This is a genomic window from Lapidilactobacillus luobeiensis, from assembly GCF_024345205.1.
GTDB classification, from domain to species: Bacteria; Bacillota; Bacilli; order Lactobacillales; family Lactobacillaceae; genus Lapidilactobacillus; species Lapidilactobacillus luobeiensis.
The window spans coordinates 57672-114022 of sequence record NZ_BROC01000006.1; the positions used below are offsets into that span (position 1 = coordinate 57672).

The 56351-nt window shown below is 42.8% G+C and carries 70 protein-coding genes, 1 pseudogene and 1 other annotated feature (2 of these 72 cut by a window edge); of the genes and pseudogenes, 69 read left to right on the forward strand and 2 right to left on the reverse strand.

Annotated elements, in window-relative coordinates; genetic code table 11:
• From OCU21_RS03545 to OCU21_RS03760, 44 genes are all read left to right on the forward strand, one after another.
• On the forward strand, positions 1–502 hold the 3' portion of the coding sequence (locus OCU21_RS03545; protein ID WP_125598147.1) for a Lin1244/Lin1753 domain-containing protein. The gene continues 485 nt to the left of window position 1, outside the view; only the last 502 of its 987 coding nucleotides appear in the window; its start codon lies off the left edge, out of view; it ends in the stop codon at positions 500–502.
• A 30-nt stretch (positions 503–532) separates the two neighbouring features.
• Positions 533–1024: a hypothetical protein gene (locus OCU21_RS03550; RefSeq protein ID WP_261806122.1), complete on the forward strand. Its 492-nt coding sequence runs from the start codon at positions 533–535 to the stop codon at positions 1022–1024.
• A 12-nt stretch (positions 1025–1036) separates the two neighbouring features.
• Positions 1037–1186, forward strand: a complete 150-nt coding sequence (locus OCU21_RS03555; protein WP_261806123.1) for a hypothetical protein — start codon at positions 1037–1039, stop codon at positions 1184–1186.
• Positions 1186–1416, forward strand: a complete 231-nt coding sequence (locus OCU21_RS03560; protein ID WP_261806124.1) for a hypothetical protein — start codon at positions 1186–1188, stop codon at positions 1414–1416. The genes OCU21_RS03555 and OCU21_RS03560 overlap by 1 nt, the downstream gene beginning before the upstream one ends.
• On the forward strand, positions 1409–2203 hold the full coding sequence (locus tag OCU21_RS03565) for a DNA adenine methylase (RefSeq protein WP_261806190.1): 795 nt from the start codon (positions 1409–1411) through the stop codon (positions 2201–2203). The genes OCU21_RS03560 and OCU21_RS03565 overlap by 8 nt, the downstream gene beginning before the upstream one ends.
• Positions 2200–2553 carry a YopX family protein gene (locus OCU21_RS03570; protein WP_261806125.1) on the forward strand — a complete coding sequence of 118 codons (354 nt, stop codon included), beginning with the start codon at positions 2200–2202 and terminating at the stop codon, positions 2551–2553. Before OCU21_RS03565 ends, OCU21_RS03570 begins: the two co-directional genes overlap by 4 nt.
• 104 nt (positions 2554–2657) lie before the next feature.
• Complete coding sequence (locus OCU21_RS03575; protein WP_261806126.1) at positions 2658–3185, forward strand: DUF1642 domain-containing protein; 528 nt, start codon at positions 2658–2660, stop codon at positions 3183–3185.
• Positions 3175–3762 carry a DUF1642 domain-containing protein gene (locus OCU21_RS03580; protein ID WP_261806127.1) on the forward strand — a complete coding sequence of 196 codons (588 nt, stop codon included), beginning with the start codon at positions 3175–3177 and terminating at the stop codon, positions 3760–3762. Before OCU21_RS03575 ends, OCU21_RS03580 begins: the two co-directional genes overlap by 11 nt.
• A complete protein-coding gene (locus OCU21_RS03585; RefSeq protein WP_261806128.1) occupies positions 3755–4111 on the forward strand; it encodes a hypothetical protein in 357 nt (118 codons plus the stop codon). The genes OCU21_RS03580 and OCU21_RS03585 overlap by 8 nt, the downstream gene beginning before the upstream one ends.
• A 181-nt stretch (positions 4112–4292) precedes the next feature.
• Positions 4293–4616 carry a DUF3850 domain-containing protein gene (locus tag OCU21_RS03590; protein ID WP_261806129.1) on the forward strand — a complete coding sequence of 108 codons (324 nt, stop codon included), beginning with the start codon at positions 4293–4295 and terminating at the stop codon, positions 4614–4616.
• Complete coding sequence (locus OCU21_RS03595; RefSeq protein ID WP_261806130.1) at positions 4613–4804, forward strand: RusA family crossover junction endodeoxyribonuclease; 192 nt, start codon at positions 4613–4615, stop codon at positions 4802–4804. The genes OCU21_RS03590 and OCU21_RS03595 overlap by 4 nt, the downstream gene beginning before the upstream one ends.
• Positions 4797–5021 (forward strand): RusA family crossover junction endodeoxyribonuclease, encoded by a 225-nt coding sequence (locus OCU21_RS03600; protein ID WP_261806191.1) that lies wholly within the window; start codon positions 4797–4799, stop codon positions 5019–5021. Before OCU21_RS03595 ends, OCU21_RS03600 begins: the two co-directional genes overlap by 8 nt.
• A 78-nt stretch (positions 5022–5099) precedes the next feature.
• Positions 5100–5516, forward strand: coding sequence for an ArpU family phage packaging/lysis transcriptional regulator (locus OCU21_RS03605; protein ID WP_261806131.1), 417 nt, complete (start codon positions 5100–5102; stop codon positions 5514–5516).
• A gap of 434 nt (positions 5517–5950) precedes the next feature.
• Positions 5951–6163 (forward strand): hypothetical protein, encoded by a 213-nt coding sequence (locus OCU21_RS03610; RefSeq protein ID WP_125650131.1) that lies wholly within the window; start codon positions 5951–5953, stop codon positions 6161–6163.
• A gap of 77 nt (positions 6164–6240) precedes the next feature.
• The gene (locus OCU21_RS03615) at positions 6241–7053 is read left to right on the forward strand and encodes a hypothetical protein (protein WP_225420207.1); all 813 of its coding nucleotides are present in this window, start codon (positions 6241–6243) and stop codon (positions 7051–7053) included.
• Between the two features lie 208 nt (positions 7054–7261).
• Positions 7262–8080, forward strand: coding sequence for a terminase small subunit (locus OCU21_RS03620; RefSeq protein ID WP_261806132.1), 819 nt, complete (start codon positions 7262–7264; stop codon positions 8078–8080).
• A complete protein-coding gene (locus OCU21_RS03625) occupies positions 8061–9347 on the forward strand; it encodes a PBSX family phage terminase large subunit (RefSeq protein ID WP_261806133.1) in 1287 nt (428 codons plus the stop codon). The genes OCU21_RS03620 and OCU21_RS03625 overlap by 20 nt, the downstream gene beginning before the upstream one ends.
• A 16-nt stretch (positions 9348–9363) precedes the next feature.
• Positions 9364–10833 (forward strand): phage portal protein, encoded by a 1470-nt coding sequence (locus OCU21_RS03630; RefSeq protein ID WP_261806134.1) that lies wholly within the window; start codon positions 9364–9366, stop codon positions 10831–10833.
• Entirely contained in the window at positions 10784–11101 is a 318-nt protein-coding gene (locus tag OCU21_RS03635) for a ribosomal-processing cysteine protease Prp (RefSeq protein WP_261806135.1), read from the forward strand. Before OCU21_RS03630 ends, OCU21_RS03635 begins: the two co-directional genes overlap by 50 nt.
• Before the next feature lie 5 nt (positions 11102–11106).
• Positions 11107–12840, forward strand: a complete 1734-nt coding sequence (locus OCU21_RS03640) for a minor capsid protein (protein ID WP_261806136.1) — start codon at positions 11107–11109, stop codon at positions 12838–12840.
• Entirely contained in the window at positions 12840–13022 is a 183-nt protein-coding gene (locus OCU21_RS03645) for a hypothetical protein (RefSeq protein WP_125598189.1), read from the forward strand. Before OCU21_RS03640 ends, OCU21_RS03645 begins: the two co-directional genes overlap by 1 nt.
• Positions 13023–13082: 60 nt before the next feature.
• Positions 13083–13391: an ImmA/IrrE family metallo-endopeptidase gene (locus OCU21_RS03650; protein ID WP_125598192.1), complete on the forward strand. Its 309-nt coding sequence runs from the start codon at positions 13083–13085 to the stop codon at positions 13389–13391.
• Positions 13392–13626: 235 nt separating this feature from the next.
• Complete coding sequence (locus tag OCU21_RS03655; RefSeq protein ID WP_125598195.1) at positions 13627–14298, forward strand: capsid assembly scaffolding protein Gp46 family protein; 672 nt, start codon at positions 13627–13629, stop codon at positions 14296–14298.
• Between the two features lie 19 nt (positions 14299–14317).
• Complete coding sequence (locus OCU21_RS03660) at positions 14318–14656, forward strand: hypothetical protein (protein ID WP_261806137.1); 339 nt, start codon at positions 14318–14320, stop codon at positions 14654–14656.
• Between the two features lie 19 nt (positions 14657–14675).
• Entirely contained in the window at positions 14676–15707 is a 1032-nt protein-coding gene (locus tag OCU21_RS03665) for a major capsid protein (protein WP_125598201.1), read from the forward strand.
• On the forward strand, positions 15707–15898 hold the full coding sequence (locus OCU21_RS03670) for a conjugal transfer protein (protein WP_191987272.1): 192 nt from the start codon (positions 15707–15709) through the stop codon (positions 15896–15898). Before OCU21_RS03665 ends, OCU21_RS03670 begins: the two co-directional genes overlap by 1 nt.
• On the forward strand, positions 15849–16193 hold the full coding sequence (locus OCU21_RS03675; RefSeq protein ID WP_125598205.1) for a phage head-tail connector protein: 345 nt from the start codon (positions 15849–15851) through the stop codon (positions 16191–16193). Before OCU21_RS03670 ends, OCU21_RS03675 begins: the two co-directional genes overlap by 50 nt.
• An 8-nt stretch (positions 16194–16201) precedes the next feature.
• The gene (locus tag OCU21_RS03680) at positions 16202–16543 is read left to right on the forward strand and encodes a hypothetical protein (RefSeq protein ID WP_125598208.1); all 342 of its coding nucleotides are present in this window, start codon (positions 16202–16204) and stop codon (positions 16541–16543) included.
• The gene (locus tag OCU21_RS03685; protein ID WP_125598211.1) at positions 16543–17085 is read left to right on the forward strand and encodes an HK97 gp10 family phage protein; all 543 of its coding nucleotides are present in this window, start codon (positions 16543–16545) and stop codon (positions 17083–17085) included. The genes OCU21_RS03680 and OCU21_RS03685 overlap by 1 nt, the downstream gene beginning before the upstream one ends.
• A gap of 369 nt (positions 17086–17454) precedes the next feature.
• Positions 17455–17925 carry a phage tail tube protein gene (locus tag OCU21_RS03690; RefSeq protein ID WP_261806138.1) on the forward strand — a complete coding sequence of 157 codons (471 nt, stop codon included), beginning with the start codon at positions 17455–17457 and terminating at the stop codon, positions 17923–17925.
• Between the two features lie 77 nt (positions 17926–18002).
• A complete protein-coding gene (locus OCU21_RS03695; RefSeq protein WP_261806139.1) occupies positions 18003–18407 on the forward strand; it encodes a DUF6096 family protein in 405 nt (134 codons plus the stop codon).
• Positions 18408–18421: 14 nt separating this feature from the next.
• A complete protein-coding gene (locus tag OCU21_RS03700) occupies positions 18422–18772 on the forward strand; it encodes a hypothetical protein (RefSeq protein ID WP_261806140.1) in 351 nt (116 codons plus the stop codon).
• 31 nt (positions 18773–18803) lie between these two features.
• Positions 18804–24086, forward strand: a complete 5283-nt coding sequence (locus tag OCU21_RS03705; RefSeq protein ID WP_261806141.1) for a hypothetical protein — start codon at positions 18804–18806, stop codon at positions 24084–24086.
• 14 nt (positions 24087–24100) lie between these two features.
• The gene (locus OCU21_RS03710; protein ID WP_261806142.1) at positions 24101–24463 is read left to right on the forward strand and encodes a DUF6711 family protein; all 363 of its coding nucleotides are present in this window, start codon (positions 24101–24103) and stop codon (positions 24461–24463) included.
• A gap of 13 nt (positions 24464–24476) precedes the next feature.
• Entirely contained in the window at positions 24477–28709 is a 4233-nt protein-coding gene (locus OCU21_RS03715) for a hypothetical protein (RefSeq protein ID WP_261806143.1), read from the forward strand.
• An 11-nt stretch (positions 28710–28720) separates the two neighbouring features.
• Complete coding sequence (locus OCU21_RS03720) at positions 28721–29176, forward strand: DUF1617 family protein (RefSeq protein ID WP_125598231.1); 456 nt, start codon at positions 28721–28723, stop codon at positions 29174–29176.
• A complete protein-coding gene (locus tag OCU21_RS03725; protein WP_261806144.1) occupies positions 29176–29451 on the forward strand; it encodes a DUF6275 family protein in 276 nt (91 codons plus the stop codon). Before OCU21_RS03720 ends, OCU21_RS03725 begins: the two co-directional genes overlap by 1 nt.
• On the forward strand, positions 29452–29700 hold the full coding sequence (locus OCU21_RS03730; protein ID WP_261806145.1) for a hypothetical protein: 249 nt from the start codon (positions 29452–29454) through the stop codon (positions 29698–29700).
• 33 nt (positions 29701–29733) lie between these two features.
• On the forward strand, positions 29734–30060 hold the full coding sequence (locus tag OCU21_RS03735) for a hypothetical protein (protein WP_261806146.1): 327 nt from the start codon (positions 29734–29736) through the stop codon (positions 30058–30060).
• Between the two features lie 11 nt (positions 30061–30071).
• Positions 30072–30509 (forward strand): phage holin, encoded by a 438-nt coding sequence (locus OCU21_RS03740; protein ID WP_261806147.1) that lies wholly within the window; start codon positions 30072–30074, stop codon positions 30507–30509.
• A gap of 9 nt (positions 30510–30518) precedes the next feature.
• Complete coding sequence (locus tag OCU21_RS03745) at positions 30519–31802, forward strand: LysM peptidoglycan-binding domain-containing protein (protein ID WP_261806148.1); 1284 nt, start codon at positions 30519–30521, stop codon at positions 31800–31802.
• A 147-nt stretch (positions 31803–31949) separates the two neighbouring features.
• Positions 31950–32177: a hypothetical protein gene (locus OCU21_RS03750; RefSeq protein WP_261806149.1), complete on the forward strand. Its 228-nt coding sequence runs from the start codon at positions 31950–31952 to the stop codon at positions 32175–32177.
• Positions 32152–32700: a DUF2335 domain-containing protein gene (locus tag OCU21_RS03755; protein ID WP_261806150.1), complete on the forward strand. Its 549-nt coding sequence runs from the start codon at positions 32152–32154 to the stop codon at positions 32698–32700. The genes OCU21_RS03750 and OCU21_RS03755 overlap by 26 nt, the downstream gene beginning before the upstream one ends.
• A gap of 399 nt (positions 32701–33099) precedes the next feature.
• The gene (locus OCU21_RS03760; protein WP_261806151.1) at positions 33100–33810 is read left to right on the forward strand and encodes a DUF3800 domain-containing protein; all 711 of its coding nucleotides are present in this window, start codon (positions 33100–33102) and stop codon (positions 33808–33810) included.
• Positions 33811–34705: 895 nt separating this feature from the next.
• On the opposite strand, the gene OCU21_RS03765 is transcribed toward OCU21_RS03760, so the two are convergent.
• The gene (locus tag OCU21_RS03765; protein ID WP_261806152.1) at positions 34706–34981 is read right to left on the reverse strand and encodes a HicB family protein; all 276 of its coding nucleotides are present in this window, start codon (positions 34979–34981) and stop codon (positions 34706–34708) included.
• A gap of 21 nt (positions 34982–35002) precedes the next feature.
• On the opposite strand from OCU21_RS03765, the gene OCU21_RS03770 reads away from it, so the two are divergent.
• The 7 genes and pseudogenes from OCU21_RS03770 to OCU21_RS03800 all read left to right on the forward strand — a co-directional run bounded on the left by OCU21_RS03770 (position 35003) and on the right by OCU21_RS03800 (position 38269).
• A complete protein-coding gene (locus OCU21_RS03770; protein ID WP_261806153.1) occupies positions 35003–35251 on the forward strand; it encodes a phage portal protein in 249 nt (82 codons plus the stop codon).
• Positions 35252–35255: 4 nt separating this feature from the next.
• A pseudogene (locus OCU21_RS03775) lies at positions 35256–36179 on the forward strand (minor capsid protein); the annotation flags it as partial.
• Between the two features lie 574 nt (positions 36180–36753).
• A complete protein-coding gene (locus tag OCU21_RS03780) occupies positions 36754–36912 on the forward strand; it encodes a hypothetical protein (RefSeq protein WP_261806154.1) in 159 nt (52 codons plus the stop codon).
• Positions 36913–36960: 48 nt separating this feature from the next.
• On the forward strand, positions 36961–37293 hold the full coding sequence (locus tag OCU21_RS03785; protein WP_261806155.1) for a YjcQ family protein: 333 nt from the start codon (positions 36961–36963) through the stop codon (positions 37291–37293).
• Positions 37294–37350: 57 nt separating this feature from the next.
• Entirely contained in the window at positions 37351–37536 is a 186-nt protein-coding gene (locus OCU21_RS03790) for a hypothetical protein (RefSeq protein WP_261806156.1), read from the forward strand.
• 6 nt (positions 37537–37542) lie between these two features.
• Positions 37543–37722: a hypothetical protein gene (locus tag OCU21_RS03795; protein WP_261806157.1), complete on the forward strand. Its 180-nt coding sequence runs from the start codon at positions 37543–37545 to the stop codon at positions 37720–37722.
• A 130-nt stretch (positions 37723–37852) separates the two neighbouring features.
• Complete coding sequence (locus OCU21_RS03800) at positions 37853–38269, forward strand: DUF4355 domain-containing protein (RefSeq protein WP_261806158.1); 417 nt, start codon at positions 37853–37855, stop codon at positions 38267–38269.
• A 248-nt stretch (positions 38270–38517) separates the two neighbouring features.
• Here OCU21_RS03800 and OCU21_RS03805 read toward each other — a convergent pair whose 3' ends face one another.
• Entirely contained in the window at positions 38518–39744 is a 1227-nt protein-coding gene (locus OCU21_RS03805; RefSeq protein WP_261806159.1) for a DNA/RNA non-specific endonuclease, read from the reverse strand.
• A 364-nt stretch (positions 39745–40108) separates the two neighbouring features.
• On the opposite strand from OCU21_RS03805, the gene OCU21_RS03810 reads away from it, so the two are divergent.
• The 18 genes from OCU21_RS03810 to OCU21_RS03895 form a co-directional block, all read left to right on the forward strand.
• Entirely contained in the window at positions 40109–40525 is a 417-nt protein-coding gene (locus tag OCU21_RS03810) for a DUF6883 domain-containing protein (RefSeq protein WP_261806160.1), read from the forward strand.
• Between the two features lie 3 nt (positions 40526–40528).
• On the forward strand, positions 40529–40708 hold the full coding sequence (locus OCU21_RS03815; RefSeq protein WP_261806161.1) for a hypothetical protein: 180 nt from the start codon (positions 40529–40531) through the stop codon (positions 40706–40708).
• 49 nt (positions 40709–40757) lie between these two features.
• Complete coding sequence (locus OCU21_RS03820) at positions 40758–40946, forward strand: hypothetical protein (protein WP_261806162.1); 189 nt, start codon at positions 40758–40760, stop codon at positions 40944–40946.
• A 185-nt stretch (positions 40947–41131) separates the two neighbouring features.
• Complete coding sequence (locus OCU21_RS03825) at positions 41132–41263, forward strand: hypothetical protein (RefSeq protein WP_261806163.1); 132 nt, start codon at positions 41132–41134, stop codon at positions 41261–41263.
• 197 nt (positions 41264–41460) lie between these two features.
• Entirely contained in the window at positions 41461–42171 is a 711-nt protein-coding gene (locus tag OCU21_RS03830; RefSeq protein WP_125601034.1) for a response regulator transcription factor, read from the forward strand.
• Positions 42172–42180: 9 nt separating this feature from the next.
• Positions 42181–43725 carry a HAMP domain-containing sensor histidine kinase gene (locus OCU21_RS03835; RefSeq protein WP_261806164.1) on the forward strand — a complete coding sequence of 515 codons (1545 nt, stop codon included), beginning with the start codon at positions 42181–42183 and terminating at the stop codon, positions 43723–43725.
• Between the two features lie 39 nt (positions 43726–43764).
• Complete coding sequence (locus OCU21_RS03840) at positions 43765–44043, forward strand: acylphosphatase (RefSeq protein WP_261806165.1); 279 nt, start codon at positions 43765–43767, stop codon at positions 44041–44043.
• Positions 44044–44304: 261 nt separating this feature from the next.
• The gene (gene yidC / locus OCU21_RS03845) at positions 44305–45264 is read left to right on the forward strand and encodes a membrane protein insertase YidC (RefSeq protein ID WP_261806166.1); all 960 of its coding nucleotides are present in this window, start codon (positions 44305–44307) and stop codon (positions 45262–45264) included.
• Between the two features lie 241 nt (positions 45265–45505).
• The gene (locus OCU21_RS03850) at positions 45506–46321 is read left to right on the forward strand and encodes a TrmH family RNA methyltransferase (protein WP_261806167.1); all 816 of its coding nucleotides are present in this window, start codon (positions 45506–45508) and stop codon (positions 46319–46321) included.
• 96 nt (positions 46322–46417) lie between these two features.
• A complete protein-coding gene (locus OCU21_RS03855; RefSeq protein WP_261806168.1) occupies positions 46418–46930 on the forward strand; it encodes an HD domain-containing protein in 513 nt (170 codons plus the stop codon).
• 28 nt (positions 46931–46958) lie between these two features.
• Positions 46959–47309, forward strand: a complete 351-nt coding sequence (locus tag OCU21_RS03860; protein WP_125601055.1) for a winged helix-turn-helix transcriptional regulator — start codon at positions 46959–46961, stop codon at positions 47307–47309.
• A gap of 907 nt (positions 47310–48216) precedes the next feature.
• Positions 48217–48452: a binding site (T-box leader), on the forward strand.
• 107 nt (positions 48453–48559) lie between these two features.
• A complete protein-coding gene (gene pheS / locus OCU21_RS03865; RefSeq protein ID WP_261806169.1) occupies positions 48560–49609 on the forward strand; it encodes a phenylalanine--tRNA ligase subunit alpha in 1050 nt (349 codons plus the stop codon).
• A 2-nt stretch (positions 49610–49611) separates the two neighbouring features.
• Positions 49612–52026, forward strand: coding sequence for a phenylalanine--tRNA ligase subunit beta (pheT, locus tag OCU21_RS03870; protein ID WP_261806170.1), 2415 nt, complete (start codon positions 49612–49614; stop codon positions 52024–52026).
• Positions 52027–52249: 223 nt separating this feature from the next.
• Complete coding sequence (gene mltG, locus OCU21_RS03875) at positions 52250–53347, forward strand: endolytic transglycosylase MltG (protein ID WP_261806192.1); 1098 nt, start codon at positions 52250–52252, stop codon at positions 53345–53347.
• Between the two features lie 55 nt (positions 53348–53402).
• Entirely contained in the window at positions 53403–54041 is a 639-nt protein-coding gene (gene udk / locus OCU21_RS03880; RefSeq protein WP_261806171.1) for a uridine kinase, read from the forward strand.
• Between the two features lie 189 nt (positions 54042–54230).
• Complete coding sequence (greA, locus tag OCU21_RS03885; RefSeq protein WP_261806172.1) at positions 54231–54710, forward strand: transcription elongation factor GreA; 480 nt, start codon at positions 54231–54233, stop codon at positions 54708–54710.
• A 148-nt stretch (positions 54711–54858) separates the two neighbouring features.
• Positions 54859–55605 carry a cell wall-active antibiotics response protein LiaF gene (gene liaF, locus OCU21_RS03890; RefSeq protein ID WP_261806173.1) on the forward strand — a complete coding sequence of 249 codons (747 nt, stop codon included), beginning with the start codon at positions 54859–54861 and terminating at the stop codon, positions 55603–55605.
• A protein-coding gene (locus tag OCU21_RS03895) for a sensor histidine kinase (protein ID WP_261806174.1) crosses the window boundary here: on the forward strand, positions 55602–56351 show its 5' portion. Its footprint extends 324 nt past the window's final position; the window shows 750 of its 1074 coding nt (coding positions 1–750); the start codon lies at positions 55602–55604; the stop codon falls past the right edge of the window. Before liaF ends, OCU21_RS03895 begins: the two co-directional genes overlap by 4 nt.

Genomic DNA, 56351 nt, shown 5'->3' on the forward strand with positions numbered 1-56351 from the left:
ACAACAACAACCAGCTGCTGCCGACGATTGGCAATCACCAATGATTCTCTGGCAAGCGACCTTTGGGATACTGAATACTTTTCAAATCCAGCTTTTTGAAGAGTACTCACAATCGCTTGGTGTAGAAATCATGTCTGAAGCTGTTAAACGTGTGGCGACGAATGCTTCTAAAGGCACTGGTGCGTTTAAATATCTTGAAACCATCTGTAAAGCTTGGGTTGCCAATGGCGTTAAGTCACTTGCTGACATCGAACGGTTAGATCAGCAGCACGAGAACGCCAAACTGCAGAAGAAGTCAGTTGGAAGGCAGTTTTACAATCGCAAGAAACCAATAGGAATCGTGCCAAGTTGGATGCAAGAAGCCAGCAGTGAGTCTAACAGTCAGCCTACTGAACCATCTGTGTCCAAGAAGGATATTCAAGCAAAATTGGCAGCTATAGCCAAGACAAGGGCGGAACTGGAGGCTAAGTCTAATGCAACTGACAATGAATCCCAAGGATAAAAATCAATGTAATGGCAGGGTGAGGTAGCATTGGCAACTGAGATATTATACGCAGTGCGTAATGGTTTCAACTCCGGCATGCGTGTTGGTGAAGTGATTGAGTACAAGGGCAAAAAAGCAGTCATTACCAAAATCATTGATGTGCATTGGAGTATGTATAATTCCGGTCCTTCAACAAAGTGCGAATTCATTGCTCAATATATTGGCACAAATGACCATACCAATATGTTTGAGAAGGATCAGTCATTTACGAGGTCATACGATTATGAAGACGTCAGTAGTTTTGATTCTAAAGAGGAGCTATTTAAGGTTGGCACAATTCGTATGGCCACCGATAAGAAACAACCAGGTTTAGATTGCTGTGTTGTTATTACTGGAATTCAAGAAATTAAATATGATTTCGTTAATCTCGTTGTTACTTACGATGCAGAAATAATTCCCGAGTGGGATGAATATCAAATTAATCAAGCGGTTTATGCTGATCGACGTAGCAAGTTTACAGTGATTAGCAATACAAATTAAGGAGTTTTAAAAATGAAAGTCAAAACTAAATTCGCAGCCTTTGTCCCTAAAGGTTCAATTGGCACCGTAATTGAAGAAGACAAATTTAGTTATTTAATTGAATTCGATGGAAATAAGAAACATCATGCATACGCAAAGAGCCAAGTTAAGGAGGTCAAGTAATGGTATTTCATCACCCAAAACACATTAAACTGCCTAAAAAGGTCGGCGACGCACTGGACCTTTACTATCCAGAAGATGACATTAACCAGGTCATCAGAGACATTGCAGACGGAGAAATATGCGAGGATCTCTACGTGTATTACAAGGAGTACGGTGATGCTGCGATTCTCCACTTTGAGTATGCGTTAGAGAACGGCTGGGACCCAGAAGAGCCTGATCATGATGAGTAGAATCTTAAACTATCCCGGTAGCAAGTGGTCAATGGCAGATTGGATTATCAACATGATGCCGCCGCATTCGACGTACTTAGAGCCATACTTTGGTTCTGGTGCTGTGTTCTTCAATAAACCGAGCAGCCCGGTTGAAACCATCAATGATTTGGATAGCCGCGTGGTTAACTTTTTTAAAGTGTGCCGAGATACCCCTGATCAGCTTTGCAAACTCATCGAAATGACACCAATGTCTCGCGAAGAGTATGAGATGTCTTACCAGGTCAGTTTGGATCCAATCGAAGACGCACGACGTTTCATGGTTCGCAGTTGGCAAGCTATCGGTGGCAAAACCAGTGATCGGACTGGCTGGCGGTCAAACATTGATAAGATTGGTGGCAAAGTCGGAGAGTGGAATGGCCTTGACGAGAGAATTATGGCAGTGGCGTCGCGTTTAAAAGGTGCCCAGATTGAGCATCAGCCTGCTTTGCAGTTGCTGGACAGATATAACCGGCCCAATGTCTTAACTTACGTTGACCCACCTTATCTGTTAAGCACTCGCAGCAAGCGTCACTATGCTTGTGAGATGACTGATGCTGATCATGAGGCACTTCTGGATACATTAATTAATTTCAAAGGAAAAGTAATTTTAAGCGGATATGAATCAGATATGTATAAAGAATATTTAGATAAATGGCATAAACGTTATTTTGAAGCATACGCTGAGGCCGGTAAAAAGAGAACCGAAGTTGTTTGGTGCAATTTTCTACCAGCTGGCAGCATGGATTTATTGGAGGATGACAAATGAACAATAAATATCGCGTTTGGTTTAAAGATGATCAAGTGCTAGGAACCCCAGATGATGTCGTCATTTACCCCAACGGAGAAGTCTGGGAATTACTCTGGGAACCAGATCGCGAAATTACTCAGGATGTGATCATTAGTCATAATATCGGAATTAAAGATGTTAACGGAATTGAAATATACGAAGGCGACATTATTAAAAGTGCGTTTTCCTATAAGCCATTGCTTGTACGATGGTTAGATGCTGATGTAATGATTGACGCCGGTGGTTATCGGATTGATCTTGCGGCCAAACATGGTGAAGTAATTGGCAACATCTTTGAAAATCCAGAATTATTGGAGGCAGGCAAATGACACGAGTTACTAGTTCAGCCAAACTTAAATCGTTATTTCGACCTGATTGTAAAAGCGGCCGCTCGACTAAAGGCATATCGGGACAAGAAAATAGAGGACGAAAAATGAGCGAAGAAAAACTATACGCGGTGAAGAATGATAAAGGCGTTTGGCTATCACTTGACTCATCTCATGAAAGCGTGTGGTACACCAACAACCCAACGTTTTTTAAGGATAGGATCTGTGCGGAGGATCAAATTATAGGACGTAAAGCCCACATTGTCACTTTGATTGAGGAACCTGAAAAGGTAGTGCTAAGTAAGAAACAAGCCAAAATCGTTGAAAAAGCGCATAAAGCTATATGGCCAGCAACCTATATTTCTGGTTTAAAAGATAGTAGTGAACAAAGACTTCTGATGAAAGCTTACGTTAACGGCTACACCGTGGCAAAGGAAAAAAGGTACATGGTGGAGCTAGACGGCCTTGTAACAACAGACGGTGCTAAGCAGTACCTGACGAACAAAGACGGCAAATGGTTTGCTTCCAGAATTAAGCCTAGTCTGCATCAAGCGTTTACTGGTGAAGAACTTAATAATGCTCCTGAATGGGTTAAACAACTTAATCGTGAAGAGGTGACTGACGATGAGCAATGAGACGAAGCGGGACGTGTTTTTACAGCTTGCTAAAGAAAATAGAGACCTTAGGATGTATGATCCCGAGTGCATTGAGCCTAAAGAACTAATCGAACAAGACTACCAAGATTGGATTCGTGAATATGACGCCGCCCTGCCGGATGATATGCCGGTGATTCCTAAAAAGGTTGCTGATGGATTAGAAATAGCCAAGAAATCAAGATTCTCATTTGATGGTTACATCACGCGAGTTATTGATGGTTACCCTGGGTACACAAACTCGTGTGCGTTTTGGAATAGTAGCGATAATAGCGCCACCAAAACGTTAATGGACGCTTGGTACAACGGCTATACGGTCGAAAAAGGGCCAGTAAGTTTAGTCTATGTTCCTGGGACGAATAAGGAATTTATTTATTGTAAGCGTGTTAGGTGGTCAAAACAAGGCGCTAATTCAGAAACACCTGTCACACCACAGACAATTGCAACGTGGAGTGCTTGCAAAGATAAAAATGAAAGTTTGTTTGAATTCACTGATGCAGAAATTACTAAGTTTGGTTTGCAAGACTGCGAGAAAGAAGAGGTGACTGACGATGAGTGAATGGAGAGAATCATTTGAAGGAGTTTTTGGTTGGTCAGTAAGCGATGACGGTAAGTGTGTACCACCAGCACAGCACTTTCCGGAGTGCGTCATTGAGCGCCTTAAGTGGGCCGAACAATGGGCCGAGGATGGGCTAACGTTCCAAGGCGCGTTTGACGCGGTTCTTGCAAACAACGAGGACCAGCTAGCTAAGGAGTTTGAGCTAGGCGGTGAGTGGCTGCCAACTACGCAAGAATTCCGAGACTGGCGTGACAAGCCCGGAATTAGTGGAACTAGGCAGATGCAGATTGCTGTTGCGCTACTGTATGGTTGCGAAGATAACAAAGAGGTGACTGACGATGAGCAATGAGACGAAGCGGGACGTGTTCGAGTATTATCTTGACATTATTAAAGGCACAAATACTAATTGGCTGGTTTATCCGGATGCAATTGCATTGCTGGCAATTATGATTTCCATGATTGGAAAGGTGTGGTTAAGCTAATGAGTCAATTAAAATTTCGGTACAAGATGTCAAAGAGGAGGAAATAAAATGGGAAATGGAATGATAGATCCCATTGATATGATTAGTTTCAGTTTCGTCCCTGGACTGTTTGCAAGCCATATACGTCCGGGACGCCATGCTCATGAGTTAAAAATTGACCCACAGTATTACTCAGACATCATATTTCGAGGAAAAAGCTTTGAAATACGTAATAATGACCGTGACTTTCGTGTGGGTGACGTATTAGTTTTAAAAGAGTATGTAAATGGGCATTATACCGGAAAAGAATTAAGGGCCATAGTCACTTACATGACTGATTACGCACAGCAGAAAGGTTATGTAGTTATGGCAATCGAAAGAATGGGTTATTGAAAATAATTATATACGGTGAGCCAGTTGCCCAAAGTCGGCCAAGATTTGCTAGAACTAAATATGGCGTACGCACTTATACTGATTCGAAGGTTGCTGATTATCGGGAGCAAGTACAGTTTCAGGCGCTTAACCAGTACAAGGATGAGCCAATGACTGGAGCTTTACGAGGTAGATATTACTATTTATAGATATTTACCTAAAAGTGGCTCTAAGGCTCTTAAATTAAGACGACTTAACGGGGATGACCGGCCAACTGTTAAACCAGATATTGATAATTACTTTAAGGCAGTCACTGATGCAGTTAAAGGCATTCTCTGGGTCGACGATAACCAGATTGTGGAGAGCTTTATTTCAAAATATTATTCTGATGATCCAAGGGTCGAGTTGGAAATAACACAAATTTAGGCAACAAAAAAGCCCGCTGCTAGCGGACTCCTTATGAATGATTACGACACAATTATTATAGCATAAGGGGCTGAAAAGTTGGGCTTATTACCAGAAATTGATGTGCGGGCCAGTAGAGAGATGGCTCGGGATTTGTTATCTCAATATCCACGGCTGACTCGTATTGCTGGGGTTAGGCTGATAGACTTGCAGTCACCAACTATTGATGGCATGCCAAAAATACAGCAATATGGCAATCGTATCGAAAATAAGATGGTCGAGCATATTGACGCCGTTACGATTATTGATAACATTCAACAGGCAATGCAAATCTTACGACCGACAAGTTATTGGGTATTATATTATTCTTATTTTGTCGAGGTGCCGCTAACCTATGAAGCAATCGCCGGCAAGTTAGTTGGCTATAGTGGGCAAACAATTGATTATTTGAAGAAACGGGCTTTATTAGAGTTTGCTGAAGCATATCCCGGTGAGGAATTACTTGTCTTCGAGTGAACTCGGCGATTTGTCTGGATGAGTCTGAAACGTTCCGTGATCGTACCGCTCTGGGGACGCTTTTAGCTGTTATATTGATATTATGATAATTACGGATTGGTGATATCGGCGTGGAGCAACTGCGGATGAATATCGAAAAGGCGTCAATTATGGCGACGAAAGTGGACTCGGATTAAAACCTTCGGCCACATTGTAACTGATCAGTGCTTATTTTTGAATCTTGCATGATTCAGGTGGCGTGACCGGTCTTCTAGATGAGGTTCAACTCCTCAGCACGCCATTGCTGTGCACCTCCAATACTGATGTTTTGCGACTAACTCCTTTAAATAGTAATTTTCCCTACCAAATCTTTCATAATTGCACAGCAAACAATCCTCGTTACCCAACAGTCATGTAGCGGGGATATACATATAATAAATTTAAGGGATGATCGTGTGGATAAAAAAGAAGTATTAAAGATGACTAAATTTGATATGGCTGGATTAGTACCAAATGATGAGTCTGCACAAAGTATCAGAATGCTAAGTCGACTGTTCAGCGAGTCTGTTAATCAGTATATTGTTGATGGATATGATCGCGTTGAAGCAGTAAAAATGGCACAGGCCTTATTTTCAGCAGTATTTAAGCCAGATAAGTTAGGAAAGTAGAAACCGTCACACCCTATATTGATATTTTAGTAATAAGTGTTACTTTAATTATAAAAATATATTATGGGGTGACACGAATGGACAAAAAGGCATTGAAAGCAATGGTTGAACATCCTGAGTATCTGATGAATTCGGAGCGTGTAGGGCTAAAACAGCGCATACAGAAACAGACGATAACAAAAGATGAGATAAAAGATGCAACCATTGAAACTGCAAAGTCTCAAGGGAGGAGTATAGTGTCTCATATTGTTGATATGAATATCGGGGATATTCTGTTAGATGTAATTGAAACAGGTGACAGACTTAAATCTAATTTGGATGATGCGAAAAAAGCGGCTCTGATAAGCGAATACTTACAAAAAGTCGATAATCAAGAACAGGGACTATTAAAGCTTGCTGATCTGATAACAGATCCATACGGTTTAAGTATTTATTCCAAAATAACTGCACTATTAAGCGATTCTCCATTTGATGATGACTTGATTTCAATACTTTCGGAGTATTTAGCTAAGTTGTCTAATGAACAAAACTTAGGTGAAGCATTTTCAAAGAGCAAGACTATCTTAAACTTGATAGATAAAGTTTCACCACTTGCATTAATTGTGTTGAAAAATTACCGTTCGTGGCCAATTATTCCAAGCCCACAGAATTCTATTTCAATCGGTGGAGTGGTACAGGGCGATAATAGTGCTTTGGTTGCAAAGAGTTTTAGTACGATTTCAGTACTTCAAAATGTAGAAGAAAGTTCTATTCAGATGGCGATTCTTGATTTGCAAGTTAACGGTATGGCCCAGTTTGTTCAAGGCATTAATCAGTTGAACAATCGACAGATGTATATGGAAAGACCCACAGAAACTGGTTTTATGGTTGCGGATGCGATTAATTCTTGATGAAAAAGACGCTTAGGCGTCTTTTTTTATACCCGAATTTAGGAAAGGAGGTGGTGTCATTGGCAATGAGGATTCATTCGAAGTTTGGGTACTGCACACCTGAGGAAACCAAAATGGATGCAAGACTCGAAAAATGGCTTAAAGATGAAAAAGCCAAAAAGAAAAAATAGTCATCCTAATTATTGATCAGGAGGTGTGGTGATATGTAATGAAGCAGACTAATCAAGAGGCTGCTGAGAAAGATTATCTTGCTGGGATGAAGTATAAAGACATCGCAGCTAAATATGATGTTTCCATTAATACGGTAAAGTCCTGGAAGACCAGGTACAATTGGCAGCGAGTCTCAAACAGAAAGAATGCACCACCTAAAAAGAGAGTGCACACAAAACTAAAAAAGGGTGCACACAAAGTTGTGTCTGAAGTTGTCAACGAGTTGGCTGCTAATGAGGAACTAACCGAGAAACAAAAACTATTCTGTTTGCTTTATTTACAGAGGTTCAATGCTACTTGGGCGTATCGAAAGGCCTATCAATGTGATTACGATTCAGCTCGAACAAATGGGGCAAGGATGCTTGCAAATGCTAACATTCAAAAGCAATTGTCAATTCTTAAAGAGCAACAACAATCTGGTCTGTATTTAACCGCCGATAATATTTTGCGTGAGTATGCTAAACAAGCGTTTGCCAGCCTTGATGATGTGCTTGATTATCGGGTTCATAAAGAGATGGTCATGGATATGGATGGCGTGCCCTTCCTTGATACTGATGACAATCCTGTTATTCGCCATGTTTCCGATATCTACCTTAAGCCTAGTGATGAGGTTGATTGGTCGCTGATTCAGGATATTCACACGGGTAAGGATGGCTTGGTCGTTAAGCTTTATGACAAGCAAAAGGCCATGAAAGAATTACTTGACCGCCTGCCTGAACCTGATATTGATGATGATAGCCAAGACGATTTCTTAGAGGCAATTGATAAGAGTATGGATAAGGTTTGGGGGGATAAACATGAAGCTAAAGATTCGTAAAACATCATTTCACTTTGCACCTTTCTCCAAGAAACAAATGCAGGTTCTGACTTGGTGGCGTTGGAAAGGCACTAAAGATAAAGAAGCAATCATATGCGACGGTTCAGTGCGTGCCGGTAAAACGGTTATTATGTCACTGTCTTATGTGCTTTGGAGCATGATCATGTTTAACAATCAGCAGTTTGGTATTGCTGGCAAAACAATTGGTTCATTGAGACGTAATGTTATTCGACCATTGAAAACAATGCTGGAGAGTCGCGGATATTCGGTACACGATGCTCGGACCGATAACATGCTGATCATTCGCAAAGGTAAAAAGACTAATTATTACTTCTTGTTCGGCGGTAAAGATGAATCCAGTCAGGACCTAGTTCAGGGTATAACCTTGGCCGGGTTCTTTTTTGATGAAGTTGCTTTGATGCCACAGTCGTTTGTTAACCAGGCAACAGCTCGTTGTTCGGTAGAGGGTTCAAAACTTTGGTTTAACTGCAACCCGGCAGGCCCTTATCATTGGTTTAAACAAGAATGGATTGACAAGTTAGAGCAGAAACATGCGCTACAAATCCATTTCACGATGAGAGATAATCCATCCCTATCAGATGCTATTAGAGCACGATATGAGCGCATGTACTCAGGGGTGTTCTATCAGCGATACATTCTAGGTATGTGGGTGTTATCGGAGGGTATCATCTACGACAACTTCGACGAAGAACTCATGGTTGAGGACTTACCAGCTAACGCTCAACTTGAAAAGTATTATGTTTCTGTGGACTATGGGACACTTAATCCCACAGTCTTTTTATTATGGGGAAAATTGGGGGACACATGGTACTGCACCAAGGAGTTTTACTATTCAGGCCGTGAGTCATCCCGACAGTGGACAGATGAGCAATATGTTGACGCCATGGATAAATTTGTCGGGACGCTCAAGCCAACACTCATCGTTGACCCGTCAGCAGCATCGTTTATTACGTTGCTACGATCACGTGGCTATAAGGTTATGAAGGCTAATAATGATGTGCTCGATGGTATCAGAGCTACCCAGTCAGCAATGAATACCGGCAAGATTAAGTTTTCGAGCACGCTCAAGCATCTTTTCGCAGAGTTTTCGTCCTATATTTGGGATGCAAAGGCCGAGGAACGTGGCGAAGACAAGCCAGTTAAGGAACACGACCACACTATGGATGCAATGCGTTATTTCGTTTATATGGTGATTTATCGTAATCCAGTAGCAAAAATCAAGAAGCGGCCAAGCTGGCTGCATTAATGGAAGGGGTGATAAATTGGGAGTTGCAATTGATAGAGAGCTTGCAGGTGATATCAATAATCCAAGCTTTGAAGTTATTAACTTTGCTATTGATCAGCGTAAGAATGACATCCCTCGGTTAGACCGATTGTTTAACTATTACAATGGCAAACAGCCGCTTAAGCCTGACGGTAATAACTTGCGTGTTGGTGCTGCTAACGGCAAGGAACCAAATGTCATGGTCAATCACGCTAAATATGTAACTGATATGGTCGTTGGCTTTACTACGGGTAATCCGATTAGCATTTCAGCAGCTAAAGGTAAAGATATCCAGCCAATCGATGATGTATTGCAGCGGATGGATATTAACAAGCATGATGCGGAAATGGAAAAGGATTTGTCAGTCTTTGGTGAAGCCTATGAACTTGTTTATCTGTCAAAGCTTACAGAGACCGAAACTGATGAACGCATCGAAAAAATTGACCCACGTGGCATTGTGCTTGTGACTGACGATACTGCCGAGAAGAACCCTCTTTTTGGCATTCACTTTCAGGAGAAGTTTGACTTGAAGGGTAACCAGAATGGCTTTTTGATTACTGTTTACACCGAAAAGTACATTATTAAATATCGTACTGAATCCGGAACTAATTTAAGCACGTCAAACCTAAAGAGTCCACCCAAGGTAAAGGAACATTATTTTGGGGATGTCCCAGTGATCGAGTATCGAAATAACGAGGAACGTCAAGGCGATTTTGAGCAATCAATCAAGATTATGGATGCATATAACGTTTTGCAGAGTGATCGCCTTGCCGACAAAGAGAACTTTGTTAATGCATTGCTGGTCATTTATGGTTTTACGGTTGACGAAATAAACGAGAATGAGGCTAACAAGGGTATTTTGGAGGCTCCTGCTCGTGGGACTGCTAGTGATGGAGGCGGATACGTTGAATGGTTGACCAAGACCTTCAATGAATCAGAGATTGATATTCTATCGAAATCAATCGAGAACGACATTCATAAATCGACTTACGTCCCAAACATGAACGACGAGAACTTTATGGGAAATGTCAGCGGGGAAGCCATGAAGTATAAGCTTTTTGGTCTGTTGCAGTTGCTTGTTACTAAGGAGCGTTACCTAGTTAGTGGAATCAGGCGGCGGCTTAAGTTGCTGCAAAACATCATGCTGATCAAGAGTGAACCAGTTGACGTTGATGGGGCAGATATCCATATCATCCCTAATATCCCAGTCAATATGACCGACGTGATCAATAACATCAAGAATGCGGATGGATTTGTTCCTCAACCAGTCACGTTGAGTTGGCTAACTAACACGACTTACTCAACTGCAGACATGATCAAGATGTTAGACAGTGAGGCTGACAAGAAAGCTAAACGTGCGGCTGATGCCATGGGTACCATGACCACATCAAACTTTGACAAAGAAGGAGGCAACGATAATGATTCAAGTGGTTCTGCATCACGAGGGCGACCTGACGACGCCGATTGACGGCTATCGAATTTATGGCCACGCTAATTATGCTGAGAAAGGTCAAGATATTGTGTGCGCTGCGGTGTCTGTTTTATCAGTGACGATTACTGACGAGCTGGAAGCTCCAATCATTGAGTCGCACTCTGACAATACACTGGGAGTAACTCAATTCAAGGATTGTCCCGAAAATCGTGTATTAATCAACGCATTAGAACACGGTTTACGCTCAATCCAGCGAGATTACGGTGGTTTTATCGCGGTTAACGATGCTACAGGCGGTTGGTGATGTAATTGGCAGCCAAAAAGGACAGCCTCGGATACTGGGAGCGTCGAGCAATTGAACAGGACTCAGATATGCATAAGGCCCTTAATAAGCCGGAGCAAGTCATAAACAAGGCACATCTAGCAGCGTCGAATTGGTTAACCGACCAGGTCAATCAAATTTATCGACGCTATTTTAGTGCACCCGCTATGACTGAGGCTCAAGCCAAAAAGATTCTGAGCAGCACTGTATCAGATTCTGAAATGCTTCAATTGATTCAGCTGGTCAAAGATACAAAGTCCAAGGCGGTTAAAAAGCAGCTGCAGCAATTTATCAGTGCTTATGCCGCCAAAGCCCGTATTACGCAGCTGGAATTACTTAAGTCCAAGGCGGAGATTGTTTCCAAGCAAGTAGCTCAGGTTGAACAAGACCAAATGGATAAGTTCTTCATCCCTCAAATTCAGCAGGCGTATGATCAAGCAGCTGTCGAAGCAGTGATTGGTCAGACTACTCATGATGTGCAGTTGCATTATCCTGATGCAGTTCCTAACATCCCCACCATTGACGAACAAACGCCGACTGTTGAATTTATCGACCCTAAGACTAATGAGACTGTTAAAACAGTTGAACTCGTCCCAGACAAGCCAATAACTGAGTTTAAACGTATGTCGACTAGCCAAGTTGATAAAGTAATGCGGATGAACTGGAAGGGTAGCAATTACTCAAAACGTATCTGGAAGAACACTGATTTGCTTGCTGATCAGCTCAAGGAGTTGTTTACGGCCAGGGAAATGTCAGGAATGTCCGAACGAGATATGGCTAAAGCGTTGCAGGAACGATTTGAGGTCTCAATGTTTAATGCACGACGCTTAATCAGAACCGAAGCAGCTTTCGTCAGCAATCAGGCACGGCTAATGGGATGGCGAGAGAACGGGGTTAAATCTTATGTATTGAATGCCGTTCTTGATGAGCGGACATCAAAGATTTGTCGCTTAAAGGATGGCAAACACTTTCCAATTGAAGATGCTGTCTGTGATGGACCCGATGGGAATTATCCACCGTTTCATAGCTTCTGCAGAACTGTTGCTGTAGCATATTTTGGTAAAGACACCTTTGTAGGCCAGCATTTGGTCAATAACCCAATCGGACACTCATTCGAGATGCCAGCTGGAACGACGTATCAGCAGTGGGAGAAAGCTCTGATCAACAAGTATGGCGGTCGAGATAATTACGACCGATTGCTTGCTGAAAAGCAATCTGAGACTGAAGATAGGGCATTATTTGACCAATATACACCAATACTTGGGGATGACATGACTAAAGACTTCCAAGCGTGGCAAGATCTGAGGTATAATGGTGGCAGAGATTGGCAGTTGACGAAGCTTGACTATCAGCGCAAGGAAAGGCTATTGAACAATTCTGATTTAAGATTGCCCAATGCTGACGGCGCGACTATCGATAATCGAAAATTCACCGAGTATTTATTTAATGAGAATAGTAAGTCTGGCTATCCAAAAGGCAAAATTATTTCTGAACGCTTCGGATATAGCAAAGACAACTATTTATCCTTTAAGAAAGAAATTCTCAAACGAAGTAAGAGCTATCCGGCGAAATGTAGAGGTACAAATAAATATGGCGATTCATACGAGCAAAAAATGATTTTTTATACACCCAAAGGTAAACCTTATAACCTTGTTGCGGGATGGTTAGTAGATGGAAATCAAACAAAATTAACAACAATAATGATTAAGGAGGTCAAGTGATGCAAGTCAATGAATATGACGGAGTATTATTGAAAGATGGACGCGAAGCTATTATAATCGAAAAATTCGATGATACGCATTTCATGGTCGATGCAGCACAGACTGCCGAAGAGTGGGGAATCATTGACATTACAATTGATGATATACAAAAAGTAACAACCAGATCCAGTGCAACTAAATAGCACCCGGTCACTATCGGTGATTGAGTGCTATTTTTATGCTCAAAAATCAAGGAGGGACTTATGTTAATCCCAGATAAAGTAAAAGTTGGCAGCATCACCTATCAAGTCAAGCAAGAACATATCGATAAGACAGATGATGGTTTATACCAATTTGGTGTCACCGATTACTTAAATGCCGTCATTACAATTAATTCTGATTATCCTCAAGAAAGAAAAGAACAAACATTTTTCCATGAATTAATGCACGCCGTGTTCTTTGAGTCATCTAACTCAGATCAAGCCGCAGATGAACGTTTGGTTGATTCGACTGGATTAATGCTTTATCAAGTTTTTAAGGAAAATGAGTTAGCCAATTTGAAGAAGAGCTAGGAGGTAGCATTCGTGGTATGGGTTAAGATATTGCTCTTTGTCAGCTATTTGTATTTTGGATGTAGTATTACAGATCAGAATGTTGATAATGTTGGTAAATTTGGTTCCATCATCTTAGCAACGATCTGTTTAGTGATGTGGTTTTGGTTATATGCTTTTTAAAAGTCTTATTGTCCTAAGTATGACAATTTAAACTGCTTATTTTTTATACCTAAAAATTCATAGGAGGTTAAGCATGAAGAAATACAACTTATTACTGGATTTGCAGCGTTTCGCGGATGACAGCGGATCAGATGGTGCTGGCGCTGGTGACCAGGGCAATGGCAGTCAAGGGCAAGGCGACAACGGTGCTGGTGGTGACCCTAATGGTGGCGTTGGGGATGATGGAAAACCAGTAACGCCGCCTGCAGGTCAGATCACCTTTGCGTCGCAGGCCGAATTAGATGCTGTTATCAACAAACACGTCACTGAAGCAGTCGAAAAATCCAAACAAAGCCAACAACAGCAAAAAGATTACGACAAAATGAACGACGCCGAAAAAGCCCAGTTTGATTTGAATAAAGCTCGTGAAGAACTCGCTGCCGAACGACTTAAAACTAAGTCAATGGCTAATCGCTCGCATGTTTTAGCCAAGCTTGGTGCCGACAAATTACCTACAGGGTTAATCGGTTTATTTGACAGCGTGCTTAGCAAGGATGAAGCAGACGTTGATGTGGCTTATGGCTCATTAGTCAAGACGTTCAATGCTTCCGTGCAATCTGCGGTCGATATTCGCCTTGCTGGTTCAGCCGATAAGCCGGGTGGTAACGGAGCACCAGGCCGCATTGATACTGCAGGCGAAACATTAGCCAAGCGCCGCAATGATGCCGATACAAAATCGGTTAAGGATCCATGGGAAACAAACTAATACGAGGAGGTAATTTTTTATGGTTTATGTAGACAAGACACAAAACGTATCACAAATCAATTTTCTGGTCAGTGGCCGATATCAAAGTTTCACCGAGTACGCAGATGCCAATTCCAATGGTGTTGTTGAAGAAGGTGGACGCAAGATTCTGCCAATTGGCTCTATCTTCCCATCAAACGATGCCAAGGCAAAAGGTATTACTTTGAGCACTGCTGATGTCACTAATGGCGCTGTCCCAGTCGCAGTCATGGTCGAAGGCTATGTTTTACCGCAACGTTTGGCAGCTGCACCGACTGCAGAAGCTAAAACTGCACTGGCAGGTATTAAATGGCGTGATGAAGCACCAACTGAAGCCTAAATTAAAGGAGGAAAACTAAATGCCAACAATTTATGATTTATTTACACAGGCCGATTTGATTGATTACTCAGCAAACCGACAATATAAGCCTTTCTTAGGAGACTCATTATTTCCAGCAAAACGTGTTGAAACCCTTAAGGTTGAACAATTAAGCCGGGGTTCAAAGATTCCAATTCTTGCATCAGTTGCTGCATTTAACAGTGAAGCTGAAATTGGCAGTCGGACAGCATCCAAGACGGCTTTGGAGCTTGCTTTGATTAAGCGTAAATACAAAATTGATGAAGAAGATATCATTGCTATGCGAAATCCACGGACACCGCAAGAAGCAGCTTATCTTAAAGATAAAGTATTTAATGATTTCGATGTGCTCAATCAAGGTATTTTAGGCCGTATTGAGCAGCAAACCATGGAAATGTTCAGTACTGGTAAGATTCATTTACGGGATGATGATAGTGATACCACAGCCGTCATTGATTATCAGATTCCAGAAAAGCATCAGCAAGCTCTGACCGATACTGCTTGGGATAAGGACGGTGCCGACCCAATTAAGGATCTAGAGAATTGGTGTGATGCTTTGGACATTACGCCAACTCGTGCATTAACTTCAAAGAAGATCTATCGTTTATTCACACAGAACCCTAAAGTGATTGCTGCAATTTGGGGTAAGGATTCCGGCCGTCTAGTAACACAAGCAGCATTGGACGAATTTATGCAATCAGCTGGGTTACCAGTAATTCGGACCTATGATGCTAAGTACAATATCCAACTGCCAAACGGTAAATACGCTTCGCATCGCTATTATCCAGAAGATCGCATCACTTTGTTTAACGATGATTTACAGGGTAATAAGCTGTTTGGGCCAAATCCCGACGAGGCAGAAAACATGGACGGTGTTAAAGTATCCAAGGTTGGTAATATTTTCAATACTGTTTTCACTGAAACACATGACCCTGTTGCAACCTTTGAGAAAGCTTCTGCAGTTGCATTACCATCTTTTGCTGCAGCTGATGAAGTATTCTTGGCGCAACCTATTGCGGGGGTGGCTAAATAATGAAGGTCAAGGTTAAATCAATGCCATTAAAGTATGGTGGCAGCGTCTATAAACCAGGGGCAACCCTGACAATTAAGCAGGATTACTTTAAAGAATCACTGTTTGAATGTTTAGACAAGAACGATGATGGTGGTGATACAGATGACTCAGGCAAAACTGGATCAGGAGACGCTAAAGAAGTTAAAAAGTGACCAGCTTAGTCAATTAAAAACTCAACTGGGCGTTAAAGAAGATGATAAATCGCTCGATTACTATTTCGATGATGCAATTCAAGCGGTGCTTGATTACACGAATCGAACTGAAATGGTAACTGGCCTATTTGTTTACGCTAAAAAGCTCGCGACTGTCTACTTTAATCAGCAATCGAACGAAGGTGAGACTCAGCGGACCGAAGGCAGCGTTACTCGCAGTTTTGAGGTAGGTATCCCCTTAGCTATCCGCAATAGTCTAGGCCGTTATCGTCTGGGTCGTTTTGCTAGATTGTAGGTGGTTGTTTGAGATTAAATCCAAGACAATTGCGGACTGTTTATTTGCGGCGGCGGTTAAATGGTACGGATGAAGAAGGAAATGTCATCACTGGCTACGGTGAACCCATTGAACTGCAGATGGTTATCCAACCAGCTGGCGGTCAGGTTAACGCTCAGACTTATGGTCAACGACTGGCATACATCAAAACTTGCCTTTATGTTGGCAATGAGATTAAAGAAGGTAAAGACGAGACCTCTGGAATTTGCGTCGATGTAGATAAGGACGCAAAAAAGCCCGATTACAAGATCAATGCAATTCGGACTTGGTCAGATCACCTCATAGTGATGATAGAAAGGGATGATGCCTAATGGAAGTCGAAATCGACGCTAGTCAGGTACTTGGTAACCTTGCTAAGCTGCCTGACTTGGTTGTTGAAGCAATGATGAAGGCTACTAATGAAACGTCTGAATTGGTTAAAACTCGCGCAGTTGATAACTTGAGATCGAACATGAGACACGGTAATGACCTTCAACAAAGTCTTGAAGTTGCAGATCCACAGTATTCTGATGGAAGGGTTACTGGAATGGTCTTTTCCAAAAACCCAATAGCAACTTATCGCGAATTGGGAACAGGCATTCATGGCCAGGAATCATCGAAAGATATTCCCAGCGGCTTTGTTCCAACGTATCACCAGTTACCTTGGTTTATTTACGTTGGGGATGTTGATTTAGACTTAACTGAAATATATGGTATGCGAAAAGTAGTCATAAAAGGGAAGAGCTTTTATGTTAGTTCTGGCCAACCTGCTAGGCAATTTCTTACACCTGCATTGCGTGTTACGGCCGAAAATGAATTGCCGGACATCATCAAGCAGCATTTCCAAAATGATATCCAAAAGGGGTTGGACTAAATGATATTTAATCTTAAGCCCGTGATAATGAATATCCTGAACTCCATTGATGAGTTAAAACTTAAGTCGCCATCATATCCAGCCGTCTGGTCGCAATATCCAATGGCGATATATCGGACATCTCATCAACCGGCTTTTATTAACGCTGATCATCACGAATCACAGACGTCCTGGTCAGTAACAATCGAACTCTATACAGACAACGGTAGCCTGACTGCTATCACAAATAAGCTGAGTGACGCATTTGCAGAGCTTGGCTTGTCTTGTGCCGCTAATGACGCTAATACTGCAGGGTTGAGCCGCGTTGTCTGTCAATTTAGTGCTGTGATCGATAACGATACACGGCGCGTATACGGGAGGTAATTATATATGAATTTAGATTTACAACGGTTTGCGGCCGATGCTGATGCCAGTCAAGGCTTACTTGCTACAGGCACGACACTTGGCTACAAAGTGCACGGCGATTCATCAACTGAATACACGCTTTTAGAAGACGTGAAGACGATTCCTGAAATTGGACAATCACCCGAAAAAGTTGATGTGACAGTCCTAACTGATAAAAAGAAAAAAGCAATCAACGGCCTGCAAGACTCATCTAGTTTAGCCTTTGCGTGTGTTTACAAAGGCGCTAATTTCAAGGCTGCTAATGGTATTTCAGACAATGGTAAGGTTTATGACTGGATTGTAACTTACCCAGATGGAATGACTTGTACCTTTACTGGCCAAGCTTCTATCAAAATTGGACAAGCCGGTATCAATGAGCCAATCACTTTTACAGTGACGGTTGTTGTTTCTGACGGTCCGGATTTTGTGGATGTTCCATCCGAACCCGAACCATAAAAGATTTATCAGCAAGTCATCTGTCGAAGGGTGGCTTGTTTTTGTACCTAAAAATATTTGGAAAGAGGTTTTATATTATGACAACAAAAGCAACTAAGAAAGTAACGTTCGGCGGTTTAACGTTAGGATTGCGTTTGGATGGGAATGCGATTATTCAAATCGAGCGGCGTTTAAATGAGTCAATTGTGGGCTTATTTTTATCCTCAGATGGTGGCACTAAACTACCTCCCGCAAACAAGTTATTAATTGTTTTACAAGGAGCCAATCAAGAGCATGGTGTCTCAGATGATGACATTGTTGAAGCATTTGGAAAGTTTGTCGACCAAGGCCACACCACAATGGAATTGATGGAAACAATTAACGATTTACTCGAAGATGGTGGTTATTTGGGAAAAAAAGACAAGGAAAAATCGGGGAAAGAGGAATCTGGGAAGAAAATAATTCCACTGGACGCGCCGGAAGAAACCAGCCCACTCGACTAGAAACTGTCACAGATGTGATCAATGAAATTCGGGGCCCTGCCATTGAATCGGGTATTCGGGCAGACGAATTTGAAACAATGACTCTCAACGAAATACTTGACCAAATGCATGCTTATCGTAAGCGAGACATGGATAAGCTGCGCGAAAAAGGCGTCATGGATCATAAACAGGCTGAACTAATAGCCTTTGCATTTAATGACCCGTCCAAGATGCCGTCAATCCAGGAAACCTACCCATTTTTGAAAGGGTTGTTTACCGAGGCAAAACCGAAACCACAGCAGCAATGGCAAGTTGATCAGGCCAATCTAATTATGGCCGCAAATCGAATTAAGCAGGCAAGACTTGCAAAAGAGTCTCAAAAATAGTTTTACATTTTATGTAAAAGGAGGTGGATAAATGGCAAGTAATATTGATGTTGGTGACTTACAAGCAAAGTTTGGTATTGATTTAAGTAACTTAGCAAGTCAAGTTGCCAAGGCTACCGAAATGATTAAGTCAATGACTACTAAGATAGACGAAACAACAGCAAATAGTGCCAGTAAAATGAACGAAAAAATAAATAAGGCATTTGATGCTAGTAAGGGAGCAGAAGATCTTAAAAAGAAAACTAAGGAAGCAACCGATAAGGCTGAAGATGAAGTTGATGACTTTCTTGTTTCTTTTAATGGCAAGACAGTTAAAATGGCCGATTATGCTAAGAATGGATATGAAAAATCTTTCGGAGCTGCTGTGCAGGAAGCGACTAAAGCAGGCCAGAGAATACAAAAATCGTTAGCAGCCAGCGTTCAAAAACCTGTTAAAGCAACCATTAAGACTAATACAAAAGTACCTAAGCTTTCGGAGTCTGGTATTCAACAAGACGATAGTTTACGAAAAAGCATTGAAAGGCAAAGAGTCGCGGCCAATTCTGAAATTACTAAAATGGTTCAAGATATCAATTCTAAAATGGAACAAGCAAAGGCTGCGCAACTGAAAATTCAGTCTATTATTTCTAAGAAGAATTCGATACCCAACCTTAGTACTTCTGAGAGTTATAAATTTGACAGTCAAATTGCTAGTGCTCAGGCACAAATGCATCGATATCAGAATACCGCCAAACAATTAGCAGCAAATATGCGTGACGAGTTTGGTGCTGTTCCAGATGAATTGAAGAAAATATCAGCTCAAATGACACGCAATGAAGCCCAAATAGACACACTGAGAAATCGCATTAAGTCGCTTGGGAATACTTACGAACAGCAAAAGAGCTCGATTGGCAGTTTTGCTAAAGGATTTAAGACGAGTGATAATGACACATCTTTAAAAACTAAAGCTGAAATTGACAAGCTCCGGACATCGATGAATAAATTGATATCTGAGAACGATTCTTTAGCCAGTACTTACGCTAACGCTGAGGACCGTTCTAAAAGCCTAAAGAAAGCATTGTCAGGTGTTAATACTGAACTTAAGGACCAAGTTGCTGCTAGTCGTCAGGCCAGATCAAATATGGCTAATGTTGGAAATTCAGGTAAAAATACCGGCACTAGCAAAAGGCCAAGCTTATTTAGAAGAATGGGCGATAACTTCGCCAATTTCCGAAATAAATTTAAGTCTGGTTCGTCGTCAATTAAGAATGATTCTTCTGGTATTACGTCCAGACTATCTGGTATCAATCGGACTCTTAAGATGATGTGGAGTTCTGTGTTAATTTTTGGCATTTTAGGTTCGGGCTTACAGAATTTAATGGGTAGCTTAGGCAACTCTTTGATGGTGAATCGACAGTTTGCCAACTCTCTTAATCAGATCAAGGTTAATCTAGCTACTGCTTTTTATCCGATCTATACCGCAATCATGCCAGCGTTAAATACACTAATGAACGGTCTTGCTAAAGTTACCGGCCATTTAGCTAGCTTTATCAGCATGCTGTTTGGGACAACGTTTAGCAAAGCTAAGCAAGGTGCTGCTGGTTTACAGAGCAGTATCCAAGCACTCAATCAGTCTGCTGATGGCAGTGGTGTATCAAAAACTGCTAGCGGCGCTAAAAAGTTGGCAGATAACGCTAAAGATGCGACCGATAAGGCTAAGGAATTGCAACAGTCATTGGCCGGGTTTGATGAGATCAACACGCTGCAAAAAAACAATGACTCGAGCACGTCTTCAACGCCAGATACATCAGGTTCAACTCCAAGCCTCGATGCTCCAACTGGCCTTGATTTTGGTGGTGCTACTGCTAATTATCAAACACCTATATGGCTCAAAAACCTTGCAAAAGATTTATGGGACCCTATCAAAGCTGGTTGGGATACGACTGGTAAAAAGGTAATCGCGGCGTTTAAGTATGCTTTGTCCGAAGTTAATAGCCTAGTCAAAGACATTGGCAAATCATTCCTCGAAGTCTGGGACAATGGTACCGGACAGAAGTTTATCGAGAATTTACTTGTGTTACTTGCTGATGTCTTGAATATCGTTGGTGATATTGCTAGGGCATTTAGGAAGGCTTGGAATGATGACGGTCGAGGTACTCGATTAATTCAGTCATATTTTGATGCGTTTAATCGTATCTTGACGTTACTGCATCAGATTAATCAGGCTTTTCGGGACGCATGGAATTCCGGCGTGGGCGTTTCAATCAACGAGCACATTCTAAATATCATTACTAATATCTTTAAGACCGTTGGTGCTTTAGCTGGTAAGTTTTCTGAAGCTTGGCAACATGCTGATCTGGGTCAAAAGATATTCAAAGATATCTTAGGTTTAGTTGATAAAGTATTAGGTACTCTCGATAAGATGACCGGTGCAACTGTTAATTGGGCTAAGTCACTGGACTTTACACCATTGTTGCAGTCGATTCATGGGTTACTTAAATCAATGCAACCGTTTACCCAAAATATTGGTGACGGGCTGAAATTCTTGTATGAGAAAGTCTTACTTCCTCTGGCAAGCTTTACAATCGAAAAAGTTATTCCAGATTTCTTAGACCTATTGTCAGCTGCTATTAAGGCGGTCAATGCAATCATTGAAGCACTAAAACCACTCGGTAAATGGTTCTTCGATAATTTCTTGCAACCGTTGGCTAAATATACTGGTGGGAGTTTCCATTCAGTCATTCAGGGTATCGTTGATATTCTTGATAAATTTACAAATTGGATCAAGACACACCAAAAAATTGTCGAGGGTATCACTGTTGCTTTAGCAACCTTATTTGCGTTTAAAGTTGCAACTAGTGCCTTTGATAAAGGTACTTATTTAGTAGATAAATTAGTGCGGAATATTGGCAAGTTGTTCGGCAAAGAACACGTTTTGAGAGATTTATTCGGTAAACTTACTGGCATCAATGATTTAAAGGATGGCGTCGAGAACGTTAAAATACTAGCTTCGGCCGGCTGGGACAAAATAAAGATAGGTGGGCAGCATCTAAGAAAGATTGCTAAGCTGACCTGGTCTGGTCTTAAAACTGGCGCGACGCATTTAATGAATATCGCAAAGTTATCATGGAATGGCATCAAATTGGGTGCTGGTAAGTTGAAGGATATTGCGCAATTATCTTGGTCTAGTCTTAAAGCCGCCAAGGACGATATGAAAGAAATTTGGCAAACAGCCAACCAAAATTGGCAACAATCTGGAATATTTCAATCTATGCATAGTGCCGGAGGGTTCAGCAAACTGACTACTGCAGGGAAAGTCACTAATGGACTTGTTGGTGCAGGGATAGCGGTTGATGCTGGTGTTGATATTTATTCAGCAATTAAGGCTAAGAATCCAACTAAAAAGTTTGAATCTTACGGTTCCGGTATTGGTAAAGCTATTGGCGGTGGACTCGGCATGTGGTTTGGTGGTCCACTAGGCGCAGCATTAGGATCCCAAATCGGTGGCGTCATCGGTACTTGGGGCGGTGAATCGGCCAAGAGCTTTAGTGACGGCTGGAGCGCAGTTGGCAAGGGCAAGAAACCCGATGACTGGCTTGGCGAACTCGGCTGGAACTCTCGTATTATGTCTAATAAGGTCGTTGCTTGGTGGGACGACATGAAGAAGAACAGCGATACCAAGCGTGCTGAACAACAAAAAGATGCTGATCGGCAGAATGCGGCCTTTATTAAGGGCTGGAACAGTTTCTGGGGTGATGTTGGTGACAAGGTTCAAAAGACTTGGGACGATACCAAAAAGACTACTTCAACTTGGGGTACTAACTTCAACAAGTGGCGTTCAAACTTTGGTAGAGATTTCAAAAAGGGCTGGGACGAGACTTGGGAAAAGGTTGGCTCGAAGCTCAAGAAAACTTGGGACGATGCGAAAACCAATACCGAAACCACTTGGTCTAATATCAAGACCGGTATAGGCACAGCAGGTAGCAACATCAAAACCAACATGGAAACTTGGTCGGGTCAGGCCAAAGATAAAGTCATCGGCGCTTGGAAAACTATGAAGACCAAGGGTGACCCTTACTTCAAGGGTATTAAAGATACTGCCAAATCTGCTTTTGATACTGTAGGCGGCTGGGCAAGCGGTCTTGGTGAAAAAATTGGCGGCGGTTTATCTAGAGGCTTCGAAGCAGTTAAACGAGGTGCCGCATCAATTGCTAATGGCATTATTGGCCCAGTTGGTACTGCTGTTAATGGTGTAATATCTGGTATTAACTGGGTCTTGGGTAAAGTTGGCGCCGGCAGTCACGCTTTAGTTAAATGGCATGTTCCTAAGTTTGCTCAAGGTGGCTATCACAAAGGCGGTCTCGCCCTAGTCAACGACGCTCCCGGGCAAAACTACCGAGAGATGTTTAAACTTCCAAATGGTCGACGTGGAATGTTTCCTGCACAACGTAATATGCTTGTTGACTTACCAGCTGGCACTCAAGTGTTAGATGGTAATCGTACAGCTCAAATTCCACATTATGCTAGCGGAATCTTTGGCAGCGACTTTATGAATAGCTTCAACATTGATTTTGGTAACATCTTTAGCGGAGTCAGTTCAAGCATTAGCTCGGCTATTGATGACGTCAAAGACTTTACCAAGGGCGTTTGGCAATATGTTACTCACCCGATTGACTTGATTTCTCAGGGTATTGGCAAGTTCTTCAGTCTACCATCTGGTTTGGCTGGTAGCATTTCTGGCGGAGCGATGGACCTCATCAAAAATGGTTCAGTTGACTGGATTAGAGATTTCATCAAATCGAATGCTCCTAAGAAAAAGAAGAAGAAAAAGTCCAAGAAGTCGTCTGGTAAATCCGGCGGCTTATTCGATTTTGACTTCGACTTTGAAAATTTGTTTGGCTTTGCAGACGGTGGCTTCTTGAATAAAGAAGGTCTGTACAAAATGGGTGAGGGCAATCTATCAGAGATGGTAGTGCCATTAACCAAACCAGCACGTGCAGTTGAGTTGATGAAGCAAGGATTGAAAGTGATGAACTTATCCGGAATGGAGTTAGCAGCGCCAGATATGGCAACTAACAATCTCGCAGACTCGATCAGTACTAGTTTTAATGGTGGTGGTCAATCAGGTGTTGGCAGCATGACGTCTACTGCAGACATGCAGTCGATTATTGTTGCGGCAATCTTGGAGGCTATGGCTGAACTCAAACGTACTAGTGGCTCTAATGATGATCAGACTATCAACATGAATGTTGACGGTGATCGTCTTGCAGATATCGTAATCAAGGTGTTGAACAAGAAGTTTATCAAATTAGGCTTTAATCCATTGAATATATAAAGGGAGTGGTGCTTATGGTGGTGGCATTTGCCATTGGCGGAGTTAACGTTAAAACGCCTAAATCATTTAATGCAGCTATACAAGATATTGACGGAAATACAACTCGTAATGCATTAGGTAATATGCATCGTGATCGGATTACGACTAAACGTAAGTTATCAATTGCTTGGGGTCCGCTGTCAAATGAGGAATGTTCTCAGATTCTACAGGCAGCAGCGGGACAGTTTTTCTCAGTTACTTATCCTGATCCAATGACTGGTGCCTCACGCACTGGACAGTTTTACGCTGGTGACCGAAGCGCTCCTGCATACAGTTGGAATGAGCAATATCAGTCAATTATGTGGCAGGGCTTGAGTTTTGACCTAATTGAACAGTAGGAGGTGATAATGATTGTTAAGCGAAACAACCGCGGTCCGTAATGCATGGGCCGCACTAGAAAGAGAATTACAGTTGAGAATTACGATTAACGACCAGACATTCAGTACCGAAGACATCACCGACTTTTCGTATGATGCCGGAGCAATGAATGGTGAGTCGTTAACGCTTGGATCAGCTTATGCGAACTCAATTAAAATCACGTTTTCGCATATCGTTGAAAATTTAAAATTGCAAGACAAAATAACGCCTGAAATTGGTATCAAACTCCCTGATGATTCTTGGAGCTACACCAAATTAGGCGTTTTTATTATCGACTCGGAGGTCAAACAAGACCGCAACAATGGGCAAACATCACTGTCTGCCACTGATAATATGATCATGCTTAGCGGTATTTACTCGCCTAAGATTGCTTATCCAACTGGTGTGATTGAGGCAATCACTGATATTGCTAATCAGGCAGGCGTCAAACTCAACGAGGCCAACATTGCTCGACTGACTGACACCACTGTCGGTGCTCTCGGCAAAGATGTGACTTATCGACAAGCGATTGGTTATGTAGCTCAGATTGCTGGTGGGTTTGCTCAGTTTAATCGTGACGGACTGTTGGATATCAGAGGTTTAGAAGATCCTAACTTTAGGATTACACCAGACTGTTACATGTCCAAAGGATTGACCAAAAATGAAACCTTTTATCGCATTGGCGGCATGCAAGCTGAGGTCACAACGACTCAAACTGATAACGATGGCAACGAAAATCAAGAGACCGTCAACCTGCAGTCTGGTAGTCCAAGTGGCTCTCAGATTAAGATAACTAACCCCGCAATGACTCAGCAGCTGCTTGATCAACTGTATGAGCAGTATGCAGATATTAGCTTTTATCCTTTTAGTCTTGAATGGTTTGCTGACCCGAATCTTGAAGCCGGCGATTGGGTAACGATTGTCGATAACAAAGGCAATGAGTTTAAAATACCAGCGCTAGGCTTAACGCTAAGTTTTAATGGTGGTCTTTCTGGCACGCTTAAAGCAGACACGACAGTCACATCGCAAACAACATTTGCATACAGTGGACAACTGAGTCAGGCAGTTACTAAGCTGCATAATGATTTCAAAAATATAGCGGGCAACCACATATACAAGGGCATTGACCAACCTTTATTTGCCAAAAAAGGCGACCTATGGTATCAGTCAGTTGGACCGGATATAGTGATGAAAGTTTATCAGTTTGACCCAGAGACAGGACTCTACTCATGGGTCGAGGTTGGTTCAACTAAGCCGAGTCGCGAATTATCCGATCAAATGGATCGGGTCAAAAAGGATATCACTGACCAGACAGCTAAGGTTGATGACGCGGTGACCAATGCTAATACAGCAGTCGCTAGCAGTGACTTAGCAACTAAAACAGCCAATGCTGCCAAGCAATCGGCAGCTGATGCTGTTACCGTGTCAAATCAGGCTAATTTAATCGCGTCACAAGCGCAGGCGTCTGCCTTAACAGCTAGCACTGATGCTTTAACTGCTCTAAATAACGGTAAGACTGCAATCACCAATGCTAAAACAGCACTAGATAGCTCAGCCGCTACTGGTAAATCAGTAACTAGTCTAGTTACCAAAGTTGATGATATTGCAGGAACTATCTCGACTTTAGCAACCCAAAAGACTGTTGATGCTATCAACAAGACTGTATCTGATAACACGCTAAAACTAGCTGCCACCGCCACAACCGCCCAATTGCAAGCGACTCAAAAACAAGTCGACACAATTAACGGCACCGTCACCAATCAAGGCCTAACAATCAACGCCTTATCCAGCGGCCTAACCGCAAAAGCTGATAAAACCGACGTTAATACTGTGACTGGCGACGTTAGCAAGCTTAAAAATACAGTTGATTTACAGGCCAATCAATTATCAGCCAAGTTAGAGCGCACAGACGTGACGTCGATGCTGAGTGGTTACGCGACGCAAAGTTACACAAATACTCAGATTAATGCCAAGGCCGGTGAATTATCCGCAAGTGTTAGCCAAGTCCAAAGTAATCTTGATAAACTCCAAATTGGCGGTAGAAATTTAATAACCGGGACTAGCACGCCAATGATCATCAATGCCACAGCTGACAATAATTATTATTACAAGGTTATTTACACAAAACTCGTCCCGGGGGTCACTTACACTTTTAGTGCTGATGTTACAGATAATAATAGTAACGTTGCTGGTGTTTTGGTTTATCGCAAGAAGCATTATGGCGGCTACCTTGCAGGTAATGAGCAAACACCAATCAAAGATGGCAAAGTTAAGATTACCTTTACATGTCCTGATGAGGGTGCTGAATTATTATTGTATCCAGGACCATGGGGCAAAGTAGCGGGTATGTCTGCAACTTTTAAACATATGCAGCTGGAAAAAGGCAATGTCGCTACTGATTGGTCGCCAGCTCCTGAGGATAAGGCACAGCAGTCAGACTTCTCAAGTTTGAAGCAAACCTTGCAGGGTTTCCAGACGACCGTTAATAGCTCGATATCTGGATTACAAAGTCAGCAAACACAAATTGCAGGTCAGATTACGAGTACAGTGTCATCGATTGCTAATATCAATAAGCAGCTTGATTGGCAAACAATTGCTGGCGGTGATTTGAACACCTTTAAAACTCCCGGTAGATATTTGATTACTGGTACTATGACAAATGCCCCGGTAATCTCGTATGCATATCTAATTGTTGAAAAAGTCGATTCATTACGTGTACGGCAAATGATAACTAATGATTCTAACTCAAAACAATTTACTAGATTGTTTGCATCTAGTGGGTGGACGGATTGGACAGAAGGAGCAACGTCTTCTCAAATCACTCAACTTCAAGACCAAATCAATCTCCGGGTGACCAAAGACAACTTGATCAGCCAAATCAACTTATCTGCTGGTTCGACCCTAATCCAATCAAACAAGATATACTTGTCTGCTGCTTCGACGGTGTTTAGCGGCTCAGCATTTATCCCTGCGGCCAGCATCAAAGACCTAACAGCCGATTACATCAAAGCCGGCACGCTCGACGCCAGCAAGGTTAATCTGATTAGTGTCAATGCCGCTAGTATCACAGCTGGGATTATTACTGGAGCTAACTTGAGTATTAATCTCGACTCTGGAGAGATTCTCTTTCAAAAGGGATCTATCAAATCTGTACCGGGCCGATGGAACAACGTTCTTGATATTGAAATTGAAGATGGAACATTTTCTCAGGCTGATTACCGAGGTAATGGTGTTCGATTTCAGGATGGCAGCATTTATATGACTAGAGATGTTCTCAATTGGAAGTCTGATAATAAGGGAGTTAAGGGTAAAGTTGATTACGGAACAGTCCGATATAGCAGCTCATTTCTTAATGATGTGCCCGGCATGATGATATATGGAAGTGAAGGTATCGTTGTCGGAACATCAAATTACACAACAATCAGTCCTTTTCAATCTATTTGGTCTATTAGTGGATCAGGAATGTCCGCTGGTCAGCAAGGTTTGGCGCTTGGTTCTTCGGAAAAAGTCGTCATCGCAAGTGGTCAGCAATATGATGTATGGGCCGCCACATATAAGCCAACAATAATGGTGGGAACAACCAATAGCTACAGTGCACCCGGCGACTGGACTGCGGGAGGTTCTAATGATCTGGCGGGAAATGGAATAAGTTTACTAGCCAAATCCATTGTTCTTAATGTGAAAGACTCAGTTGGTGGTAACGCAATGGGTAACGCCAAGATGGGAGGTCTTGCACTAGCCTGTGATGGCCGTTCAGGGTATGTATTAAGTGCAACGACTTACGAGAGAACTTATTCCGGTAGTGCCAATATGATTATTACCGGAAATGGTGTTTATGGTCGGGTAACATCAGCCCGTAAGTATAAGCTGCTCGATCATGACGCGGAAACAGTAATTGACCATGCTAAACACATCCTAGATATCAATCCCAAGCAGTGGTTTGACAAGGCCGAGGTTGAAACAATATCTCAATCGTTAACTAATTCGACTGAGGATAAACTTTTAGGTGATTACAAGTTCCAGCAGTATTACGGTTTTATCGCTGATGACTTTCACGATGCTGGTTTGGACGAGGTTGTGCAATTCAAGAATGGTGAAGTTGATAGCCTTGCCTATGACCGTATCCCAATGTATCACAATGTAATACTTAAAGATCATGAGACCAGAATTCAAAAACTAGAGCGAGAAAACAAAGAGCTAAAGCAGCAGCTTGCTGCTATATCTTAGGAGGATGAAACATGAAAATTACTTTGAAGAATGTTTATTTGGTGCCATCAATTAATCTGTTACAGAAGATGAGCTTGAAGGGGCAAGACACCTTAGCCCGTTCGAAGTTTGTAAAATTGCTCAAGAAATCTTTAGACGATTTGGCTGAAGCAGAGCAAGAACTTGTCAATGAATATGGTGCTCGTAAGGATAACTCGTTGCCGGTCAGTGATGACAATCCGTTGATTACCAAACCAGATGGTAATGCAGAAATTCAGCCAAGCAAGAAATTAGAATTCAACAAGGTGCATGCCGATTTGCTGAGTCAAGAAGCTGAAATCCAAGGCGGTACTTATGTTAATCACATCGACGATATCAAACGAATTCTTAAAGAATACGGGGATAAAACAGAATTAAGTAATGCTGATGCTGAAGCCTATCTCGAATTGACAGAAGCATTCTCTAACGCAACTAAGGAGGATAAGTAATGAATGCTGATGAATTCTTCCGTAAGGGCAAACAAATGGTCACTGATTATGTTAATGATCATCTAGATAAAAGTGACGGTAAACAGATCACACCAGATAACGTTTACATTGTTTGGTCTAGCAAGACTCTCCAAAACAGTAAGGCATTGCTAAGCACGACGTTGTTCGATGGAATGTATTATGAGCTCACTTTTAATGGTGACGCAGACGAGTTTTATTTGGATGCATATAAGAAATTTGACAATAAAGCAATCAAAAATTGGGAGGATAAATAAATGCTAACAACTAGTAAATCATTAAGTATTTCTGGCCAATCATCAATCAGTGGCCAACAGGTGATGAACTTCTCCGCTACTATTGACCAGGGTAACGGTCGTAGCAATATCACACAGGCTGTTTTAAACAAGGACTTGTACGATTCAAACAAGACCGAAGTGCGTAAAGACGCCGCAGACTTTACTGATTTAGTTTATGATCAGGAAGATAAGATGGCAGAATCTGACAAAGCTGACACGGCCTCCTAGGTCGTTTTAACTATTTAGGGAGGAGATGGTTAATTGGACTTAGAAAAGACCGTGACAGAGCACGGTAAGCAAATTGACAAGCACACTGAGCGGCTTAACGATGTCGAAAAGGATGTGCAGGAATTAAAGCAAGATTTGCGCGTTGGCCTTGATCGTGTTGATCAGTCAAATCGATATTTGCGCGAACAGAACAACGTAATCTTGAAAGAGGTCATCACGAAAAATAAAACATCAGAACAACATGACTTCGCTCTTACCAAATTAGCCAAAGACAATCAGATTAAAATGTTTGGCATGATATTTGGTACGGGCGGAGTCATTGTTTTAATCATCAATCTATTAATGAAGTTATTCCATTAGGAGGAAAAATAATGAAAGATTTAGCACAGTTAGTATTATCGATTGCAGTGGCAGTGATTCCCGTTGTCGGCGTCTGGGTATCCCAGCAAATTATCAAGAACAAGAAGGCATTAGCATTCATGCAGGCACTAATTCCACTGGCAGAATCGGCGGTGGTTGCCGCTGAAAAGCTTGGCGTAACCCAAAAGCTGACGGGCGGCGCTAAAAAGGATAAGGCAGTCCGGTTTGTTATTGACGGGCTTAAGTCACTTGGGTTCAACGATGCTGATAAGGCTACAATTTGTAACGCCGTCGAGAAGGCTTTTGCTGAGTCAAAAGAACAAATTGAGGCTGTCTATGACACTCAATTTACGAGTGGCTTCGGTTTACAGGCACAGGTTGATAATTTATCATGGACAGTCGCGAATCAGCAGGATGTCATTGCCCATACAGCGGGATATGATAAATAGGAGGCAGTTATGAAATTTAAAAAGAAATTAGTCTTGGCCGTCACATTAATTGTGGCGGCTATTTTTATGGCCATGCCCACTAATAATGTGAGTGCAGCAAAAGGTGACCATGGAGTTGACTGGAGTAAATACCAAGGAGCTAACGGTGTTTACGGGTACCAGCGTGATAAATTCGTAATTAGCCAAGTTGGCGGCTACTACAACGGTAGCTTTGTTGATCAATGGACTTACAAGACGCAAGTATCGTCGGCAATCGCTGCGGGTAAGCGAGCTCACACTTATATCTACAGTCGATTTACTGGACGTCAGCAAGCCGATCAGATGCTTAATTACTATTTGCCAAAGGTACAGACTCCTAAAGGCTCAATTGTCGCCTTAGACGTTGAGGATGGTTATCCAGATACAGACTCGGTTTTGTATGCTTTAGGCCGAGTTAAAGCTGCTGGTTACACAGCAATGTTATATGGTTACAAGTCTTTCCTAACTTCGCATTTAAGCTTAAGCACAATTGCTAGTCAGTACCCACTCTGGATGGCCGAGTATCCTAATTATGCTGTGACACCGACACCTAATTACAATTACTTCCCAAGTTTTAGTAATATCGGAATATTCCAATTTACTTCGACTTATATTGCTGGTGGTCTCGATGGTAATATTGATTTAACCGGCGTTACTGATAATGGCTATGGCGGTAATATTAAAACCAATTCAGGAAAAGTCGTTGTTAAACCAAATTCAACGACTTCTGCAATTAATGTGGGGCAATCTGCAAATAATACTGCTAAAGCAAACATCAAGTCGGGTGATACTGTAAAAGTTAACTTAACTGCCACTAAATGGGCAAACGGTGTGGGAATAGCAACATGGGTCCTCGGCAAGACTTATACTGTTCAGCAGATTGGTTCCGGTAAAGTGTTGTTAGCTGGCATTTTATCCTGGGCTAAGATTGCAGATGTTGAGATCCTATCAGTTGGTCAACCAGTCACAGGTGCAGCAACTTATACAGTTAAGTCTGGAGATAGTTGGTGGTTGATCGCAAATAAGCATGGGCTGAACATGTACGCGCTGGCAAGTTTCAATGGCCGGACGATCAACTCGATGTTGCATCCTGGACAAGTCATCAGATTATCAGGGGCGCAAACGGTGAGCCACACTTATTACACCGTAAAGTCTGGTGATTCGTTCTGGTCAATTGCTAAGAAATACGGTATCAACATGAATAAGTTAGCAAGTCAGAATAAATTGACAATCAAATCTGTTATTTATCCTGGTCAGAAATTGCTGATCAAGTAATGTTTAAGCCTACCTCCAATTTAGGAGATAGGTTTATTTTTTTGCGCAAAAAACAAGAATAGTTGGATTTGTGTAATAAATAAAATGATTTTTAACTATTTCTGTAAGGACGATGATATAATATGAAATAGTTAAGGAGGGATTAACATGCAAAATTTTAATTTCATTAAAGCAATGGAAGTATCCCAAATTTTAAATCCGGTAACCTATATTACTAAACTAATGGCACGACTAGTTGGTGGAACACAGCGTTCGCCCAAGTTTTCGCAAAATGCACGTGATAGTGAGAAAGCTATTCGCGAAGATTGGTTACGTGTTGGAAATGACATGAGAAGCGGAGTTTTGGAATATGACCGAAAACTCATTAAAAAGTAATCAGGAAACTGAGAATGCTATCACCGAAGATACAGACGATAGTAGTATTGAAGGGAATTTACCAACATCTGATCAGGAGCTTTTGGACAAAGTTCAAGCGTTACCTAAAGAACGAAAACGAGAAATGGTTGCTCACTTAGAAATGTATTCTGGCCCGATTCCTCATCCGAGTATTTTAAAAGGTTATGAAGAACTCGATGCAGGAGCAGCAAAAGCAATAATAGAAAACGGCTTAGCGGAATCAGATCATCGTCGTAATTTAGAAACAAAAAGGCAAAAACGAAGGGGAAACCTTGCATATATAATGCTTATTGGTAGCTTGGCTTTGTGTGCACTATTTATTCTTGGGTCTTTTATGTTAATTATGCGAGGACATACAATTGTTGGTAGTATATTTGGTGGTACAGGTTTTGTAATCTTAATAGGAAGTATGATTTCACTGGTTAATGATTTGACTGTTAATAGTGATTTACACGCGCATGATCACGAAAAAAGCGAAGCTGAAAAACAAAAAGAAGATTGATTTAAAAATCTAATAAGATAGTTTCAATGTTTCGATCTATAGGCAATTTTCGGCATTAGCCTTACTCTTGATTGAGTGGGGCTTTTTGTTTTGAAAAAACAATCTAGATAAATTTTTAAATTTAAGAATAAAGTTATTAACAACTTGAATAAAATAACGTAGATAATAAGTAGCAAAATTCGGCTAAACTTCTGAATTTTGCTATTTTTTTAACAAAAACATCTTGTATGTTATTCAATATATTAACAGGCTTATCCACAACATATGGTTTTAAACAGCTTGCAAATTATAAATATGGTGGCCATAATATAGGTATGTTTTAATTAAATGATAAGCCGAAAAAAATTATTAAATAATAGTTTAGACTCAATACAACATTAACGCTAACTGGAGAGAAGTATGGAATATTTTTTATGTTTAGATGATTCTGGCGCATTTAATCAAATGTGTACGCAAGGTAAATATTTTGTTTATGGCGGATTATTGATGCCAATGCAAAATTTTCACTCAATTAATCAAGCGTATGGTAAATATGTTGATATTACTAAGCAGAGATTCCAAATAAATGGTGAACTTAAGGGGAAAGCTCTGTCCTTAAAAATCAGAAAAAAGTTGTTAAAAGTACTTGATGGTTATGACTGTGATGAAATTTTTGTGACCACTCAACTTCCTTCTTTAGCACGCCTTGATTTTACAAATTCAAGAGATATTTTACGGTATAAAAACTATATGATTATGCGATTAATTGAAGCGTTAATTAAACATAAGAGGATACCGTCAGACTGTGACAAATTAACAATTTATATTGATAATCAAAATATAGCTAATTCTGCGCAGGATTCATTAGAAACTTATTTAAACTTGAGGTTCAATGAAGATAATTACTATTATATTCATAGAATCAGCTATACGACATTTTTCCAATGCGAATTTTTAGTAAAGTATCGTGATTCAAAATATGATGCAATGATTCAAGCCGCCGATATTTTAGCAAATACCGCTCATAATTCGTTTAATTGGACAAGGGATGGTAAGCCATTACGCTACTTTAGAACATTTCTAAAAAATGATTATTTCTCACTTCATCTTCCAGACGATGTTCATTATTAAAAAAATCTCAGATTTATTGCTCTTTTGTAAAAACGTGGTAAGATATATATGCAGGGATAATTCCACTGTCTAACTTGTACGGTCGCTAATATATTTATAGTAAGAGTGCTGGGTGTACTCCGCTGTGCAAGGGCCTTCGAATGAAGGCTTACATATTATATTTAGCCTATCTCACTTAAGAGATAGGCTTTTTTATTGGCTTAAAATCGGTAGACTTACGAACTAAATTAAATATATATCCTAAACTTTTAAAGTTTTAGCAATATTTTAAAAGTTGGGTCCTTTTATATAGGAAGAAAATAGCCGTATTTTAATAAAATGTAATCTTAAAAAGTTAAAATATGGTACAAATACGGTACATGCCACGTCAATGAGCTGGCACTACTGAAATCTCACTATACGTGGTACACAGAGCAATAGAGAAACCAGACTTAACTAAAACGACTTATACGCGTTCTAGAGCGATTCTAGATAAGCGGATAAGTCGTTTTTCTGTCAATTTAAGCCTTGTTTCAGCAACAAAACATAACATACTCTATGGTACGTCGATTTTAGACCATATTAATGATAGACCTGGTCATAAGCGCCTTTAGAAATATCTTAATTACTTCTATCGCAAAAACTCGGCAATCTCTCGTTCCTAGCGCGAATTAACCTGTTGCATTGTTATGTTGTCAATCGACAAAAAATACATTCTCTTTCAAAATCAGTGACGTGGCTCGGCGGTTGATTTGAGTTTCGACTCCTCAACTCAACACTTTTACGTCATGCGATGACCCACTCTTCCAAGAGACACGACAACTACTTGCTTTAGTTTTCGGCGAGCGTGACCCCATAACTAATGGCCTCATTTCATGATGGAATGAAGCCTTTTGGTATATAAAAAGCCAGGTGATTAACCTAGCTTGGTTTTAAGTGCTTCTGTTAATGTGGCGCTAAAGTTAAGGCCTTGTGCTTCCGCTTTTCTTGCCAATTGCGTTGGAACGGTGACATTTTTACGGACAAAAGTTTGCATGGCTCTTTTCTTCTCCGAAAGGTTGGCAGTGACAATACCTGCAAACTCACCATCAGATAATTTTAGGCTATCCAACTTTGACGGTTTTGGTAAATTCTTCTGATCATAATTCATTTCAGCCATTACGTCACTCGCCATTAAATAAGCATCTGCCAAACCGTATCCTTTAACGTTCCTGTGACACAAAGTGAAGAGTGGAAAAACATTAGCTACAAGTTTACCCGCAATATGCCGAAAAATCTTCTCGAAGAGGCGCAAACCGCTACCCAATTAATGGGCGTGACAAGCGAAGAAACGGCTTTAAGCGTGTTGTCCGTTGTTGGTGATGTGCAAGACGAGTTAGAGCGAATTTACAAGGAAAAAGCTAGTCAGCCCATGTTTGATGCAGATGAAGAAACCGAAAACGCCGAAGAAAACAAGGAGTGATTAAATGAACTCCGAAAAATATTGGCGAGATCGTGAAGAAATCTGGCAGAAACAACAAATAAAAGATGATAAAAAACGAATGCAAGAAATTGCTAGTCGGATGCGGGATGCGCAGGATGCTATTAGAGATGAGATCGGCAAGAATTGGGACAACTTTTCAAATGGCCAAAAAATTACGCTAGAAGAAGCCTTCAAACGGTCTAGCGAAATGGATGTTAAAGCTTTTGCTAGTAAAGCCAAGAAATATGTTAACGAAAAGGATTTCTCCAAAGAAGCTAATCGAGAATTAAAGCTTTATAATCTTACAATGCGAGTCAATCGCCTTGAGTTGTTGAAGGCAAATATTGGGTTAGAGTTGGTTAATAGCTTTGATGGTGTGGATAAATACTTTTCAAGTGAACTCACTAAAGCAGGCATGGCCGAATTAAAACGACAAGCCGGCATTTTAGCGATGACACTTTCTAAGTCGGGTTATGGAAAATTTGTTGGCAAAGTTGTAGATGGCTCTTTTCAAGCGAAGAACTACCCAACTTTTTCCGAAAATCTTTGGCGTTATCAAAGCGAGTTAAAAGCTGATTTAGACAAGCTGTTAATCCGTGGCATAACTTTAGGCAGAAACCCCAAACAGCTTACTACCGAACTCTCACGACTTCTGACGGACAACGGCAAGGAGAATGCTAAGTACAATATCGATCGCTTGCTAGTTTCTGAAACCACACGAGTACAAGCAAGTATTCAAGAGCAATCTTACCTGGATGCTGGCGTTGAGGAATACGAGTACATTGCTGAACCCAATGCTTGTGGTACCTGTAAGCCAATGGATGGAAAAATTTTTAGCGTAAGAAAAATGATGTCCGGATTGAACGCTCCTGGCATGCATCCGTGGTGTCGGTGTAGTACAGCTCTGCATATAAAAGGAATGGCTAATAGTCTTGTTGCTGAGCAAGCACGAAAAATTACACCAAAAAATGATTTAAATCGTTATACGGTAAACAGAAATATAGTTAACACGAAACATTATCATGATAAATTTAGTAAAATAGGGCTAAGCAAAAATCTTTATGAAAATATTTATAAAAAAGCTGTTGAATCTCTCGAAAGACGAGATGGAACAGAACTTGAAGATATTTTTGCTTTTAATTCAAGAACAGGAGAGTTAATAGCTCAAAATATAAAGCCAGATAAGGCTTTTGCATCGGGGATTTCACGAGAAAGTTTTAAAAATGCAACGTTCGAAAGTATAACATTACTGCACAATCATCCGGAAAGTGGGAGACTTTCTTTTGCAGATATAAAAACAATTTATCGAAATGAAGATGTCAGTATGAGTATCGCCGTGGGACATGATGGAACAATTCATGCCGTATCTGAAGTTAACAGAAATAAGGACTTGATAGGCTATCATGCAAAATGGTACACTTACTATAAGTCACTAGGCTTTACTGATCAGGAAAGCCAATTAAGAGCAACCGATAAAGTTTATGAGAAGGGATGGTTCAAGTATGTCGCAAAATAAACAGAATTATTTAGTTGTAGATGATACTACTGAACGTCCGTTATCAGACCTTCAGAAACAGCATTTGCAAAATCGAGAATCAGATGAAGAAGTACAACAAAAACTCAAAGAGTTTGAAAATCAAATGGATACAGAATTTAAGTAGCACCCAGTCACTAAAAATGATTGAGTGCTATTTTTAAAAGGAGAATAAATGGCAAAAGATGATTTTTTCTATATCGCTTATAAAATACTAGCATATGTCTATGAGTGTATGAAAAAGGGCGAATCAGTCGATCCTTCTGTCATAGACCCGACAACTTATCGTATCACTTATCCATATTTGATTTCTATTCTTGAAGAGCTGACTGATGAAGGGTATTTAAAAGGAATCAAATTTATCCCAACAAAAGACGAAAAAATCCCAATTGGACTTGATAAAATGAAAATTTCGATTAAGGGAATTGAGTACCTTCAAGAGAATACAATGATGAAAAAAGCTTTAAAAACAATTAAAGAAGTTAAGGATTCAATTCCTGGCATTTAGCATTCGACAAAAGGTTGAGTGCTATTTTTGTACCCAAAATTGAAAGGAATGGTAGAAATGGAAAAAGAGAAATCATTGATTATTTGGTTGAAGGCAGGACAAACGTTAAAATTCGAAAAAGTTGAGAATCTCGAGAATAGTGATAATGAATTGAAGTTCGACTATTTTGGCGTAGCTACTCAAGTAAAGAGAAATGCGGTATTTAATCAAATTAATATTTCCGGGTTTGCTTTGGAGGCTTGATTGAACATGGTAAGACAATATAAAGATGAGAAGATTCGCTTTTTCGGGCCCGTGGGTAAGCTTGAGATTGATACACCAGATGGACTACAACTGGCCAGTGCGGGCGATTATATCACTCGTGATGCTAATGGTGGGCTTCATTTGAAAAAGCCTGAAGTATTTGAAACCACGTTTGAACTGGCTTAGTCGAAGAGTAGTTGGTAGTTTTGGTCGCCGAAGAAAGGCGGCTATTTTTATGCCCTTTTCCTTGCCGCGGGCGTTAAAGAACGACATGAGTTGTCTCCCAAGACGTTAAATGCGAGTGGAGGTGCCAATTATGGTAGAAGCAGTTGAAACCGAATCCACTGAGGAAGTTGAAACCAAGGCCGGTGCACAGGCTGAAGTGATAGATACAACCGAATCGGAAGAAAGCAAAGCTACTGATGCTGACAAAATCGTTGAGAAGCTCCAGAAGCGGATTGGCAAAGAGCAGTCCGAGAAGAACGACTTCGAAGGTAAATACGAAGCTGCCATGAAGCAGATCGACGCTTTGCAAAAGGGTGATGATCCAAACAAGGAAACTGAGCCCGATGAGAATCAAAAGAAGATCAGTGCGCTGGAAGCGCAGATCAAGCGCCAAGACATGTGCGATCAAGCCCGTACCGTTATCACAGATGCGGGTTTTTCTGTGCCCAACAGTTTGCTGAGGGCTTTGATGCCACACAGAAAAATAGAGAAATCAGTACAATTTTAAATTTTAGACCTATTAAAAAGAGCTTGACCCAAAATCTAGTGTAATTGCTAGAGAAGGGTCAAACTCTTTTTGGCTGGCTTGAGTGAGTTATCGGTTTTAGTGGTGGATTAGCCGAAACCGGACGTTTTGGACCGTCTGGGCTTCAGACAACGGATAAAGCCGTGAGTGACAGGTGATGCTGTCCTTGTCGCGATCTAGCCAACACAATCGTTTGGCAATGGTGTGTGAGCTTCACAGATTTGGTTTTCTTACCAACAAACTTGGCAAGGGGTCAGGCCCTGACTTTTTGCGTCTTGTAGGGTTGTTTTAGTAAAAGTACCGTTGCCGTGGGCATATTTGTGATATCGCTTGCCAGTTGGGGTGACAAAAACAACTTGGCCGGTGGGTGTGGTGGTCTGGGAGCTGTTGGCCGTCTGGCTACTACTATTCTGGCTGGGCTGAGTGGTGGCACTGCCAGCGCTGGCCGTGCCTGTCGAACCGGTTGCCTGACCGACATTACTGGAGCCATCGGCGTAATTTAGGGTGACCCCACTTTGGACGTTGAAGATATAAACGTTGAAAGAGATGGCTTGACTGCTGACCGATTGCGCCATCATATGAACACCACGGGCCAGAAGCTCGTTACCGCGAAAAACCGGCGTTACCGAATAACGGACATAATTCTGACTGTTTTGCTCGAGATAGGCCTTGACGTCCATTTCGTAGCGCAACATTTCTGGGCTGTTCAATTGACGGGTGCCAGTAATGAGATTCTTCCAATTGGCGTTTTCGCCCGCTAGAGCCCAGCCGATCAAATGAGAGCGGTTGAAGAGATAGCCGCCGCTGATTTTCTTATTTTTCCAGCCAGTCGGGGTCACTTCACTGATGCTACCACGTTTGCCCTTGGGCATGATGCTTTGGTTGAGCATCGCCTCAGCGGTGGTCGCACGGTTAAGCCGATCAAGATCGCCGTATTTCTCCCAAGCGCCCGCGTCCAGACTTAGATCCGCACTGGAAAATGTTGGTTTGCCTTGATTGATGTTGATTGTTTGCGTCCCTTGATAGGTCAGACTGGCTAGATTGTTATTGCTTTGTTCGAGTTTGGCTTCGGCAGCCTTGCTCTCTGCCGCGGCTTTTTCTGTGGCTGCTTTAATTGATGAAGCTTTAGCTGCCGCCTCTTTTGAACTTCTTGCCGCGCTACGGGAACTGGCTTCAGCGGCCTTCTTTGCTTTTTCGGCAGTTTTGGAACTGGACTTTGCTGCCACTCGCCGACTAGAAATATTGACAGCGTTATCCGCGGCGGCTTGCTGGTCTTGGGCTGTCTTGACTTGGCCATTGGCAGTCGCGCCTCCTAAGAACAGGACGACTCCAGCCACCGCCAAAATGGCGGCGGGTTTGGTGGGTCGCCGATTTTTTCGGCGCTTTAACCAAGTGATCATACCATAGGGAATCAGCAACATGCCGATCATTGCAATCAGAATCGTGAATGTATACATCTCATTATTCCTCCATTATTGCTTGAGTATCGTTCAAGAAAATTTGCAAATATTGGTCCACTAAGCTGAATCGTCAAACGGCCTTACCCAAGTTCGCGCAAGTTTGATGTATTTAGTATTTACTTGAAAGATCCGGTTGCTAACCTCGCTGAAATGTGGGAGTCGAACCGCTTCGATTCCTAGGCGGTACTTACTATTTCTATTATAAGGGCTACCACTGAGTAAAGATAGGCTAGCTGGGTAAAGTGGTAGCATCGACGAAAATTCGAGGGAACTTTTCTGAGAAAGTTGAAACCTGTGTAATTTTAGTGACGATTTCATTAAGCCATCTGATGCATCCAAAGATTTGGATTCCTTTCAGAACATGAAGTATAATGAACTTGATAACTGGAATATGACGAAATTAGACGTACTACGTCGACAGTTACTAGTAGCTGACCCACATTTAGCATTGCCGAGTGCTGATGTTGCAACAATTGCAAGTGAGAAGATGACGAAATATTTATTCGATCTGGATAATAACCGTGGTATTGCCAAGGGGATATTGATTGCTAAACGTGCGGGGTATGATATCAATAATTACCCAGAGCTAATTGCTGAAATTTTGAAGCGTGCTGATAAGTATCCAGTTAGTTTAAAGCGTATTGATCAATATGGCGGTCATTACGAGCAAAAGATAGTCTTATATGGCCAAAAAGGACAGCTCAGTAATATGGTTGTTGGCTGGACGGTAAACGAAGGAAAAACCTGGATGGCTACTGCTTATTTAGAGGAGGTGTGATAAATGACTATCCATGAGTTTGATAACATTATTTTAAAGGATGGACGTAAGGCTGCGATTGTCGAAGTTTATTCACCGATTGAATTTGAAGCAGACGTCGATATTGGCACAGATGAATGGGAAACAATTCCAATAACAATTCATGATATAGCTGAAGTTACGTATTCGTCTGCAAGCACTTGATCATAACGATTGAGTGCTATTTTTATACCCAAAATTAGGAGGAAACATCATGGAATTAATCATATTTACAAATAACGGACAAACTTATCACTATAGTGGAGTGACTGATTTTCAGCCAACGACCACTGGATTTAGTTTTACGTATGTCGGCAAAGCGACCGGTGTTACTCACCAAGCTGTCTTTAATAATACGTCCACAGCGGGTTATGCTATTGTACCGACCGAATCAGTAGAATAGTTAGGCAGAGTATCGATGCAGGGAGGGATTGGGTACATTACTTTTGGCCGTTTGCGCAATATCGTTTCTGCGACTTACATTTAAAATTTGACTTGGTCATGTCATTAAACTAACCGAAATTAAATGTGTGTGGGACGCCATTTTGCGAGCAAAATCATTGGTGTGCGCAGGTTAGAAGAATCTTTTTGAAAGCAATTAAATTGGACCTAGATAATTTAGTCATGAATTTACAACATTTTGCGGAAAATAGCGGGACGGCTGACACTGATAATGTTGATGGCGGTAGTCAAGATGGTAATGCTGACATGATGGTGTGAATCCAGATAAGCAGGCTGATCATATTTAAGGTACTACTAAAGACTGTGGTAGCGACTTGCACTTAGCGATTGACATTTCCTAGAAAGTCTAATATATTAAAACAATATGAGAGATTGTCTGGCGGGAATCGATGTCTTATGTTAAAATACTAGCAGCGATAGGATTGATTCTCCAGACAGAGTTTGTTGTAAATATAATGGGGGTGTCTAAATTAGACTCGAGTAAGAAGATTTTAATAATCGAAGATGAGAAAAACTTAGCCCGTTTTTTAGACTTGGAATTGTCTCATGAAGGTTATGAAACCAAGGTTGAAGGTAATGGTCGAGCAGGGTTGGATCTAGCTTTGAAAGAAGACTGGGATGTGATCTTGCTTGATTTGATGTTACCTGATTTGAATGGGTTTGAGGTTTGTCGTCGGGTGCGCAAGGAAAAATCCACGCCGATCATTATGGTCACGGCCAAAGATTCCGTGTTAGATCGGGTCGCTGGTTTAGATGATGGCGCGGATGATTATTTGGTGAAGCCTTTCGCGATCGAAGAACTATTGGCGCGGTTACGGGCTTTGATCCGGCGGTCTGATATGGAACGGCAATCCCGTGCGTCTCAACAGAAACAGATCGTTTTCCGCGATTTGATCATTGAACCGCAGACACGGACTGTGATCCGTGGCAACGAGATCATTCAACTCTCTAAGCGGGAATCATCTTTATTGATGATTTTGGTAGAAAATGCCAACACTGTTGTTGCCCGTGATGAACTTTTGCGGCAAGTTTGGGGCTACAATGAGCAAGTCGCGACCAATGTTGTTGATGTTTATGTTCGATACCTGCGCAATAAGATCGATCGGCCTAATCGCCGCAGCTACATCCAAACGGTCCGGGGCACGGGCTATGTCATGCATTCCTAGGTGTAGCTTATGGCAGAGAAACGTGTGCAAGAAACCACTCAACCAAAAAAAAGAATGCGTTTAACTTTGCGAGTTAAATGGTCAGCCGCTGTTGGCCTGACCATTTTTTTTACATTCGTGATTTTCGCTAGTATCATTTATGCGACTTTCAGCAATAATCTATTGGCCCAAGAGAAAACAGCGACGGCAGAAACGACAAAGTTGGTAACTGATCGGCTTAGCACGGTCAAAAAAAATCTAACGATTGCCAAAGTCGTGCCGTTGATGACGCCGGAATATTATCAAAATGAAGGGGTCGATGGCGCTAGTACAAATCAGAATAATTCCGATCCATTTTATGAGGATTCGGTTTTTAATCAGTTGTCCCGTTCTGACTTATCAGTGGCTATTTATAATCGTCAAAAAGAGCAAGTTTTCATTTCACGGGACACCACGATCAAATTTAAAGCAGTGACCAAAAGGACTCAACAGATCGTTCAGGCTGAAGGACGTCGGGTGATCGTTACCACGATCCCGGTCTATGGACGCGCGACTCAACGGCTGACTGGCTATGTAATGTTGGTCAATCGGATGGATAGCCTTTACCACGCGACCCAAGAATTACGCTGGCAAATGATCATTTTGATCGCGGTAGCGGTTCTTTTCAGTGGCAGTATTGGCTATATCATTGTGCATCGGCTCTTGAAACGGCTCAATTTGATCTCTAAAACGATTCGCACGATCGATCAGGCGCCGGAATCAACGGCGCGGATCCCGAAATTATCAGGTAATGATGAAATCAGTGATCTGGCGCAACAGTTCAATAGCATGTTGGATCAGATCCAACAATACATTGAACAGCAAAAGCAATTTGTCGGCGATGTTTCCCACGAGTTACGAACGCCGGTAGCGGTGATCCAGGGGCATTTGCAACTCTTGAATCGTTGGGGTAAAGATGATCCGGAAGTTTTGGCAGAATCCTTAGCGGCGGCCACCCAAGAAGCCACTCGGATGAATTCGCTGATCGAGGAAATGCTACAATTAACGCGTGCCGAACAAGTCGAGTTGAAATCCGTCCATGAAGTGGCGGATGTTCCAGCGGTGATTGCCCAGGTAGTTGATAATATTCAAATGTTGCATCCCGATTTCTTAGTACAAGCTGATGTGGAATTGCCTGCAGGGATCACAGTACGGATGAACCGCCACCATTTGGAACAGATCCTGATCATTCTGTTGGATAATGCGGTCAAGTATTCTGCCACCCGTAAGGAAGTTCATTTGGGCGCTGATCGGGGCCAGCACAATATCCATATCGTGGTCCAAGACTTTGGCTTAGGTATTTCGGCGCAAGATCAGCAGCGGATCTTTAATCGCTTTTATCGGGTGGACAAAGCACGTTCACGGGAGCGCGGCGGAAATGGTCTTGGCTTGTCGATCGCTTATCGTTTGGTCAAGGCTTACGGTGGGGATTTGACTGTGGAGAGCGTGGAGAATTCTGGCTCTTTGTTTAAAGTCTCATTGCCGCTTGACCCGGAAATCGAACCGGCGGAGAATCAGTCGGAGCTAGATCAATAGGGATGTAGCAATGGAAAACTGAAGAAATGGGGAATAACGATGCGTGAAGGTGTGGCGATGACCGTGCGCGGCCGGGTCCAAGGGGTCGGCTTTCGCTGGATGACCAAGATGGTCGCTGATCAATTGCAGATCGTCGGGATCACTCGCAATAATGATGATGGTTCCGTTTATATTGAAGCAAGTGGTGAAGCCGAGGACTTGCGAAAGTTTATCGCGGCGGTCAAGGCGTCGCCAACACCCAGCGGTCGCGTTGATGAAGTCGCGATCGCAGCCTTGACACCCGCGCCAGCCTTAGGGAAATTCCGTGTGGTCGGTTAATTGAATAGGTTCTGGGAATTTTAAGTAGCTGGCACAAAGCAACAGTTCTGTTTTTGCGCGGTTAGCTGTTGACCCCCTGTGATCAAGGGTAAAATCGGTTCAAAAATTCAGTCTTTAGCCGGATTTTAGGTGACTAATAAAAAATCAACTGGTATTCTGTGCTGAGATTCGGTATAGTGGTTTTTGAGAATGTTTCCGTGTTTTACCCTGACGTGATCTTAAAGGCGAGCACGGATTTTGGAAAAAGGGGAATCTCAACGAATGAAAAACAAGCGTAAAGCGTTGCAGCTGAGTGGTTTAGCGGCAGCAATGCTGCTTCTTTTAAGCGGTTGTGCTAATGCCGCTTCTTATACGAACGCCAGGCCACCTTCAAGTGGACTCTATGGCCTGATTTTTAAATATTTGGCGACACCAATGCAGTCCGTGATCCAGTGGTTTGGTGATTTGATCGGCGGCTCGAATAGTTTCGGCTGGGGCGTGATCTTGATTACATTAGCCGTGCAGTTACTATTGTTGCCTTTGCGATTGAGTCAAATGGAGAAATCGACCAAACAAACGGAAAAAATGAAAGCGATCAAGCCGCAAACTGATTTGATCCAAGCTTATCGTTCCAAGGCGACTCAGGCTGAGGCAGCCCAGCTAAGTCAACTGACGATGAAAGTCTATCAAGAAAATCATTTGAGTATGACGGGCGCGATGGGCTGTTTACCGCTACTTTTACAGATTCCGATCATGGCAGGTCTTTATGAAGCGGTCCAATTCTCTCCTGAGATCGCCAAGGCGACTTTCTTTGGGATCTCTTTAGGGCAACGCAGTATTCTGATTGCGGTGATCGCGACTTTGCTCTATGCCGTGCAGTCGGGGCTGTCGATTTTGATCACACCGAAAGAGCAACGTAAGCAAATGATGACGATGATGATCTTGAGTCCAGCGATGACGTTCTTTATCAGTATCGTCGCGCCAGCAGGCTTAGGTTTGTACTTCTTTGCTACAGCGATCATCGGTGTCGTGCAACAATTGATCACCAACTATGTGATCACGCCTAAGATCCGCCGCGAGGTCGATATCGAGTTGAAAGAACATCCGATCGTCACGGTCGTTGATGAGAACACCTTCGCGGATTGGCATGCGAATAAAACGCAAGCAACACCGGAAAATCAGGCCAATCACGAGAATAACCGGGCTCGTAATGCCGGTAAGCAACAACGCCCTCGTCAATAAACGATAATTAGTTTGTAAGGGACAAACGCGTTCTGATCGACCATCTAACTGGTGATCAGCGCGTTTTTTTGCGCCTGCGAAGATGATCATTGTAGACGCTTACTTCCCGCGCCGCTCGGCAATAAGGCGTAGGGATGTTCGATCGACAACGGTGTTCGATACACCGGTCCATGCTGATTTTTATGCTTAAACTGCACAAAGTCACTGGTCGTGGTAGAATAAGTTGAGAATGTAAAAAGGAATGACGCAGATGCTAACGATCGATTCACCAAAAAATGACCGGATCAAAGAGATCCGCAAATTGCAACAGAAGAAATATCGCGAACAAACTGGGACCTTTCTGCTGGAAGGCTGGCATTCGTTGAAAGAGGCGCTGCACTCAGATCAGGCGACTGTTTTAACGATCCTAGCGATCCCGGCGCACTGGTCGACGATCAACACGGAGTTAGCTCAGAGCGATGTGCAAAGCAATGTGATCGAATTGGTGACGATCAGTCAACGCGTCGCCGAAGCGCTGCGGACAACGACGACCACGGACGGTTATTTCGCAGTGCTTCGATTGCCCCAGCTGGATGGGCCAGAGTCTGACCAGCTAGAGCGGCCTTGGCTAGTATTGGATCACGTTCAAGATCCAGGTAACGCTGGAACCATGGTGCGAACTGCTGATGCGGCTGGTTTTGCAGGTGTGGTGTTTAGTGAAGGCGCGATCGATCCTTGGAATAGTAAAACCATCCGATCCATGCAGGGGAGCGAATTTCATTTACCGGTCGTGACCACCGCCGATGTGGCGCAATGGTTGCAGACCAAAAAAGCGCAAGGCTATCGTTTGCTGGGGACTTTAGTCGATCAAAGCGCCACTGATATCCGTCAGTGTCACTTAGACGATCCCCGCTATTGTTTGGTCATGGGTAATGAGGCGCACGGCCTGACGCCAAGTCTTGCCACACAGATGGATATGAATCTTTATTTGCCGATCTTTGGGCAGGCGGAGTCCTTGAATGTGGCGATCGCCGCCGCCGTTTTGATGTATCAATTACAGCTTCAAGTTAAAGACTAAGTTAAGGTAAGTCAGAAAAGTTTATTTTTCCGGGAAAAGTTGGTACAATGTTCCCAATTGAAGTTGGCCCGATTGTCTTCGTAAGGGAGCGTTTGCATGACAGATTTATCTTCTTGGCATGATGACCAAGAATATGTAGGAATCATTGAGGATCTATTGAGTACACCACAGGTGCAAAAACTGGCGGAGTTCACCCAGCATCACTATACCAATCGTTTGGATCATAGCTTGCGTGTTTCGTACATGAGCTATTTGATCTGCAAGCGGCAAAAGTTGGATTATCGTGCCGCCGCCCGCGCCGGTTTATTGCATGATTTATTTTATTATGATTGGCGGACGACTAAGTTTGACAGTGGGACCCACGCTTACATTCATCCCCGGATCGCCTTACGAAATGCGGAACGTTTAACGGCGTTATCGGCGAAGGAAAAAGACATTATCATCAAGCATATGTTTGGTGCGACTTTGGCGGTGCCGAAGTATCGTGAGAGTTGGGTCGTTTCGCTGGTGGATGATTATGTTGCTGTTGAAGAAGTCGCCAAGCCTTGGCAGGCGATCGCCAAGCACCGTTTACAAAAACCATTAAGATTTATTCGTTCACTTGTGTAGTATGACCAAAGATTATGGAGGAGATACCATGACAACAACTCATCTTTTCGCAACGAACGTGGTTGAAGATGAACCTTGTCAAATTTGTCCACGTTTCGAAAAAACTTTTGAATTTCTCGGCAAGAAATGGAATGGCTTGATCATCAGCGTCCTTTGCGAGAATAATGAATTACGCTTTAAAGATCTGGCTAAAGCGATCGCAAAGTGTTCCGATCGGGTCTTGGTCGAACGCTTGAAGGAGTTAGAAAGCGCTGGCATTATTGATCGTCATTCTGAATCCGAAGGACATCAAGTCAGTTACGCCCTAACCGAAAAAGGGCGCGCACTATTGCCAGTCATGGATGCTGTCCATGCTTGGGCAGATCAGTGGGAGATTTAGGCGGGTTTAGCCATGCCACAAAAGTTTTCAAAAGTAAACTGAACTTCACCGCATGCGCGGGGGGGGTTCAGTTTTTTTGAGATATGTTCGCCACCATGGTTCAGGAAGCGAGCAGTCCTGCTCCTGTATCTTGGCCGCGGTCTGCGTTGCGCGTGGCGGGTGAGCTCGCTGTGGGCATCACTTTGAGCTTCACAAAGTACGCGAATCTCAAAGCTGAGCCTTATTCTAAGCGGCAAAGCCGCTAAGAATAACGACACGGCGATCTCACCCGCCACACTCCACTCCGCCCGCTCAACCATTTTAGGCAGATCAAGCTGCCACGCCATAGCACCTGCTCGTGTGAATTGACAAATCACCACGCAATTGATGACCATGGTTAGCAGTTACAAATTCGCACCGATAGTCATACCGTAACAATTGACTTGATGATCACCAGCAACTGAATGGCGTATCACAAAACTTGAATTTATTAGTCTGAATAATCGGTTGAGACAACTAGTCAGAGACTTTTCACCAATTGAAGTGATAGCATTTTGACCACCACACTAGCAAAAGCACTTCGTAACCTACTGCGCCCAGATTGCAGATAGACGCAATTCTGCCCAGCAACCGCCTCAGGGCGTGTGGCTCAACAGTGAAATTTGTCTTAGTGGCTTTGCCACTTAGACAAAGGCTCGCTTTGAAGACAAGCCGCGCACTTTGCGGATTGGCTTCAAACGATGCCCACTGCGTTCCAGCCACTAAAAACGCCTTGAGGCGGTTGCGTCACCACCAAACCCAACCACATCTGCAATCAGGCAATGCAGCAAATACAGAACCGGCACTTTGCAAATCAACTCAAAACAACGCCATTTCACTTGACGTGCCGCTTGACTTGTGTCCGATCTAACGGTAAGATAATGCTATAATAAATGCGTTGAAGAGAGCAAGTAGGTACTTGAGACAACATCAGAGAGACGATGTTTGCTGAAAATTCGTTAGTTGATCAAGGTACTGAATTCCTTTCTGAGTTGGTTTTTGAATGAGTTTTCGAAGTGTGAAGACTGCTACTAGGAAACCACGCGGGTCGGCGATATGACAAAGTGCAAGCCAAAGTCAAGATTGGTTTGAAGTAGGGTGGTACCGCGATGCCTCGTCCCTTTATTGGGACGGGGCTTTTTGTCGTCATTTTCGGGAAACTGTTTTCAGAAAAAGGCAAAAAGGCGGCGGGCTACTGTCACGCATTATGTAAAAAAGAAGGAGGCTTTTTCATGAGCTTGAAAGATAAATTGGAAGAATTGAAAGCAAGTGGTTTGGTCGATATTCAAAAGGCTGATGATCAGCGTCAATTGAATGAGATCAGAGTCAAATTGTTGGGTAAAAAAGGGCCGCTGACGGAAGTTTTACGGGGAATGAAGGATCTAAGCGCGGAAGAACGGCCACAAGTCGGCGAATTTGCTAATAAGATCAAGTCAGAATTGACTGAGGCGATCGATACGCAGCTGCAAACGTTAGACCAAAAATCGTTACAACGTCGTTTGGCTCATGAGAGCGTGGACGTGACCTTGCCTGGCCGCCAAAATAAAGTCGGGACACCGCATATTTTAAACCAAGTGATCGATGATCTGGAAGATCTATTTATTGGTCTGGGCTATGAAGTGATCGATGGGCCTGAAGTGGAAACGGATCATTATAATTTTGAAATGATGAATATTCCGAAGGACCACCCGGCTCGTGATATGCAAGATACTTTTTACATTACCGATGAGCTTTTGATGCGAACGCACACGTCACCGAATCAAGCGCGTTCGCTGGAGCAACATGATTTCAGCAAAGGCCCTTTGAAAATGATCAGCCCAGGCCGGGTTTTTCGGCGTGATAATGATGATGCTACTCACTCGCATCAATTTAATCAGATCGAGGGGTTGGTGATCGATCATCATGTGACTATGGCTGATTTGAAGGGAACACTTGAAGTTGTTGCGCGTCATGTTTTTGGCGCGGAACGTGAGCTGCGTTTACGGCCAAGTTATTTTCCTTTTACGGAACCGTCGATCGAAGTTGATATCTCTTGTTTCGCCTGCGGTGGCAAAGGTTGCAGTGTTTGCAAACATACAGGCTGGATCGAGGTTTTAGGTGCGGGGATGGTCCATCCTAACGTGTTGCGAAGCGCTGGTGTCGATCCAGTCGAATTTGGCGGTTTTGCATTTGGCTTGGGTCCGGATCGGTTCGCCATGCTGAAATACGGCGTCAATGATATTCGCGAATTTTACCAAAATGATTTGCGATTCTTGCATCAGTTCCAGCGGGAGGTTAAATAACAATGAAAATTTCATATCAATGGTTGAACCAAATGGTCGATCTTCATGGGATCGATCCACAGAAATTAGCAGATCAAGTTTCGGTAACTGGGATCGAAGTTGCTAGCGTGATCGCACCGGACGCGGGTTTGAAGAAAATCGTGATCGGTCATATCTTGAGCACTAAACCCCACCCTGACTCTGACCATTTGACTTTATGTCAAGTCGACCTTGGCGATTCAGAGCCAGTTCAGATCGTTTGTGGCGCGCCCAATGTAGCGGAGGATCAGTATGTGATCGTGGCTTTGCCAGGTTCACGGATCGCTGGCAATGTTAAGATCAAACGCGGTAAGATGCGGGGCGAGGCTTCAGAAGGCATGATCTGCGCCTTGCAAGAGATCGGGTTTAGTGAAAGTGTCGTTCCTAAAGAGTTCGCCAATGGAATCTATGTCTTTCCTCAGCCTGAGCCAGTGGGCGCTGCGGTTTTTCCTTATTTGGGAATGGATGATCGGCTGATCGATTTCGATATCACTCCGAACCGCGCCGATACATTAGGTATGCACGGGGCTGCTTACGAAGTCGGGGCGATGCTCCACGAGAAACCCCGTTTTCCTGAAGTCAATCTCCACGCGACCGGGTTACCGACTGAGCGATTGATCGATGTTCAAGTGACCGAGCCGGAATTAGTGCCACAATATTTGATGAAAGTCGTTAGTAATGTGACGATCAAGCCAAGTCCACTTTGGCTGCAGATCCGATTATGGAACAATGGCATTCGCCCGATCAATAATGTGGTCGATGTGACCAATTTCGTGTTATTGGAATATGGGCAACCACTCCATGCTTTCGATTATGATAAAATCGCTTCTAAAAAGATTTTGGTCCGTCAAGCCCATCAAAATGAACCCTTCACGACTTTAGATGAGCAAGAATGGCAGTTGCGACCAACCGATCTGGTGATCACTGATGGGCAAAAACCTTTGGCATTAGCTGGGGTCATGGGTGGTTTGGATAGCGAGATCACGCCGTCAACAACCAATGTTTTACTGGAGTCCGCTGTTTTCAACGGTACCGCGATCCGTAAAACCGCCCAATGGACGAACTTGCACAGTGAGGCATCAACACGTTTTGAGAAGGGGATCAACCAAGACGATGTAGCCCATGCGTTGGATCGAGCAGTACAATTACTTTGTGACTTGGCCGAGGGCACGGCTAGCGAAGGAGTCGCCGTGGGCAATCAAGTTTTACCTGCGGAACCCCAAGTGCTCTTAGATCCCGCACGGGTCAACCATGTGTTAGGTACTGAGATCAGCGCCGCGGCGATGCGCGCTATCTTAACTGATCTTCAATTTGATTATCAGGATCAGGGCGCCAAAATCTTAGTTACCATTCCCCGGCGGCGTTGGGATATCAGTATCGAAGCTGACCTGATCGAAGAAATCGCTCGTTTGTATGGGTATGATAAATTACCAAGTACCTTGCCGACCGGCGTCCAAACTCGCGGCGCTTATAATCAGCGGCAACAATTGATCCGCACCGCCAAACGTAATTTGTTGGCGCAAGGGCTTGATGAAGTGATCAGCTATTCGCTATTGACGGCGCCCCAAGCTACCGCGTTTGCGGCCCAAGCGCCAGAACCAATCAAATTGGCCTGGCCAATGACCCAAGATCATGCGTATCTTAGAGAAAACTTGGTCAGTGGCTTGATTTTGGATCTGCAATACAATCTCGCGCATAAACAAAATGACGTTCAGATCTTTGAGCAAGGCAATGTTTTTATTCCTCAGGATGCTGAACGGCAACCACGAGAAGTGCCAATGATCGCGGCGCTTTGGAGCGGGGCAGCCACTGATGCCAGCTGGTTACAAAAAGAGCGTCCGGTCGATTTCTATGACGCTAAAGGTGTGGTTGAAAATCTATTAGCAGTTTTGGGTGTGGCTGAACAAGTCCACTATGAAACCGAGACCGATTTGACCGATCTGCATCCCGGACGAACAGCACGGATCATGCTGGGAACAGAAAAATTAGGCTTTGTCGGCGAGGTCCATCCTAGCTGGCAACACGAAATGGGCCTGCCTGCAACTTATGTGATGCAACTGGACCTGAGCGTTATTTTAGCGGCGGAGTTACCAGCCTTAGTTGCGCAGCCGGCTGCGAAATATCCGGCTGTTGATCGAGATCTGGCCTTGATCCTTGACCAGCACGTGACCAACGCAGCAGTGGTCACTTTGATCCAGGCAAATGCAGGCAAGTATCTCCACAATGTCCAGATCTTTGATGTCTTTGCTGGTGATAAGATCGGTCATCATAAGCGGTCTTTGGCCTATCGCCTGCACTTCCAGGACCCTAACGCGACTTTGACTGATGAGGAGATCAATCGTGCGATGACGAAGGTCACAACAGCATTGGTCGAGCAGTTGCAAGCGCAAGTTCGCTGATCGATTTCGAAAAATGAGTCGCTTTTTTCTGAAAAATAGACGTTGCGAATAGGTTCTTAATAATGAAAAATAGTAATTTCATAAAAGTTTCTAAAAAAAAGGGTGCTTTGGCGCCCTTTTTGGTATAATGGGGCAAGAATGTTTTTAGAGGAGGGCATCTACCTTGGCTTTTCACCATTCCCAAGATAAACAGGAGTCATCACAGCCTGAAGGTCCCGCATTGATGCAGGAGAAAAAAGACCGGCATAACGCCGAGAAACGGGCAGCAAGTCGGATCGCTTATTGGATCATCGGGATCATTTCAGTTTTAGTGATCGTGATCGCGTTTATGGGTTATCGCTACGTTCACACATCCTTAGAACCATTAAACAGTGCCGATAAGACAAAAGTTGAAGTGAAGATCCCGATCGGTTCAAGTAATAAGGAGATCGCGACCAAGCTTCAAAATAAGAAGATCATCAAAAGCGCGGCCGTTTTTAGTTATTATGTCAAGGCGCATAATTATACTGATTTTCAAGCGGGCGAGTATTACTTGAGTCCGGCCATGACCTTGGACCAAATCATTGCCCAATTGCAAAAAGGTCACTCAGAACGCAAAGTCATTGCTAAGGTCCTGATCAAAGAAGGGGTCACGATCGAGGAGATCGGGACCGCGTTTGGTAAAAATACCAAATGGACCAAGAAGCAATTTCTAGCCTTGATGAAAAATGAAACTTACTTGCAAGGTCTAGCTAAAAAATATCCCGAATTGTTGACTTCAGCGATGAGCGCGCAAGGGGTTCGCTATCGGCTAGAGGGCTATCTGTTTCCACTGACTTATAGCGTCTATGAGGGCGATACCTTGAAGGGGACTGTCACTTCAATGGTCAAGGCGACTAACGATCGTCTGGCACCTTATTACGCCACGATCAAAGAGAACAATATGACTGTTCAGCAATTATTGACTTTAGCGTCATTGGTTGAACGTGAAGGGGTCAAAGAAACAGACCGTAAGAAGATCGCGGGGGTCTTTTTTAACCGTTTAGCGATCAACATGCCGCTCCAATCGGATATTTCGGTGATGTACGCGTTGAACACCCACAAAGAATCCTTGACCAATAAAGATACTGCTGTGGCCTCACCGTATAACTTGTATATCCACACGGGCTATGGTCCTGGACCTTTCAATTCTCCAAGTCTCCAATCGATTCAATCTGTGCTTGAACCAAGCGATCGTGATCAAAATTACTTGTACTTCGTTGCCAATTTGAAGACTGGAAAAGTCTATTATTCGCATACTTATGATGAACATTTGAGTACAAATGCGAGTCTAGACCAATAGATTTGGCACCAGAAATGAGATAGCTTGTTGGAAAATCATTAAAGTGAGGCGTACCATGTTGCAAAAGCCAGTTATCATTGGCGTTACTGGTGGTTCCGGTAGCGGCAAGACTACGGTTAGTCAGAAAATCTTTGAAAGTGTTGCAGGTCATTCTGTGGCGATGTTGCAACAAGATGCCTATTATAAATATTCACCATTGCCCTTAGTACAGCGGCAGCAGATCAATTTTGATCACCCTTTGGCATTTGATAATGAGTTGTTGCTACAACATTTGACCACATTATTGCGGCGCGAACCGGTCGATGTCCCGCTGTACGATTATGAGATCTACAATCCATCTGAGCAAACGCGGCACCAAGAGTCGCGGGATGTGATCATTGTTGAGGGGATCTTGATCCTTGATGATCCGCGGATCCGTGATCTAATGGACATTAAGGTTTATGTTGATACGGATGATGATATTCGTTTATTGAGACGGGTCGAGCGTGATATCCACGAACGTGGTCGTAGTGTTGACAGTGTTTTTGCCCAATATATCAAAACCGTCAAGCCCACCTATCACCAGTTCGTGGAGCCGACCAAACGATATGCGGACGTCATTATTCCTGAAGGCGGTCAAAACAGCGTTGCTATCGATCTCTTGGTTACCAAAGTACGTTCGGTGATCAATCAATCTAAATTAGCGGATAAATAAGGTTCGGGTGATGTGACTGACCAAGCAAAATTGGCTAGTCCATCGCTTTTTTAGTAGTACCAGAAAGAATGGCGGTTATGCCAGTTCCTACTCTTTTATCTTTTTTGATTGACAAAGCAGGGGCAAACACATATCATATTGTCTTGTACACAAAAGTATTCGTGAAATAATTATTCAGAGGTGTTTTTAATGGCCGATAAATCATTTCCCATGACGGCTGAGGGAAAAGTTAAATTAGAGAAAGAATTGGACGATTTAAAGACGATCAAACGTCAGGAAATCATTGAACGGATCAAGGTTGCTCGTGGTTTTGGCGATCTATCCGAGAATTCCGAGTATGAATCAGCCAAAGATGAACAAAGTAGCAATGAGACTAGGATCAGTCAGCTTGAAGAAATGTTGCGCTATGCTCATGTCTTTGACGCAAGCGACACAGCGCCTGATGAAGTTTCCATTGGTAAGAAAGTGACTTTCGTCGAAGAAGGGGAAGATGATCCCGAGGCTTACTCGATCGTAGGGTCGGCTGAATCTGATCCCATGGCTGGCAAGATCAGTAATGACTCACCAATCGCCAAAGCCTTGATCGGTAAAAAAACGGGTGACGTCGTAGCCATTGAAACACCCGGCGGGGCTTTCAATGTGAAAATTACTGCAGTTGAATCGATTTAAGCGTAACTATTTGATCTGAGTCGTCACGGAGACGATTCAGATTTTTTTGATGGCCGGATCTTGGCCGGTCTTTTTCAGCCTTTAGACAGATGGCAGTAGTCGATCCAATTGTTATAATTGATTTATTAAATCAAAGCGAGGACTAACGATGCGTAAGTTTCTTCCCTTTATGGGCGTGATTTTAGTAGCAACGTTGATCATGTTGGGCTGGCAGATCTTCAGTACGCCACAATCGATCGTTTTCTTGATCTTAGGTATTTTATTAGCCTTGATCGTGAATCGGCGCCAGCAACGAGGCAAACAGCGCAATAGCGTACTGAAAGTTGCGGCGACCATCTCGATCGTGGTCAGTGTTGCTAGTCACCAATCTTTTTGGCTATTTCTTTTTTTGACCTTACTATTCTTGATCTTGATCACCTCCAGCAGTCTGAGCAAACCAGACCGCTTCTTTTGGCAACGGAAAAATTATACCGCGCCTCAAGTGGATCCTGACCTAAGCCAAGGCGAACAAAGCAAGGATTGGCAAATGTCGACGAATCGGTGGTGGGGTGATCAAAACATTGGTAAGCAAGTCTATCAATGGCAAGATATCAATTTGAAGGAGCTAGGTGGGGACACGATCATTGATCTGGGAAATACATTGTTGCCGACTGATCGCGAGAATGTCGTTATCTTACAAAAGGGCTTCGGCAATACGCGGGTCTTGGTCCCCTTCGGCACAGCCGTTTATTTAGAACATTCTGTTTTTGTTGGCGATGTGAAGTTTGCGGATCAACGACACCAATTGAAAAACCAAACGTTTCGAGTCAAAACACCAGATTATCAAAGTAGCGAACGACGGATCCGGATCGTGACCAGCTGTTTGATCGGTGATTTGGAGGTGGTCTACGTATGACCACCCGTAAACGCAGTATTTGGCTTTTCACTTTAACGACTTTAGGTGCATTGCTCTTTTTTCTAGTGCCGATTTTTATCGTGGCTTATCGCGCCGGTGATCTGACTGTTTTAAAAAATATCTTGTCGAGTCAGGTCATGGCGATCCCTGTTGCTGCTTATGTGATCATCGGTGCCGCTTTGTTTGGCACTTTGATCGTGGCGATCGTTAATTTTTCAGTTCGTCAGTTGGAGCGGCGCCAATTGCGGCAGATCGAAGATATTTTGCAAGGAACTTATCAAGCGCCTGTTGCACCGGCAAAATCACACGGGGATCGTGAAGCTGAAGATCAATTGGTGGCAAGTTTTACGCAACTCAATGAAAAGATAACTAGTCTGCAACAAGAGTTACAAACCTATTCTAGTCAGCCCTTACGCTTTGACGGTGAAACTCGCGAGCAGATCTTAGAAGGAGAGCGTCATCGCTTGGCACGGGAGCTCCATGATTCTGTTTCCCAACAATTATTTGCGGCGATGATGATGCTGTCCGCCTTGAGCGAAACCGCGCAACAGATCGATCTTGATCCAAATTATCAACAAATGATCATGCGGATCGAGAAGGTGATCAATGAGGCTCAATCAGAAATGCGGGCCTTATTGCTTCATTTGCGGCCAACTAATTTGGAGGGCCGCTCTTTGAAAGATGGGATCATTCAATTATTAAAAGAATTGCAGACGAAAATTAAGATAAAAATAACTTGGGATATG

What these genes read in the sequence shown, in the direction of transcription:
- OCU21_RS03555 (WP_261806123.1), top strand. Translation starts at nt 1,037, where the DNA reads ATGAAAGTCAAAACTAAATTCGCAGCCTTTGTCCCTAAAGGTTCAATT.
- OCU21_RS03560 (WP_261806124.1), top strand. Translation starts at nt 1,186, where the DNA reads ATGGTATTTCATCACCCAAAACACATTAAACTGCCTAAAAAGGTCGGC.
- OCU21_RS03565 (WP_261806190.1), top strand. Translation starts at nt 1,409, where the DNA reads ATGAGTAGAATCTTAAACTATCCCGGTAGCAAGTGGTCAATGGCAGAT.
- OCU21_RS03570 (WP_261806125.1), top strand. Translation starts at nt 2,200, where the DNA reads ATGAACAATAAATATCGCGTTTGGTTTAAAGATGATCAAGTGCTAGGA.
- OCU21_RS03575 (WP_261806126.1), top strand. Translation starts at nt 2,658, where the DNA reads ATGAGCGAAGAAAAACTATACGCGGTGAAGAATGATAAAGGCGTTTGG.
- OCU21_RS03580 (WP_261806127.1), top strand. Translation starts at nt 3,175, where the DNA reads ATGAGCAATGAGACGAAGCGGGACGTGTTTTTACAGCTTGCTAAAGAA.
- OCU21_RS03585 (WP_261806128.1), top strand. Translation starts at nt 3,755, where the DNA reads ATGAGTGAATGGAGAGAATCATTTGAAGGAGTTTTTGGTTGGTCAGTA.
- OCU21_RS03590 (WP_261806129.1), top strand. Translation starts at nt 4,293, where the DNA reads ATGGGAAATGGAATGATAGATCCCATTGATATGATTAGTTTCAGTTTC.
- OCU21_RS03615 (WP_225420207.1), top strand. Translation starts at nt 6,241, where the DNA reads ATGGACAAAAAGGCATTGAAAGCAATGGTTGAACATCCTGAGTATCTG.
- OCU21_RS03620 (WP_261806132.1), top strand. Translation starts at nt 7,262, where the DNA reads ATGAAGCAGACTAATCAAGAGGCTGCTGAGAAAGATTATCTTGCTGGG.
- OCU21_RS03625 (WP_261806133.1), top strand. Translation starts at nt 8,061, where the DNA reads ATGAAGCTAAAGATTCGTAAAACATCATTTCACTTTGCACCTTTCTCC.
- OCU21_RS03635 (WP_261806135.1), top strand. Translation starts at nt 10,784, where the DNA reads ATGATTCAAGTGGTTCTGCATCACGAGGGCGACCTGACGACGCCGATT.
- OCU21_RS03645 (WP_125598189.1), top strand. Translation starts at nt 12,840, where the DNA reads ATGCAAGTCAATGAATATGACGGAGTATTATTGAAAGATGGACGCGAA.
- OCU21_RS03650 (WP_125598192.1), top strand. Translation starts at nt 13,083, where the DNA reads ATGTTAATCCCAGATAAAGTAAAAGTTGGCAGCATCACCTATCAAGTC.
- OCU21_RS03655 (WP_125598195.1), top strand. Translation starts at nt 13,627, where the DNA reads ATGAAGAAATACAACTTATTACTGGATTTGCAGCGTTTCGCGGATGAC.
- OCU21_RS03660 (WP_261806137.1), top strand. Translation starts at nt 14,318, where the DNA reads ATGGTTTATGTAGACAAGACACAAAACGTATCACAAATCAATTTTCTG.
- OCU21_RS03665 (WP_125598201.1), top strand. Translation starts at nt 14,676, where the DNA reads ATGCCAACAATTTATGATTTATTTACACAGGCCGATTTGATTGATTAC.
- OCU21_RS03670 (WP_191987272.1), top strand. Translation starts at nt 15,707, where the DNA reads ATGAAGGTCAAGGTTAAATCAATGCCATTAAAGTATGGTGGCAGCGTC.
- OCU21_RS03675 (WP_125598205.1), top strand. Translation starts at nt 15,849, where the DNA reads ATGACTCAGGCAAAACTGGATCAGGAGACGCTAAAGAAGTTAAAAAGT.
- OCU21_RS03685 (WP_125598211.1), top strand. Translation starts at nt 16,543, where the DNA reads ATGGAAGTCGAAATCGACGCTAGTCAGGTACTTGGTAACCTTGCTAAG.
- OCU21_RS03690 (WP_261806138.1), top strand. Translation starts at nt 17,455, where the DNA reads ATGAATTTAGATTTACAACGGTTTGCGGCCGATGCTGATGCCAGTCAA.
- OCU21_RS03695 (WP_261806139.1), top strand. Translation starts at nt 18,003, where the DNA reads ATGACAACAAAAGCAACTAAGAAAGTAACGTTCGGCGGTTTAACGTTA.
- OCU21_RS03705 (WP_261806141.1), top strand. Translation starts at nt 18,804, where the DNA reads ATGGCAAGTAATATTGATGTTGGTGACTTACAAGCAAAGTTTGGTATT.
- OCU21_RS03710 (WP_261806142.1), top strand. Translation starts at nt 24,101, where the DNA reads ATGGTGGTGGCATTTGCCATTGGCGGAGTTAACGTTAAAACGCCTAAA.
- OCU21_RS03720 (WP_125598231.1), top strand. Translation starts at nt 28,721, where the DNA reads ATGAAAATTACTTTGAAGAATGTTTATTTGGTGCCATCAATTAATCTG.
- OCU21_RS03725 (WP_261806144.1), top strand. Translation starts at nt 29,176, where the DNA reads ATGAATGCTGATGAATTCTTCCGTAAGGGCAAACAAATGGTCACTGAT.
- OCU21_RS03730 (WP_261806145.1), top strand. Translation starts at nt 29,452, where the DNA reads ATGCTAACAACTAGTAAATCATTAAGTATTTCTGGCCAATCATCAATC.
- OCU21_RS03740 (WP_261806147.1), top strand. Translation starts at nt 30,072, where the DNA reads ATGAAAGATTTAGCACAGTTAGTATTATCGATTGCAGTGGCAGTGATT.
- OCU21_RS03745 (WP_261806148.1), top strand. Translation starts at nt 30,519, where the DNA reads ATGAAATTTAAAAAGAAATTAGTCTTGGCCGTCACATTAATTGTGGCG.
- OCU21_RS03750 (WP_261806149.1), top strand. Translation starts at nt 31,950, where the DNA reads ATGCAAAATTTTAATTTCATTAAAGCAATGGAAGTATCCCAAATTTTA.
- OCU21_RS03755 (WP_261806150.1), top strand. Translation starts at nt 32,152, where the DNA reads ATGACCGAAAACTCATTAAAAAGTAATCAGGAAACTGAGAATGCTATC.
- OCU21_RS03760 (WP_261806151.1), top strand. Translation starts at nt 33,100, where the DNA reads ATGGAATATTTTTTATGTTTAGATGATTCTGGCGCATTTAATCAAATG.
- OCU21_RS03780 (WP_261806154.1), top strand. Translation starts at nt 36,754, where the DNA reads ATGTCGCAAAATAAACAGAATTATTTAGTTGTAGATGATACTACTGAA.
- OCU21_RS03785 (WP_261806155.1), top strand. Translation starts at nt 36,961, where the DNA reads ATGGCAAAAGATGATTTTTTCTATATCGCTTATAAAATACTAGCATAT.
- OCU21_RS03790 (WP_261806156.1), top strand. Translation starts at nt 37,351, where the DNA reads ATGGAAAAAGAGAAATCATTGATTATTTGGTTGAAGGCAGGACAAACG.
- OCU21_RS03795 (WP_261806157.1), top strand. Translation starts at nt 37,543, where the DNA reads ATGGTAAGACAATATAAAGATGAGAAGATTCGCTTTTTCGGGCCCGTG.
- OCU21_RS03800 (WP_261806158.1), top strand. Translation starts at nt 37,853, where the DNA reads ATGGTAGAAGCAGTTGAAACCGAATCCACTGAGGAAGTTGAAACCAAG.
- OCU21_RS03805 (WP_261806159.1), bottom strand. Translation starts at nt 39,744, where the DNA reads ATGTATACATTCACGATTCTGATTGCAATGATCGGCATGTTGCTGATT.
- OCU21_RS03810 (WP_261806160.1), top strand. Translation starts at nt 40,109, where the DNA reads ATGAAGTATAATGAACTTGATAACTGGAATATGACGAAATTAGACGTA.
- OCU21_RS03815 (WP_261806161.1), top strand. Translation starts at nt 40,529, where the DNA reads ATGACTATCCATGAGTTTGATAACATTATTTTAAAGGATGGACGTAAG.
- OCU21_RS03820 (WP_261806162.1), top strand. Translation starts at nt 40,758, where the DNA reads ATGGAATTAATCATATTTACAAATAACGGACAAACTTATCACTATAGT.
- OCU21_RS03830 (WP_125601034.1), top strand. Translation starts at nt 41,461, where the DNA reads ATGGGGGTGTCTAAATTAGACTCGAGTAAGAAGATTTTAATAATCGAA.
- OCU21_RS03835 (WP_261806164.1), top strand. Translation starts at nt 42,181, where the DNA reads ATGGCAGAGAAACGTGTGCAAGAAACCACTCAACCAAAAAAAAGAATG.
- OCU21_RS03840 (WP_261806165.1), top strand. Translation starts at nt 43,765, where the DNA reads ATGCGTGAAGGTGTGGCGATGACCGTGCGCGGCCGGGTCCAAGGGGTC.
- yidC (WP_261806166.1), top strand. Translation starts at nt 44,305, where the DNA reads ATGAAAAACAAGCGTAAAGCGTTGCAGCTGAGTGGTTTAGCGGCAGCA.
- OCU21_RS03850 (WP_261806167.1), top strand. Translation starts at nt 45,506, where the DNA reads ATGACGCAGATGCTAACGATCGATTCACCAAAAAATGACCGGATCAAA.
- OCU21_RS03855 (WP_261806168.1), top strand. Translation starts at nt 46,418, where the DNA reads ATGACAGATTTATCTTCTTGGCATGATGACCAAGAATATGTAGGAATC.
- OCU21_RS03860 (WP_125601055.1), top strand. Translation starts at nt 46,959, where the DNA reads ATGACAACAACTCATCTTTTCGCAACGAACGTGGTTGAAGATGAACCT.
- pheS (WP_261806169.1), top strand. Translation starts at nt 48,560, where the DNA reads ATGAGCTTGAAAGATAAATTGGAAGAATTGAAAGCAAGTGGTTTGGTC.
- pheT (WP_261806170.1), top strand. Translation starts at nt 49,612, where the DNA reads ATGAAAATTTCATATCAATGGTTGAACCAAATGGTCGATCTTCATGGG.
- mltG (WP_261806192.1), top strand. Translation starts at nt 52,250, where the DNA reads ATGCAGGAGAAAAAAGACCGGCATAACGCCGAGAAACGGGCAGCAAGT.
- udk (WP_261806171.1), top strand. Translation starts at nt 53,403, where the DNA reads ATGTTGCAAAAGCCAGTTATCATTGGCGTTACTGGTGGTTCCGGTAGC.
- greA (WP_261806172.1), top strand. Translation starts at nt 54,231, where the DNA reads ATGGCCGATAAATCATTTCCCATGACGGCTGAGGGAAAAGTTAAATTA.
- liaF (WP_261806173.1), top strand. Translation starts at nt 54,859, where the DNA reads ATGCGTAAGTTTCTTCCCTTTATGGGCGTGATTTTAGTAGCAACGTTG.